Source organism: Curtobacterium sp. PhB146 (assembly GCF_004342995.1).
In the GTDB taxonomy this organism is placed as follows: Bacteria; Actinomycetota; Actinomycetes; order Actinomycetales; family Microbacteriaceae; genus Curtobacterium.
On the sequence record NZ_SMBN01000011.1, the window covers coordinates 1 to 40,620 of the forward strand.

The 40,620-nt window shown below is 69.7% G+C and carries 40 protein-coding genes and 1 rRNA gene; 28 read left to right on the forward strand and 13 right to left on the reverse strand.

Annotated features, from left to right (window positions below):
- The 12 genes from rrf to EDF33_RS19485 all read left to right on the forward strand — a co-directional run.
- Window positions 1-87 (forward strand): 5S ribosomal RNA (rrf, locus tag EDF33_RS19435); the annotation flags it as partial.
- A 393-nt stretch (window positions 88-480) separates the two neighbouring features.
- Complete coding sequence (locus EDF33_RS19440) at window positions 481-1,491, forward strand: hypothetical protein (protein ID WP_132100936.1); 1,011 nt, start codon at window positions 481-483, stop codon at window positions 1,489-1,491.
- Window positions 1,482-2,291, forward strand: coding sequence for a hypothetical protein (locus EDF33_RS19445; RefSeq protein ID WP_132100937.1), 810 nt, complete (start codon window positions 1,482-1,484; stop codon window positions 2,289-2,291). Before EDF33_RS19440 ends, EDF33_RS19445 begins: the two co-directional genes overlap by 10 nt.
- Before the next feature lie 31 nt (window positions 2,292-2,322).
- A complete protein-coding gene (locus EDF33_RS19450; RefSeq protein WP_131922791.1) occupies window positions 2,323-3,294 on the forward strand; it encodes an HAD-IIA family hydrolase in 972 nt (323 codons plus the stop codon).
- Window positions 3,295-3,304: 10 nt separating this feature from the next.
- Window positions 3,305-3,472 carry a hypothetical protein gene (locus EDF33_RS20330; protein WP_159572718.1) on the forward strand — a complete coding sequence of 56 codons (168 nt, stop codon included), beginning with the start codon at window positions 3,305-3,307 and terminating at the stop codon, window positions 3,470-3,472.
- A gap of 13 nt (window positions 3,473-3,485) precedes the next feature.
- Entirely contained in the window at window positions 3,486-4,298 is an 813-nt protein-coding gene (locus EDF33_RS19455; RefSeq protein WP_243692515.1) for a TlyA family RNA methyltransferase, read from the forward strand.
- Window positions 4,295-5,224, forward strand: a complete 930-nt coding sequence (locus tag EDF33_RS19460; protein WP_132100938.1) for an NAD kinase — start codon at window positions 4,295-4,297, stop codon at window positions 5,222-5,224. The genes EDF33_RS19455 and EDF33_RS19460 overlap by 4 nt, the downstream gene beginning before the upstream one ends.
- Before the next feature lie 25 nt (window positions 5,225-5,249).
- The gene (gene recN / locus EDF33_RS19465) at window positions 5,250-6,944 is read left to right on the forward strand and encodes a DNA repair protein RecN (protein ID WP_132100939.1); all 1,695 of its coding nucleotides are present in this window, start codon (window positions 5,250-5,252) and stop codon (window positions 6,942-6,944) included.
- 133 nt (window positions 6,945-7,077) lie between these two features.
- Window positions 7,078-8,793, forward strand: a complete 1,716-nt coding sequence (locus EDF33_RS19470) for a CTP synthase (RefSeq protein WP_173170571.1) — start codon at window positions 7,078-7,080, stop codon at window positions 8,791-8,793.
- A gap of 162 nt (window positions 8,794-8,955) precedes the next feature.
- Window positions 8,956-9,531, forward strand: coding sequence for an NUDIX hydrolase (locus tag EDF33_RS19475; RefSeq protein WP_207906730.1), 576 nt, complete (start codon window positions 8,956-8,958; stop codon window positions 9,529-9,531).
- On the forward strand, window positions 9,528-10,109 hold the full coding sequence (locus EDF33_RS19480; protein WP_132100940.1) for a DUF1349 domain-containing protein: 582 nt from the start codon (window positions 9,528-9,530) through the stop codon (window positions 10,107-10,109). Before EDF33_RS19475 ends, EDF33_RS19480 begins: the two co-directional genes overlap by 4 nt.
- A gap of 19 nt (window positions 10,110-10,128) precedes the next feature.
- Window positions 10,129-11,145, forward strand: a complete 1,017-nt coding sequence (locus EDF33_RS19485; protein WP_132100955.1) for a site-specific tyrosine recombinase XerD — start codon at window positions 10,129-10,131, stop codon at window positions 11,143-11,145.
- A gap of 114 nt (window positions 11,146-11,259) precedes the next feature.
- On the opposite strand, the gene EDF33_RS19490 is transcribed toward EDF33_RS19485, so the two are convergent.
- Window positions 11,260-11,706, reverse strand: coding sequence for a DUF2510 domain-containing protein (locus EDF33_RS19490; RefSeq protein ID WP_165918889.1), 447 nt, complete (start codon window positions 11,704-11,706; stop codon window positions 11,260-11,262).
- A gap of 123 nt (window positions 11,707-11,829) precedes the next feature.
- Between EDF33_RS19490 and EDF33_RS19495 the strand changes: the two genes are divergently transcribed.
- The gene (locus EDF33_RS19495) at window positions 11,830-12,288 is read left to right on the forward strand and encodes an ASCH domain-containing protein (protein ID WP_243692516.1); all 459 of its coding nucleotides are present in this window, start codon (window positions 11,830-11,832) and stop codon (window positions 12,286-12,288) included.
- A 36-nt stretch (window positions 12,289-12,324) separates the two neighbouring features.
- On the opposite strand, the gene EDF33_RS19500 is transcribed toward EDF33_RS19495, so the two are convergent.
- Window positions 12,325-13,356, reverse strand: a complete 1,032-nt coding sequence (locus EDF33_RS19500) for an LLM class flavin-dependent oxidoreductase (RefSeq protein ID WP_243692517.1) — start codon at window positions 13,354-13,356, stop codon at window positions 12,325-12,327.
- 56 nt (window positions 13,357-13,412) lie between these two features.
- Between EDF33_RS19500 and EDF33_RS19505 the strand changes: the two genes are divergently transcribed.
- Together EDF33_RS19505 and EDF33_RS19510 are read left to right on the forward strand one after the other, a co-directional pair.
- On the forward strand, window positions 13,413-13,745 hold the full coding sequence (locus EDF33_RS19505) for a TraR/DksA C4-type zinc finger protein (protein ID WP_111086578.1): 333 nt from the start codon (window positions 13,413-13,415) through the stop codon (window positions 13,743-13,745).
- A 131-nt stretch (window positions 13,746-13,876) separates the two neighbouring features.
- Window positions 13,877-14,332: a TIGR02611 family protein gene (locus EDF33_RS19510; RefSeq protein ID WP_243648858.1), complete on the forward strand. Its 456-nt coding sequence runs from the start codon at window positions 13,877-13,879 to the stop codon at window positions 14,330-14,332.
- 94 nt (window positions 14,333-14,426) lie between these two features.
- Here the strand turns inward: EDF33_RS19510 and EDF33_RS19515 are convergent, their stop codons facing one another.
- A complete protein-coding gene (locus EDF33_RS19515; protein WP_123673782.1) occupies window positions 14,427-15,680 on the reverse strand; it encodes an MFS transporter in 1,254 nt (417 codons plus the stop codon).
- A gap of 100 nt (window positions 15,681-15,780) precedes the next feature.
- On the opposite strand from EDF33_RS19515, the gene EDF33_RS19520 reads away from it, so the two are divergent.
- Both EDF33_RS19520 and EDF33_RS19525 read left to right on the forward strand, forming a co-directional pair.
- Window positions 15,781-16,146, forward strand: a complete 366-nt coding sequence (locus EDF33_RS19520) for a helix-turn-helix domain-containing protein (protein ID WP_131881720.1) — start codon at window positions 15,781-15,783, stop codon at window positions 16,144-16,146.
- Window positions 16,147-16,184: 38 nt separating this feature from the next.
- The gene (locus tag EDF33_RS19525) at window positions 16,185-17,750 is read left to right on the forward strand and encodes a methyltransferase (protein ID WP_243692521.1); all 1,566 of its coding nucleotides are present in this window, start codon (window positions 16,185-16,187) and stop codon (window positions 17,748-17,750) included.
- Between the two features lie 34 nt (window positions 17,751-17,784).
- Here the strand turns inward: EDF33_RS19525 and EDF33_RS19530 are convergent, their stop codons facing one another.
- Complete coding sequence (locus EDF33_RS19530) at window positions 17,785-18,645, reverse strand: NAD(P)-dependent oxidoreductase (RefSeq protein ID WP_123341264.1); 861 nt, start codon at window positions 18,643-18,645, stop codon at window positions 17,785-17,787.
- A gap of 222 nt (window positions 18,646-18,867) precedes the next feature.
- Window positions 18,868-19,458: a TetR/AcrR family transcriptional regulator gene (locus tag EDF33_RS19535; protein ID WP_123341243.1), complete on the reverse strand. Its 591-nt coding sequence runs from the start codon at window positions 19,456-19,458 to the stop codon at window positions 18,868-18,870.
- Window positions 19,459-19,589: 131 nt separating this feature from the next.
- On the opposite strand from EDF33_RS19535, the gene EDF33_RS20615 reads away from it, so the two are divergent.
- From EDF33_RS20615 to EDF33_RS19545, 3 genes are read left to right on the forward strand one after another with little or no spacing between them, the layout of a single operon-like run.
- Window positions 19,590-20,429 (forward strand): MFS transporter, encoded by an 840-nt coding sequence (locus EDF33_RS20615; RefSeq protein ID WP_243692518.1) that lies wholly within the window; start codon window positions 19,590-19,592, stop codon window positions 20,427-20,429.
- Between the two features lie 27 nt (window positions 20,430-20,456).
- On the forward strand, window positions 20,457-20,858 hold the full coding sequence (locus EDF33_RS20620; protein ID WP_243692519.1) for an MFS transporter: 402 nt from the start codon (window positions 20,457-20,459) through the stop codon (window positions 20,856-20,858).
- A gap of 48 nt (window positions 20,859-20,906) precedes the next feature.
- Complete coding sequence (locus tag EDF33_RS19545) at window positions 20,907-23,366, forward strand: glycoside hydrolase family 3 C-terminal domain-containing protein (RefSeq protein ID WP_243692520.1); 2,460 nt, start codon at window positions 20,907-20,909, stop codon at window positions 23,364-23,366.
- A gap of 448 nt (window positions 23,367-23,814) precedes the next feature.
- Here the strand turns inward: EDF33_RS19545 and EDF33_RS19550 are convergent, their stop codons facing one another.
- A complete protein-coding gene (locus EDF33_RS19550) occupies window positions 23,815-24,831 on the reverse strand; it encodes an LLM class flavin-dependent oxidoreductase (protein ID WP_132100945.1) in 1,017 nt (338 codons plus the stop codon).
- Window positions 24,832-24,918: 87 nt separating this feature from the next.
- On the opposite strand from EDF33_RS19550, the gene EDF33_RS19555 reads away from it, so the two are divergent.
- Both EDF33_RS19555 and EDF33_RS19560 read left to right on the forward strand, forming a co-directional pair.
- Entirely contained in the window at window positions 24,919-27,543 is a 2,625-nt protein-coding gene (locus tag EDF33_RS19555; protein WP_132100946.1) for a DEAD/DEAH box helicase, read from the forward strand.
- Window positions 27,543-28,055 (forward strand): GNAT family N-acetyltransferase, encoded by a 513-nt coding sequence (locus EDF33_RS19560; protein ID WP_132100947.1) that lies wholly within the window; start codon window positions 27,543-27,545, stop codon window positions 28,053-28,055. The genes EDF33_RS19555 and EDF33_RS19560 overlap by 1 nt, the downstream gene beginning before the upstream one ends.
- Window positions 28,056-28,086: 31 nt before the next feature.
- Here the strand turns inward: EDF33_RS19560 and EDF33_RS19565 are convergent, their stop codons facing one another.
- From EDF33_RS19565 to EDF33_RS19575, 3 genes are all read right to left on the reverse strand, one after another.
- The gene (locus EDF33_RS19565; protein ID WP_132100948.1) at window positions 28,087-29,124 is read right to left on the reverse strand and encodes an NAD-dependent epimerase/dehydratase family protein; all 1,038 of its coding nucleotides are present in this window, start codon (window positions 29,122-29,124) and stop codon (window positions 28,087-28,089) included.
- Between the two features lie 86 nt (window positions 29,125-29,210).
- On the reverse strand, window positions 29,211-29,732 hold the full coding sequence (locus tag EDF33_RS19570; RefSeq protein ID WP_123294960.1) for a ribonuclease H: 522 nt from the start codon (window positions 29,730-29,732) through the stop codon (window positions 29,211-29,213).
- Window positions 29,733-29,802: 70 nt separating this feature from the next.
- Window positions 29,803-30,633 carry a LysM peptidoglycan-binding domain-containing protein gene (locus tag EDF33_RS19575; RefSeq protein WP_132100949.1) on the reverse strand — a complete coding sequence of 277 codons (831 nt, stop codon included), beginning with the start codon at window positions 30,631-30,633 and terminating at the stop codon, window positions 29,803-29,805.
- Between the two features lie 106 nt (window positions 30,634-30,739).
- On the opposite strand from EDF33_RS19575, the gene EDF33_RS19580 reads away from it, so the two are divergent.
- Complete coding sequence (locus EDF33_RS19580) at window positions 30,740-30,991, forward strand: hypothetical protein (RefSeq protein WP_123294958.1); 252 nt, start codon at window positions 30,740-30,742, stop codon at window positions 30,989-30,991.
- Here EDF33_RS19580 and EDF33_RS19585 read toward each other — a convergent pair.
- The 3 genes from EDF33_RS19585 to EDF33_RS19595 form a co-directional block, all read right to left on the reverse strand.
- Window positions 30,988-31,560 carry a hypothetical protein gene (locus EDF33_RS19585; protein WP_132100950.1) on the reverse strand — a complete coding sequence of 191 codons (573 nt, stop codon included), beginning with the start codon at window positions 31,558-31,560 and terminating at the stop codon, window positions 30,988-30,990. The genes EDF33_RS19580 and EDF33_RS19585 overlap by 4 nt on opposite strands.
- A gap of 51 nt (window positions 31,561-31,611) precedes the next feature.
- Window positions 31,612-32,430 carry an aldo/keto reductase gene (locus tag EDF33_RS19590; RefSeq protein ID WP_132100951.1) on the reverse strand — a complete coding sequence of 273 codons (819 nt, stop codon included), beginning with the start codon at window positions 32,428-32,430 and terminating at the stop codon, window positions 31,612-31,614.
- Between the two features lie 208 nt (window positions 32,431-32,638).
- Window positions 32,639-33,844, reverse strand: coding sequence for an MFS transporter (locus EDF33_RS19595; protein WP_123673613.1), 1,206 nt, complete (start codon window positions 33,842-33,844; stop codon window positions 32,639-32,641).
- 333 nt (window positions 33,845-34,177) lie between these two features.
- On the opposite strand from EDF33_RS19595, the gene nrdH reads away from it, so the two are divergent.
- The 4 genes from nrdH to nrdF all read left to right on the forward strand — a co-directional run bounded on the left by nrdH (window position 34,178) and on the right by nrdF (window position 38,158).
- Complete coding sequence (nrdH, locus tag EDF33_RS19600; protein WP_017886897.1) at window positions 34,178-34,411, forward strand: glutaredoxin-like protein NrdH; 234 nt, start codon at window positions 34,178-34,180, stop codon at window positions 34,409-34,411.
- 111 nt (window positions 34,412-34,522) lie between these two features.
- Window positions 34,523-34,939 carry a class Ib ribonucleoside-diphosphate reductase assembly flavoprotein NrdI gene (nrdI, locus tag EDF33_RS19605; RefSeq protein WP_132100952.1) on the forward strand — a complete coding sequence of 139 codons (417 nt, stop codon included), beginning with the start codon at window positions 34,523-34,525 and terminating at the stop codon, window positions 34,937-34,939.
- A gap of 17 nt (window positions 34,940-34,956) precedes the next feature.
- A complete protein-coding gene (nrdE, locus tag EDF33_RS19610) occupies window positions 34,957-37,062 on the forward strand; it encodes a class 1b ribonucleoside-diphosphate reductase subunit alpha (protein WP_123294953.1) in 2,106 nt (701 codons plus the stop codon).
- Window positions 37,063-37,156: 94 nt separating this feature from the next.
- Entirely contained in the window at window positions 37,157-38,158 is a 1,002-nt protein-coding gene (nrdF, locus tag EDF33_RS19615) for a class 1b ribonucleoside-diphosphate reductase subunit beta (protein ID WP_111086559.1), read from the forward strand.
- A gap of 199 nt (window positions 38,159-38,357) precedes the next feature.
- On the opposite strand, the gene EDF33_RS19620 is transcribed toward nrdF, so the two are convergent.
- The gene (locus tag EDF33_RS19620) at window positions 38,358-39,671 is read right to left on the reverse strand and encodes a hypothetical protein (protein ID WP_132100953.1); all 1,314 of its coding nucleotides are present in this window, start codon (window positions 39,669-39,671) and stop codon (window positions 38,358-38,360) included.
- 223 nt (window positions 39,672-39,894) lie between these two features.
- Here EDF33_RS19620 and EDF33_RS19625 point away from each other — a divergent pair, with 223 nt between their 5' ends.
- Window positions 39,895-40,419: a DUF6578 domain-containing protein gene (locus EDF33_RS19625; protein ID WP_132100954.1), complete on the forward strand. Its 525-nt coding sequence runs from the start codon at window positions 39,895-39,897 to the stop codon at window positions 40,417-40,419.
- Window positions 40,420-40,620 lie beyond the last annotated feature (201 nt).

Consider the following 40,620-nt stretch of genomic DNA (forward strand, 5'->3'; position numbering starts at 1 on the left):
GGTCACATTCCGAACCCGGAAGCTAAGCCTCTCAGCGCCGATGGTACTGCAAGGGGGACCTTGTGGGAGAGTAGGACGCCGCCGGACTTAACGTAAGAAGGTGTGGCCATCGGCCCTCCATCGTGAATTCGCAGGGGAGACCCTCGTTCACGGTGGTGGCCGGTGGCCCTTTCTGTTTTGCCGCTCGTCGCTCGACGTCGGCTCCGGTTCGTGATGGACTGGAGCTCGAACGTCGGTCCGACCGACGCGGCACCCAACACAACGACACAGCGGACGAACGCCCGGCCTTCGGCTCGGGCACGCGATGAGGAGCAACGGTGGCGAACGACGACGAGCGGCGGAACGACGGCGACCGGGGAGACCGACCCCGACGGGACGACCGAGCCCCTCGACGCGACGGAGGTCCGCGCGGAGACGCTGCGGGCGGAGGTCGTTGGTCGTCCGGTCCGCGTGACTTCGAACGCCGTGAGGGCGACCGCCGTGACCGTCCTGAGCGCTCCGACCGTCCGTTCCGCGACGGCGCTGCAGGTCGCGGCAGTGCGCCGCGGAGCGGTGGCGACCGTCCGTTCCGCTCCGGAGACCGTGACGATCGTCCGTCGTGGCGGAGCGATCGCGGCGACTCCGGCCGTCCGCCGCGCGGCGACGGCCCCCGCGGTGCTGAGCGTCCGCGCGACGGGGACCGTCCGTTCCGGTCGGACCGCCCCGCGCGTGACGGCGACCGTCCCGCCTACCGTGGTGGTTCGGATCGTCCGCGTCGTGATGGCGACCGTCCCGCGTACCGCGGTGGCTCGGACCGTCCCGACCGTCCCGACCGTCCCGCCCGTGATGGCGACCGTCCCGGGTACCGCGGCGGCTCCGACCGTCCCGCCCGCGATGGCGATCGTCCTGCTCACCGTGGTGGGTCGGATCGTCCGCGTCGTGATGGTGACCGCCCGTTCCAGGGCGGCTCGGATCGCCCGCGTCGTGATGGCGACCGTCCCGCGTACCGCGGTGGTTCCGACCGTCCTGCTCGCGATGGAGACCGCCCGTACCGCGGCGGCTCTGACCGCCCGGCTCGTGATGGCGACCGTCCGTCGTACCGTGGCGGTTCATCGGACCGTCCGCGTCGTGACGGCGACCGTCCCGCGTACCGCGGTGGTTCCGACCGTCCCGCGTACCGCGGTGGTTCCGACCGTCCGGCCCGCGACGGCGACCGTCCGGCCCGCGACGCCGACCGTCCGCGTCGTGACGGCGACCGTCCGTCCTTCCGGGGTGCTTCGGACCGTCCGGCCCGTGGTGGCGACCGCCCGCGTCAGGACGGTGGCGACGACCGACGCCGCTTCGGCGACGGGACGCGTCACGCCGGCGCACGGTTCGGCGAGGCAGCCCGCGACGACTGGGAAGACCGCGACCCGTACGGCACGAAGTCGATCCGACCGCGTCACGACGACCCGGACATCCCCGACGAGATCGATGCGCGCGACCTCGACCCCGCAGCGCGCATGGAGCTGAAGACGCTCAGCAAGGACAACGCCGACTGGGTCGCCCGGCACCTCGTGGCCGCGGCGCTGTTCGTCGACGAGGACCCTGCTCTGGCGAACGAGCACGCTCTGAGCGCCGCCCGCCGTGCCGGTCGCGTCGGTGTCGTCCGCGAGACCGCTGCGATCACGGCGTACCGCCTGGGGGACTTCGCGACCGCGCTGCGCGAGCTCCGCACCTACCGGCGCATCTCCGGCCGCAACGACCAGCTCCCGATGATGGTGGACTGCGAACGAGGCCTCGGCCGCCCGGAGCGCGCGCTCGAACTCGGCCGTTCGGTGGAGCGTGCCGCGCTCGACACCGCCGTGCAGGTCGAACTCGCGATCGCGATGTCCGGCGCGCGCATCGACCTCGGGAACCCCACAGCTGCCCTGGGCGAGCTGGAGATTCCACAGCTGGACCCGTCCACGGCCTACACGTGGTCACCGGCGCTCTACAGTGCTTACGCGGCCACGCTCGAAGAGCTCGGCCGCCAGGACGAGGCCGACGAGTGGTGGGCCCGTGTCGACCGTGCGGCAACGGCTCTCGCCGAAGCCGCCGACGAGAACGCTTGGGAGACAGTTGATGTGGTCGAGGAAACGCTCGAAGTCGAAGAACACGGAGACGCCGGCGAGCTCGACGACACCGACCAGCTCGACGACGACGCCGACCTCGACGACGACGAGCCAGCCCTCGCCGAGCCCGACGTCGTCGGCGAACCCGGCGACGCCGACGAGCCCGGCGAACTCGACGACGACAACCCCCGCGACGTCGACGGCTCCGCAGCCGACTGACGTCCCGACCGCGCCGACGGACGGCGTCGACGTGGTGCTCACGGACCTCGACGGCGTCGTCTACCGGGGGCGCAACGCCATCCCGCACGCGGTCGAGGCGCTCACACGGGCCTCGCTGACCGCACGGGTCGGGTACATCACCAACAACGCGTCCCGACGACCGATCGACGTCGCCGAGCACCTCGAGCGCTACGGGCTCGAGGTGTCCGAGGACGACGTCGTCACGTCGTCGCAGGCGGGCGTGCAGCTCCTGTCGACGCTGGTGCCCGCTGGTGCGACGGTGCTCGTCACCGGTGGGCTGGGACTGTCGAGCATCGTCGAGGCCGCCGGCTTCACGGTGACGACCAGTGCCGAGGACTCCCCGGCCGCGGTCATCCAGGGCTTCTCCCCGGACCTCGGGTGGAAGGAACTGGCCGAGGCGTCGTTCGCGTTGGCCGACCCGGCGATCCCGTGGGTCGCCACGAACATGGACTGGTCGATCCCGGTCGAGCGCGGCATCGCCCCCGGCAACGGCACGCTCGTGTCCGCGGTCCACCAGGCCGTGGGGCGGATGCCCGTGGTCGCCGGCAAGCCGGAGCGCCCGATCTTCGACGCCGCGGTCGAGCGGTTCGGCGGTGGGAAGACTCTGTTCATCGGTGACCGTCTCGACACCGACATCAAGGGGGCGAACGACGTCGGGATCCCGAGCGTCCTCGTGCTCACCGGCATCGACCAGGCGAAGCAGGTGCTCGCGGCCGATCAGCGCTCGCGCCCGGTGTTCGTGCTCGAGGACCTCCGTGGTCTGTCCGAGCCCTACCCGGTGACCGTCCGTCGGCAGGACGATGACGGCACCCGGTACGTCACCGTCGGCAGCGCCACCGTGGCGATGCGGGGGCACGTGGTGCGGGTGCTCGACGCGGGCAGCGACATCGATCGGCTCCGCGCCGGCGCGGCGCTGATCTGGGAGTCCGGTCTGGCCATCTACGGCCTCGACGTGGACCCGCAGCTCTACGGCGGCGAGTAGCGTGTCGGACGTGCCGAACCCCGAGCAGCCGTCCGCCGACCTGGAACCGCAGGACGAGTTCGCCGCGCGCACCTCGGCGGCCGAGACCCTGCCGCTCGTCGAACGTGCAGACGCGTTCTCGGCACTCCACGACGAGCTGCGCACGCGGCTCGAGAGCGGCGGCACCGCGAGTGCCTGAACCGGACGGAGCCGTGCCCGACGCGACCCCGGTCCGCCTCGACGCCCTGCTCGCGACACGTGGCCTCGCGCGCTCGCGCACCGCTGCCACCAAGCTCATCCAGGACGGCCGGGTGACGGTGGACGGTCGTCCTGTCGTGAAGCCCTCCACCCCGACCTCGCCGGCTGCCGACATCGTGGTCGACGCGGCCGACGAGTGGGTCTCCCGCGCTGCCCAGAAGCTGATCGGAGCGCTCGATGCGTTCGGCGTCGACCCGTCCGGCCGTGTGGTGCTCGACGTCGGTGCGAGCACGGGTGGCTTCACGCAGGTGCTCCTGGCCCGTGGTGCTCGCCGGGTCATCGCGCTCGACGTCGGGCACGGGCAACTGCACCCGACGATCGCCGTCGACGAACGTGTCGCCGTGGTCGAGGGCACCAACGCCCGCAGCCTGACCCGGTCGGACTACCTCGCGCTCGACGGCGCCGCAGCCGAGACGACCCTGGTGGTCGGCGACCTGTCCTTCATCTCGCTCCGGCTCGTGCTGCCCGCCCTGGCCGAGGCCGTCCCCGCCGACGACTTCGTCCTGTTGGTGAAGCCGCAGTTCGAGGTCGGTCGCGGTGGGGTGCGCGAGGGCATCGTGCACGATCCGGCGCTCCGCGACGACGCCCTGATGAACGTCCTGTGGGCCGCGTGGGACCTGGGCTTCGGGACCACCGGGCTCGCGGCGTCGCCCATCATCGGGACGCACGGGAACCACGAGTACCTCGCGCGCTTCCAGCGTGGTGTCGGTGGCAATCCGACAGAATGGAGAGTCCGGGCAACCGAACTCACAGAGGGGACCGCATGAGCGACGACCGGCACATCCTGCTCGTCTCCCACACGGGTCGCCGTGACTCGATCGACGCTGCGGTCGAGGTCTGCGACCTCCTGCACGCCGCCGGTCTGATCCCGGTGATGCCGTTCGACGAGTACGCCGACATCCGGCGAGCCGAAGCCTCGGTGGGGCAGGTCGACATCCTGGGAGTCGACGTCCAGGCGGACCAGCTCGAGATCGTCATCGTGCTCGGCGGCGACGGCACGATCCTGCGCGCGGCCGAACTCGTGCGCGAGACGCGGGCGCCGATCGTCGGCGTGAACCTCGGGCACGTGGGCTTCCTGGCGGAGAGCGAGCGGGACGCCCTCGCCGAGACCGTCGAGCGCGCCCTGTCGGGTGAGTACCACGTCGAGGAGCGCGTCACCCTGCAGGTCGACGTGGTCGTCGGCAACCAGACCGTCTACTCGAGTTGGGCGCTCAACGAGGCCACCATCGAGAAGGCCTCGCGCGAGCGCATGCTCGAAGTGGTGACCGAGGTCGACGGTCGCCCGCTGTCCTCGTTCGGGTGCGACGGCGTCGTCGTGTCGACCCCCACCGGGTCCACGGCGTACTCGTTCTCCGGCGGCGGTCCCATCGTCTGGCCCGACGTCGACGCCCTGCTGATGGTGCCGCTCAGCGCGCACGCCCTGTTCGCCCGCCCGATCGTGGTGGGCCCGGACTGCACGCTCGCGATCGAGGTCCTGCGGCGCACGAGCGGTGTCGGGGTGCTGTGGTGCGACGGTCGCCGGACGCACGACCTGCCGCCGGGCGCTCGCGTCGAGGTCCGACGGTCGCCGGACCCCGTGCGGGTCGCGCGCCTCAAGGACGCTCCCTTCACCGACCGGTTGGTCGCGAAGTTCCGGCTCCCGGTCACCGGGTGGCGCGGGCCGCAGACCGACGAGGACGAGGACCACCTGTGACCGGCCGAGGCGAGGAGCACCACCGATGATCGAGGAGATCGCGATCCGTGACCTCGGGGTCATCGGCGAGACCACGCTCGAACTCGGTCCGGGGTTCACCGTCGTCACGGGCGAGACCGGTGCCGGCAAGACCATGATCGTCACGGCCCTCGGGCTGTTGCTCGGTGCTCGGGCGGACGCCGGTTCGGTCCGCCGTGGTGCCTCGAGCGCCGTGGTCGAGGGCCGGTGGAACGTCCCCGAGCACGCTGCCGTCGCCGAACGCGTCGAGGACGCCGGCGGCGCGGTGGAGGACGGCGAACTGATCCTCACGCGCACGGTCTCGGCCGAGGGGCGCAGCCGTGCGACCGTCGGGGGCCGCAGCGCTCCCGTCGCGGTGCTCGGTGAACTCGCGGACCAGCTCGTGACGGTGCACGGCCAGTCCGACCAGATCCGACTGACCTCGTCGACCGCGCAGCGTGCGGCGCTCGACGGCTTCGGCGGGGCGGCGCTCGAGAAGGCCCTGAACCGGTACGTCGCCGCGTACGACGCGTGGCAGCAGCACACGGGCGAACTCGAGACACTGACGCGCGACCGCGACGAGCGGGTGGCCGAAGCCGACCGGATCCGCGCTGCCTCGGACGAGATCGAAGCGGCCGACCCGCAGCCCGGCGAGGACGTCGAGCTCGCCGAGCGCGCCGACCGGCTCGGCAACCTCGAGGAACTCCGGCTGTCCGCTGCCCTGGCGCACGAGGCCCTGTCCAGCGAGTCCCTCGACGGCGTCTCCGACGTCGTCGGCCTGGTCGAGTCCGCCCGACGCGCCGTCGAGCGGGTCGCCGACTCCGACGCCGCCCTGCAGCCCGTGCTCGAACAGATCACGGAGCTCGGCATCCAGGCGGCCGAGGCCTCGGCGAGCATCTCCAGCTACCTCGGCTCGCTCGAGCCCGAAGCCGGGCACGATCTCGAGCTCATCAACGAACGGCGCGCCCTGCTCGCCGGCCTCACCCGCAAGTACGGCGAGACCGTCGACGACGTCATCGACTACGGGCAGCGGGCGAGCGACCGCCTGCTCGAGCTGGACGGCGACGACGACCGCATCGCGGCGCTCCAGCAGTCCGTCGAACAGGACGAACAGGCACTCGGGGCGGCCGCGGCCGCGTTGACCGCTGCCCGCACGAAGGCGGCAGCGGACCTCGCGAAGCGCGTCACGACCGAGCTGAAGACGCTCGCGATGGCCGGCGCCACCCTGGTGGTCGAGGTCACCGAGGCGGGGGAGTACCGCCGACACGGACGCGACCAGGTGTCGATCCTGCTGCAGCCGCACTCCGGCACCGACCCCCGACCGATCGGCAAGGGGGCATCGGGCGGCGAGCTGTCGCGCGTGATGCTCGCGATCGAGGTCGTGATGGCCGGCAGCACGACCGTGCCGACGTTCGTCTTCGACGAGGTCGACGCCGGCGTGGGCGGTGCCGCGGCGATCGAGATCGGCCGTCGGCTGGCGAAGCTCGCCGAGCGCACGCAGGTCATCGTCGTCACCCACCTGGCGCAGGTCGCGGCGTTCGCGAACAACCACCTCAACGTGGTGAAGGACGCGAGTGGCGCCGTGACCTCGTCGAGCGTGCGACGGCTCGAGGGCGAGGACCGCCTGCAGGAGATGGCGCGGTTGCTCTCGGGGCTCGGCGACAGCGCGAGCGGCGTGGAACACGCCCGCGAACTGCTCGACGTGGCCGGCCAGACGGCCTGACCTGCCACACGGCCGCAAGCAAGCACGCGCGCCCACGCGCGCACGGCCCGAAGACCCGGCCACCCACCCCGCGCAACGCCCACGGCGAACCGAGGTCGCGCCTCCCGGCAGTTCTGACGTACGATGGAATCCCGTGGCGGACACTCTCAGCAGCGGTACCCAGGCAAACACCCCGACCCCGAAGGTGACGAAGCAGATCTTCGTGACCGGCGGGGTCGTCTCGTCTCTCGGCAAGGGCCTGACGGCAGCCAGCCTCGGCAATCTCCTGACGGCTCGCGGCCTCAAGGTCGTCATGCAGAAGCTCGACCCGTACCTCAACGTGGACCCGGGCACCATGAACCCGTTCCAGCACGGCGAGGTCTTCGTGACCGACGACGGTGCGGAGACGGACCTCGACATCGGACACTACGAGCGTTTCCTCGACATCAACCTGGCGCAGTCGGCGAACGTCACGACCGGCCAGGTGTACTCGACGGTGATCGCCAAGGAGCGTCGTGGCGAGTACCTCGGTGACACCGTGCAGGTCATCCCGCACATCACCGACGAGATCAAGCGTCGGATGCGCGAGCAGGCGGAGAACGACCCGCAGCCCGACGTCATCATCACCGAGGTCGGCGGCACCGTCGGCGACATCGAGTCGCAGCCGTTCATCGAGTCGGCGCGCCAGGTGCGCCACGAGCTCGGCCGCAACAACGTGTTCTTCGTGCACGTGTCGCTCGTGCCGTTCATGAACGCCTCGGGTGAGCAGAAGACGAAGCCGACGCAGCACTCGGTCGCCGCGCTCCGCTCGATCGGCATCCAGCCCGACGCCCTCGTGCTGCGGTCGGACCGCCCGGTGTCGGACTCGAACAAGAAGAAGATCGCGCTGATGTGCGACGTCGACGAGGACGCCGTGGTGAACGCCGTGGACGTCCCGTCGATCTACGACCTGCCGACGCTGCTGAACAACCAGGGCCTCGACCAGGTCATCGTCGACGCGCTCAAGCTCGAGGCCGGCCCGGTCGACTGGACCGCGTGGACCCCGGTGCTCCGTGCCGTGCACGAGCCGAAGAAGGACGTCACGATCGCCCTCGTCGGCAAGTACATCGACCTGCCGGACGCCTACCTGTCGGTCACCGAGGCGCTCCGTGCCGGCGGCTTCGCGCACGACGCGAAGGTGACGCTGAAGTGGGTCGTCTCCGACGACTGCACCACGCCCGAGGGCGCTGCGAAGCAGCTCGGCGACGTCGACGGCATCTGCATCCCCGGCGGGTTCGGCGTGCGCGGCATCGAGGGCAAGCTCGGCGCGCTGCGCTTCGCCCGTGAGCAGGGCATCCCGACGCTCGGCCTGTGCCTCGGCCTGCAGTGCATGGTCATCGAGTACGCCCGCCACGAGGCCGGCCTGACCGACGCGTCGAGCACCGAGTTCGACCCGGAGACCTCGACGCCGGTCATCGCGACCATGGCGGAGCAGGTGGACATCATCGCCGGCGGCGACCTGGGCGGCACCATGCGCCTCGGCCTGTACCCGGCGACGTTCAGCTCCGGCTCGTTGGCCGAGTCGCTCTACGGTGCGCCCGAGGCGTCCGAGCGCCACCGTCACCGCTACGAGGTCAACAACACGTACCGGCAGCAGATCGCGGACGCCGGCCTGGTGTTCTCGGGCACGTCGCCCGACGGCAGCCTGGTCGAGTACGTCGAGCTGCCGCGTGACGTGCACCCGTTCTACATCGCGACGCAGGCGCACCCGGAGCTGCGCTCGCGTCCGACGAACGCGCACCCGCTGTTCGCGGGGCTCGTCGCGGCCGCGATCGAGCGCCACGAGGCGTCCAGCCTGTTCGACCCGCAGAACGAGGAGCAGGTCGCGTAACGCGCGTTGTCGATGACGGGAGGCGCGGTGCCAGCTGGCACCGCGCCTCCTGTCCGTCTGTGGTCGCGCCCACGGAACCTGGTTCCGGACACGGAACCACGGAACGACGCAGTGCTGTGTCCGGAACCTGGTTCCGCGAGGGGCGCGTGCTTGGATGGTTCCGTGACTGACGCACCCATCGCTGACGAAGCCGCCTCGTTCGAGGTCACCGAGTCCACCGTCGCGTACGAGGGCGCCGTCTGGGACGTGCGCCGCGACGCGATCGCGTACCACGACGAGACGATGGTGCGGGAGTACATCGACCACACCGGTGCCGTCGCGGTCTACGCCGAGGACGACGAGGGCCGTGTCCTCGTGATCCAGCAGTACCGGCACCCGGTTCGGGTGCGCGACTGGGAGCTGCCGGCCGGGCTGTTGGACGTCGAGGGCGAGGACCTCCAGGTCGCTGCCGCCCGCGAACTCGCTGAAGAGGCCGACCTCGAAGCGGACACCTGGGAGCCGCTGGTCCGGTACAACACGTCGTCCGGCGGGAGCAACGAATTCCTGCAGGTCTACCGCGCCCGGGGCGTGCGGCCCACGACGACGGCGTTCGAGCGCGAGGCTGAGGAAGCCGACATCGTGAAGCGGTGGGTGCCGCGGGCCGAGCTGGTGGAGGCGATCCTCGATGGTCGGCTGCACAACTCCGGGCTGGTCGTGGCCGTGCTCGCGGTGGATGCGCTCGAGCGAGGCCGCGCATGAGCCTGCGAGAACTGGTCGACGCGGCGACGTGGACGCACGAGCCCGAGGCCGTGGAGTTCGACGGCGACGTGCTGCGCGTGACCGCGGTCGAGGGCAGCGACGCCTGGCGGACCACGTCGTACGGGTTCGTCCACGACTCCGAGCACGCGCTGGTGCAGCCCCTCGACGGGTCGTTCTCGGTCGAGGCATCGTTCGTCCTCGACTACACGGAGCAGTTCGACCAGGCCGGTCTCTTCCTGCGCGTCGACGAGCGGAACTGGATCAAGGCCGGTGTCGAGTTCTCCGACGGGACGCCGCAGCTCGGCGCCGTGGTGACCCGTCACTTCTCGGACTGGTCGGTGGCGCCCATGCCGGAGTGGGTGGGACGTGTGGTGACCGTCCGGGCCAGCCGCGACGGTGATGCCGTGACCGTCCGGGCGTGGGCCGACGACGAGGAACCCCGGCTGGTGCGGGTTGCGTACCTCGATCCCGATGCTGCCGTGTCGGCCGGACTGTTGTGTGCAGCTCCGACGCGAGCCGGCCTGACCGTGACGTTCACCGGGTACCGGGTCGGGGCCCCCGACGAGGCACTGCACTGACCGTGCGCCTGCTGTCGTGATTCCCCTGGACCGTGCCACGGAGACGTACCTGCGGCACGTCGCGATCGAGCGCGGGCTGTCGCAGCACACGCTGTCGGCGTACCGGCGTGACCTGGCGGTGTTCACCTCGTGGCTGGCGACGGCTTCGGTCGTCGAGTCCGACGGTGCCGACCGGGCCGGCGGGGCATCTGCGATCGACGACGTCGGGCGGCTCGCTCGGGCAGACGTCTCGGAGTTCGTGACCTACCTGGCGACGAAGCCGGACGGTCCGCTGGCACCGAGGTCGATCGCCCGGATGCTCAGCTCGGTGCGCTCGTTCACGGCCTTCGCGGCGGGGGAGGGCTGGCTGCCGCTCGACCCCGGTACCGCCGTCCGGCCGCCGAAGGCCCCGATGCGGCTGCCGAAGGCGATCTCGGTGGAGGACATGGAGCGGCTGCTCGGAGCGGTGTCGACGGACGTCTCCGCAGACGGCGCTTCCGGTGTGGACGACCCCGTGCGGCTGCGGGACAAGGCGTTGCTCGAACTGCTCTACGCCACCGGCGCGCGGATCTCCGAGGCGGTAGGGCTGTCGGTGGACGACGTGACGACGCTGTCCGACGACTCGGCTCCGGACGCCGACGGTCTCGCCGTCGTGAAGGTCACCGGCAAGGGGAACAAGCAGCGGGTCGTGCCGCTCGGCAGTTTCGCCCGGGCGGCGATCGACGCCTACCTGGTGCGTGCGCGGCCGGTGTTCGCGGTACGAGGTCCGTCGACACCGGCGCTGTTCCTCGGTGCCCGTGGAGCGCGGCTGTCGCGGCAGAGCGCCTGGCTCGTGATCCAGTCCGCCGCTGCTGCCGCCGACCTGGAGGCGCACGTGTCGCCGCACACCTTCCGGCACTCGTTCGCGACGCACCTGCTCGAGGGCGGGGCTGACGTGCGCGTGGTGCAGGAATTGCTCGGGCACGCGAGCGTCGCGACGACCCAGATCTACACGATGGTGACGGCGGACATGCTGCGGGACGTGTACCAGACGGCGCATCCGCGGTCGCGGCGGTAGGTCTCGTCGTTCGGCGGGCCCGGGCGTGCACTTCGTGAGCAGAAATGGTCGGGTCGCTGGTCGGCACCCGACCATTTCTGCTCACGAAGTCGGACGGTGACGGCCCCGGATGCCTCAGAAGAGGTGAAACTGGGCCGACGCCGCCACCGCGCCCGTCGCGACCGCGACCACCACCGCGCTCGAGGACGCACTCCTCGCAGCGACCGCCCACCCGCCGGTCGCGCCGGGACGAACGACACCGACCAGCCCGCACACGAGAGCGAGCGCGCTGCTGACACCCAGCGGGTTGACGAGGATCGACGTCAGGGCCAGCAGCACCGCGAGCACCGTGAACACGCACAACCGGCGGTCGCGACCGCCGCCGGACGCCCACGCGTGGGTCCGGATCGATGCCGTGTGCACCGAGAACGCGGGGCCGACGGGTGCAACGACGATCGGCAGGACCGGTTCCGGAGCACTCGGCAGGACACGGGTCGCGGCACCCCAGGCGTGACCGTCCCACCAGCGGAGACGACTGGCGTCCTGCGGGTCCGGGAACCAGCCTGCGGCCGGCAGTGTCACGGGGACTCCTCGAGGTGCGGCGGATGGTGCTCCTCGACGGTAGGGGACGCCGCCCCGCCGCCACAGTCCCAAGGCGGGTGTCGGCACAAGTGCGGACACCCGGCGGTGCGCTACGGTCGGCTGGTGACCGCGAGCCTGGACGACTTCTGGAACGAACGGCGCGACGAGGCTCCGGAACTGCCGGCCGAGGTGCCGGAGGCGTGGTCGTTCGGTGCCGCTCCGGAGCAGGCAGACGAGCTGCTCGGCCTGGTGCTCCGCGGGGTCAAGGACGGCACAGCGTCAGCGCTCTGGGACTACGAGGCGACGGGTGACCCGCTCCCCGCGACCGGTGAGTGCAGCATCGTGACCGACGGTGCCGGTGTTCCCCGGGCCGTCATCGAGACGACGGACGTCCGGATCGTCCCGTTCGACGCCGTCGGGGCCGAGCACGCGCGCGCCGAAGGCGAAGGAGACCGGACTCTCGAGCACTGGCGCACGGTGCACGAGGCGTACTGGCGCGCGCACTCCGAGAACCCGCGCGGCTTCGAACCGGACATGCCGGTGGTCTGCGAGCGCTTCCGGCTGATCTGGCCGACGCCGTAGACGCAGCCGCCGACCGTCAGCGCCTGACCGAGCAGATCAGGCCAGGACGGGTGCCGCGTCGACCTCGGTGAACACGTCCTTCACGGCGGCGAGCAGCCGCGCGTTGAAGTCGACGCCGAGCTGGTTCGGCACCGTGACGAGCACGGTGTCGGCAGCGCGGACCGCCTGGTCGGCCGCGAGCTCCGCGACGAGGTCCTCGGGCGAGCCGATGTACGAGCGGCCGAAGCGGGCGAGCCCGCCGTCGAGGTGCCCGACCTGGTCCTGCCCCTCGACCTGTGCGCGGACGCCGAAGTAGTGCCGCGACTCGTCGTCGATGATCGGGATGATGCTGCGGGAGACGGAGACGCGCGGGGTCCGCTCCCAGCCCGACTCCGCCCACACTCGACGGAAGCGCTCGATCTGTTCGGCCTGCAGTTCGTCGAACGGCACGCCGGTGTCCTCGGTGAGCAGGGTCGACGACATCAGGTTCATGCCCTGCTCGGCGGTCCACTCGGCGGTGGCTCGTGTGCCGGCGCCCCACCAGATGCGGTCGCCGAGCGAGTCGGAGAGCGGGGAGACCGGCAACGATCCGACCGAGCCGGTCATCTGCGGGTTGGCGTTCGCCATCGGTTCGCCGGCGATGGCGCGACGGAACACGCTGGTGTGCGCGCGGGCCATGTCGCCGCCGTTCTCGTCGGACGCGTCCGGCACGTAGCCGAACTGCTGGTAACCGGCGAGGGCGGTCTCGGGTGAGCCACGGGAGACGCCGAGCTGCAGTCGTCCGCCGGAGATCAGGTCGGTCGCCGCGGCCTCCTCGGCCATGTAGAGCGGGTTCTCGTAGCGCATGTCGATCACGCCGGTCCCGATCTCGATGCGGCTGGTCTTCGCGGCGATCGCGGACAGCAGGGGGAACGGTGCTGCCTGCTGCGGTGCGAAGTGGTGCACGCGGAAGTAGGCGCCGTCGACGCCGGCCTCTTCGGCAGCGACCGCGAGGTCGATCGCCTGCACCAGGGACTCACGCCCGCTGCGCACCTTCGACCCCGGCACGTCGCGCCAGTGTCCGAACGACAGGAACCCGATCTTCGTCATGTCGATGCAAACGCATCCGGAGAGTCGGGCATTCCGTCACGACTACGGTGTCCGCCATGGACGACCCCCGCACCGCGCTCGACACGGAACGCGCTCGCAACGAACGGCTGCTCGCCGACGTCGAGCGGAGCATGCGTGACGTCAGTGACGCCCGCCAGGATGCCAACTCCGACGACGAGCACGACCCCGAGGGCGCGACCCTCGCGTGGGAGCGCGGCTCGCTCGGTGCCGTCCGCGACGCGGCCCGGCAGCGGATCGAGCAGGTGGACGCCGCGCTCGCGCGGCTCGACGCCGGCACCTACGGAACCTGCGCGGTCGGCGGCGAACCGATCCCAGCGGCACGATTGGCCGCCGTCCCGTGGGCCGCGACGTGCGTCGCCCACGCGTGACGGGCCTCCCGGCGGACACTCGCTGACGGACGGGAGGCGCGGCGCATCCCCGCCACACGTCCTCCGTCACGCGCACCGCGCGTCCACCGCGTGCGCCGCGGATTCCCAGCCGCACGCCCTACGTTTTCGGCATGGACGGCGACGCGAACGACGGACCCGGCGAGAGCCGGACCGACGGTGCGCCGCGTCAGCGCTTCCAGTGGTTCCACGACATGCGGACCTGGATCCACGCCAGGCCGCACCTGCACCTCTTCTACAAGGTGCTCGTCGGCATCGTCGGCGGGTTGGTCGTCATCATCGGACTCATCCTGGTGCCGCTGCCCGGGCCGGGATGGCTCGTGGTGTTCATCGGACTCACGGTGCTGGCGAGCGAGTTCCACTTCTTCCACAAGATCATCGTGTGGCTCAAGGCGCAGCTGCACCGCTTCTGGGACTGGGCCAAGCGGCACGGACCGAAGCGCCTGCGTGATGCTGCCGACCGGGGCAAGGCCGACGTCGACGCCGCCCACACGGGTGCTGCTCGGACGGTCGGGGTTCGTGCTCGTGGACGGGCGCGCGGCGCGAACTCGGCGCACCCGGGCCACTAGCCGTCAGCTGGTGCGAGGTTGATCACTCCGTGCGGTGCTGTGGCCTCGCACCGTGTGGCCAACCTCGCACCAAGCGGGTGCCGGGCGCCGGCCGCTACTCCGCCGCGACGCGGATCGAGCCGGTGGCGGTGCGCTCGATGACCTCGGCGGCCTGCTCCTCGACGGCGGCCGCGTCCTTCGACGTCAGCTGCAGCACGAGCGCGACGACGGCAGCGAGGACGATGAACCCGCCGTACCCGGCGATGACGGGGACGAGTCCGATCGACGGTTCGAGCAGCCCACCGATGACGGCGGGGACCCCGAACGCCAGGTAGCTGACGACGTAGATCGTCGAGAGCAGTCCGGCGCGGTGGGTCGGTGCCGCGGTCGCGAGCAGCATCCGCAGCGGTGCCTGGAACCCGGCACCGAAGCCGACACCGGCGATCGCACTGCCGACGACGAGGCCGGGCAGGGAGTGGGCCATCACGAACGCCACGGTCACGATCGGGCCGAGCACCAGGGCGACGAGCCCGACGAGCACCGCGCGGCGAGCGTCCATCCGCTGCGTCGCGAGTCCGGTCAGTGCACCGACGCCCGTGACGACGGCGATGAGTGCGCCGGCCGCGAAGTGGTTCGTGATGCCGAACACGGCACCGAGGGCCGAGGGGACGAGTGAGAGGAACATGCCGCCGAGGGCCCAGCTGGCGACGAGGGAACCGACGACCCCGCGGAACAGTCGACGCGAGCTCCGCGGCACGCTGATCGTCGGACGCAGCGAACGGAGTGCTCCGGGGCGCCGTTGGACCTGCTCGGGGACCACGAACAGCGCCAGCACGAGGAGCACGAGCAGCGCTCCGAAGACCAGGTAGACGAGCTGCTCCGGCGCCGGACCCCACTGCACGAGTGCACCGCTCGACATCGCACCGGTGGCGAGTGCGATCGGCGGGATGACACCGTTCAGCACGCCGGCCAGGGTCGGGTGCCGCTCGAGCGAGTTGTCGATGAGGGCCGCCCCGAGCGCACCGATCAGGAGTCCGACGGAGACGCCCTGCACGATGCGGTCGACGATGAGCGCGCCGACGCCGTCCGCGATCGCGAACAGTCCGAGCGACAGGGCGACGCCCAGGCCTCCGGCGACGAGCACGGGCTTGCGGCCGACGTGGTCGGACAGCCGCCCGGCGATGAGCAGGCTCGCGAGCAACCCGGCGACGTAGATGGCGAAGACGCCGGTCAGCATGAGCGGCGTGAGGTGCCACTCGGCGGCGTAGACCGGGTAGATCGGCGAGGGGACCGCGGACGACGCGACCGACACCAGGAGCATCGCCGCGAGGATCCAGAACCCGGCGACCGAGCGAGCTGACTGCTGCATGAGCATCCTTCCGATGGTCCGTTGTACGACTGCATTCGTACCGCAGTCCGCAGTACGACGCAAGTCGTACAGCAAGCCGAACGGTGGTAGCGTCCCGTCCATGCCCGCGCACGTCGATGCCCCCGAGCGGCTGCCCCAGCCGTCCGCGGCCGAGATGGACCTCCCCGTCGTCCTGGACGCCCTGAGTGACCCGATCCGGTTGGCGATCCTGCACCGCTACCTCGTCGACGCCGCCGGTGGCGAACGGAGCTGCGGCTGGGTCGGGATCGACCGACCGAAGTCCACGCTCACCCACCACTTCCGGGTCCTGCGCGAGGCCGGACTGCTCGAACAGCACCTCGAGGGCCTGACCCGCATCAGCCGGGTCCGGATCGAGGACGTGCAGCAGCGGTTTCCGGGGCTGCTCGACCTGGTGCTCGACTGGCAGGTGCCCGCGGCGCTGCTCCGCGACGGGATCGAGTCGTGAGCACGGTACCCGGCGCGGGTGCCGGCGCCGGGGAGTCCGTGCACACGCTCCCCGACATCGGTGCTGACCCGGCCGTGACGACGGCGCTCGCCGCGGACCTCGACGCCGCCGGCTTCACCGTCGACCGGGTCGACGCACTCTGGGGGACCGAAGCGGCCGCATCGCTGCACCGGGGGTCGCGAGTGGCGGCCCTCCGTGCCCTGGCTGCTCGAGAGACATCCCCGCTCGGCACCCTCGCCACCCTGTTCGTGCTCGGACTGCCGACGTCCCGCGCGGACGCCGCAGCCGCGTTCCCGACCGCCGGGCTCGACGCCGTGGTCGCGGCAGGGCTGCTGCGGGTCTGTGGCACTGACACCGACACCGACACCGACGCCGCAGTCGTGGAGCCGACGGTGGACCTGCGTCCCTACGCCTTCGTCGACGACCTCGGCGCCGGCAGCTGGTGGATCGTCTCGGACCTCGGCGAACTCGCCCTCGGCCACGCGATCAGCGAGGAGCACGTCCTCGGCATCGGCGGCGCCACCACCACGCTGAGCGGCCTGCAGGTCCCCGTCCCCGTCCGCACGGTCCTCGACCTCGGCACCGGCTGCGGGATCCAGGCCATGCACGCCCGACGCTTCGCCGAGCACGTGGTCGCCACCGACATCTCGCGCCGCGCCCTCGACATCGCCCGGTTCAACGCGCAGCTCAACGGCATCGACGGCATCGACTTCCGGTACGGCTCCCTCTTCGAGCCCGTCGCGGGGGAGCGGTTCGACCGCATCGTGTCGAACCCGCCGTTCGTCATCACACCCCGTCGGCCGGGTGTCCCCTCGTACGAGTACCGCGACGGCGGCATGGTCGGCGATGCGCTCGTCGAGACCGTGCTCCGCGGCCTGTCCGAGCACCTCGAGCCCGGTGGGACCGCGCAGCTGCTCGGCAACTGGGAGTACCACTGGGGCGTCGACGGGCTCGACCGTGTGCGCAGCTGGTTCGCGGACACCGACCTCGACGCGTGGGTCATCGAGCGCGAGCGCCAGGACCCCACGTCGTACGCCGAGACCTGGATCCGCGACGGCGGCACGAAGCCCGGGACGCCCGAGTTCGACACGCTCATGGGCGCCTGGCTCGACGACTTCGCGGACCGCCGCGTCACCGGCGTCGGTTTCGGGTACGTCGTGGTGCGTCGAGCCCTGCCAGGAGGCACGGCGAGCCTCCGCCGGTTCGAGCGCGTCCCCGAGACGCTCGGCTCCAACCCCGCCGGGCTCGGCGCCACGGTCGCTCGCGTCCTCGACGCGGCCGCGTGGCTCGCCGCGCACGACGACGCCGCGCTCGCCACGGCACACCTGACGGTGGCGGGCGACGTCACCGAGGAGCGCTACTACTGGCCGGGCAACGACGACCCCACGGTGATGACGCTCGTGCAGGGCGGCGGACTCGGACGGCGGGTGGACGCGGACACGGCGCTCGCTGCGTTCGTCGGAGCCTGCGACGGGGACTTGTCCGTCGCAGCGATCGTCGGCGCACTGGCTCAGATCACGGGTGTCGACGAGCAGGTGCTCGCCGCCGACCTGTTGCCGGCGGCGCGCGACCTGGTGCTCGACGGGCTGCTGCTGCCGGCCTAGCGAAGGGGCTGCTCAGCGGCGGACGCGGGCGCTGCTAACGGCCGTCGCGCCAGCTGTGCTCGGGGGCGTAGCCGAGCAGCTCGCGGGCCTTCTCGGACGACAGCAGCGAGCTGACGCCGTCGATGTCCGCGCGACGCTCGATGTCGGGCACGTAGCGCTCGACGAGCTCGATCGTCGGGGTGTCCATCACGGTGTCGGGGCTCGCGATGACGAACGCCTCGAACCCGGTGAGCTCGGCCTCGACGGCCTTGCGGACCGCCTGGGCACCGTCACGCGAGTCGATGTAGGACCACAGGTTGAAGGTCTTCGCCTCGGGGGTGGCGTCCCACGGGAACGCCGGGTAGTCGGTCTCGTCCATCACGTTCGAGAACCGCAGGCCGATCATCTTCAGCTCCGGGTCCCAGCGGGTGAAGTGGCGGGCCATCTCCTCTTCGACCGCCTTGCCGAGCGAGTACGACGACTGCGGGCGGACCGCGAACTCCTCGTCGACGGGCAGGTAGGGCGGGTGGTGCTCGCCCATCGGGATGCCGAGCAGGGTCTCGCTCGACGCCCACACCAGGTTCTTGACCTTCGCGGCGCGTGCGGCGTGGAAGACGTTGATCGACGCCGTCACGTTGTTCGTGATGAGCGCCACGTCGGGGACCTGCCCCGGAGCGGGCACGGCCGCGAGGTGCACGACGGCGTCCACGTGGTCGTACCGGTCGTCGATGCCGAGCAGGGCGTTCAGGACCTGGCCGTAGTCGGTCAGGTCGATCCGGACGAACTGCACGCCCTCGGGCTGGTCGGGGGAGGGCACGCGGTCGAGCAGCACCACGTCGTACCCGTGCGCATCGAGGTCGCGCACCACCGCTCGTCCGAGCTTGCCGCTGCCGCCGGTCACCACTACACGCGTCATCGCGTCACTCCACATCGTCGTCGGGTCGCCCTCCGGGCACGCCCCATCCTGCCCGGCGCCGCCTGACCCGACCAGGCCCTGTCCGTACCCCGCTCCGCCGCGCGAACCAGGTTCCGGACACGACACCACGGAATCGCTCGGTGCTGTGTCCGGAACCTGGTTCCGGCGGGGCGCGCGCGGGAGCGTCGGCGGGGAACGCGCGGGGCCGTCGGCGGGGGAGCGTCAGGCGGTGGGGGCGACCTGGGCGATCGCGAGCCGGGCCACGAGCTCGACGTGCTGCGCCATGTCCCGCGACGGGTCGAACAGCCACTGGATCTGCATGCCGTCGGACACCGCGAGCAGCACGCTCGTCAGTTCCTCGGCATCGACGTCGGCGCGGAGCCGTCCGTCCTGCTGCATGGTGCGGAAGTCGGCGGACAGGTCGCGACGGCTGCGCTCGTAGCGCTCTTGGAAGTACGCGTGCGCGGGGTGCTCGGGGTCGGTCGCAGCGGCGGCGGAGAGGTTGACGAACATCTGCACCAGGCCGGGGACCTCGGCGTTGTGCCGGACGATCGCGGCGAGCAGGGCGGCCGGGTCCGGCGCCTGCCAGTCGTGGGCGAGGTCGAGCTCGTCGCGTCGTCGCAGGATCTCGACCCAGAGCTCGTCCTTGGAGTCGAAGTAGTGCAGCAGGCCGGCCTGGGTCAGCCCGACGGCGTCGGCGATGTCCTTGATGCTGGTGCGGCGGAACCCCTGTGAGGCGACGAGGTCGAGCGCGACCGTGAGGATCTCCTCGCGCTTCGCGATGCCCTTCGCGTACGAACCCCGTCGTGCCATGGCAGGACTGTACCGCTCGGAGTGCACACAGAAAACCTAGCCGCGCTTGGTTTTGGTGTTACCGTGGGCGGAGCCGCCGACGAAGGCGTGCGAGTCACCGGTGCAGGTGGCGTACCCGAGAAGAGGTTGCAGTGGCCAACGACGCCCTGACCGTCAACGACACCCCGACCGCAGTCGCACCCACGCGCGGCCGAGGTGCCCCGCTCATGTACACGCTCGGCATGCCGATCGCGATGCTCGGCCTGTACATCGCGCTGCTGCCGCCGGTGCTGGTCGCCATGGCGCTCAAGGTCGCCGAGATCGCGCCGGACAACCAAGCGGGCGTGCTCGGCCTGGCACTCGGTGTCGGCGCGTTCGCCGCGATGGTCGCCAACCCCCTGGCGGGTCGCTTCAGCGATCGGACTGCCGGGAGGCTCGGCATGCGTCGTCCGTGGATCATCGGTGGCACCGTGGTCGGCTTCGCGGGCCTCGTGGTCGTCGCGACGACCACCTCGACCGTCGTGCTCGTCCTCGCGTGGGGCGTCACGCAGATCGCCTACAACGCCACGATCGCCGCCATGACCGCGGTCCTGCCGGACCACGTCACGCGGTCCCAGCGCGGCCGGGTCGCGGCGCTGCTCGGGCTCTCCCAGAACCTCGCGCTCGTCGGCGGCACGTTCCTCGTGCAGCTCTTCTCGACCTCGGCGACGCAGATGATCATCCCCGGCGCGATCGGGTCGATCGTCGTCGTGCTCTACGCGCTCGTGTTCCGCGACCGCGTGCTCACCAACCGGCCCACGTCGAAGCTCGGCATCGGGCAGGTCTTCGGCTCGTTCGTCTTCAACCCCGTGAAGCACCCGGACCTCGGCTGGGCCTGGCTCACCCGGTTCCTGATGGTCGCCGCGCAGTACACCGCGGTGAGCTACCTGACGTACTTCCTGCGGGACGACATCGGCGTGGACCCGGACCACGTCGCGAACGCGGTGTTCTAGGGCACGCTGTGGAACGTCGTCGGCATCGTGCTCACCTCGCTCATCGCCGGCTGGCTGTCGGACAAGCTCGGCCGCCGCAAGCTGTTCGTCGCGATCGCGGGCATCGTCGGCGTGGTCGGGCTCGTGATCATCGCGCTCGCGCCGTCGCTCGGCATGGTCCTGGTCGGCGAGTTCGTGATGGGTGCCGGCATGGGCGTCTTCTACGCCGTCGACCTGGCGCTCATCACCGACGTGCTGCCGTCCGACGAGGACAACGCGAAGGACCTCGGCGTCGTCAACATCGCGCAGGCCCTGCCCCAGTCGATCGTGCCCGCGGCGGCCCCGGGCGTCATCGCCCTGACCGGCGGGTACAGCGGCTTCTTCATCACCGGCGCCGTCGTCGGACTGCTCGGCATCGTCTCGGTGTCCCGCATCCGCGGCGTGCGCTGACCACACTTCCCCAGGCTCTGAACGAAAGGACCGACCACCGTGACTACCGTGAACGACGTGACCACTGCCTCCAGTACGGCCGAGCGCATCGACGCGCTCGTCGACCAGCTGACCACCGACGAGAAGGTGCAGCTCCTGACCGGGCGCGACTTCTGGACCACCTGGCCCATCGAGAAGATCGGGCTGCGCCGGATCCTGATGTCGGACGGCCCCTCGGGCGTCCGTGGTGAGGTCTGGGACGAACGCGACCCGTCGCTGAACCTGCCCTCGGCGACCGCGCTGTCGGCGTCGTGGGACCGCGCGATCGCGAAGCGCTACGGCGCCGCAGCAGCCGTCGAGGCACGCCGCAAGGGCGTCGACGTCGTCCTCGGCCCGACCATCAACCTGCACCGCTCGCCGCTCGGCGGCCGGCACTTCGAGGCGTTCAGCGAGGACCCGGTCCTGACCGGTGACCTGGCTGCGTCGTACGTCGACGGCGTGCAGGAGAACGGCGTGGCCGCGACCCCGAAGCACTACATCGCGAACGACTACGAGACCGACCGCTTCACCGCATCGACCGAGGTCTCCGACCGGGCCCTGCGCGAGCTGTACCTGCTCGCGTTCGAGAAGGCCTTGACCGAGGCGCACGCGTGGGCGATCATGTCGTCGTACAACTCCATCAACGGCGTCACCGCGTCGGAGCACGACCTGCTCGAGACGCCGCTGAGCTCGGAGTGGGGCTTCGACGGCATCGTCGTGTCCGACTGGACCGGCGTGCGCTCGGTCGACTCGGCGAAGGCGTCGCAGGACGTCGCGATGCCCGGCCCGAACCAGTGGTGGAGCGAGGGTCCGCTGCTCGCCGCGGTGCAGTCCGGTGACGTGCCGATCGAAGCGATCGACCGCAAGGTCCGCCGCATCCTGACCCTGGCCGCCCGCGTCGGCGCACTCGAGGGCTTCGAGCCCGTGGCCGCGCAGCCGGTGCACGTCGAGGACGGCGTCGCGTTCGTCCGCGAAGCCGAGGCCGAGGGCGCCGTCCTCGTCCGCAACACCGGCGTGCTGCCGCTCGACGCGCCCGCCGTCTCCCGCATCGCCGTCATCGGCCACAACGCCGACCAGGCCCGCACGCAGGGCGGTGGCTCGGCCACGGTCGTGCCGTCGCAGGTCGTCTCGCCGCTCGACGGGATCCGCTCGGCGTTCCCGGGTGCCACGGTCGACTACGCGATCGGTGCCGTCGTGCAGGAGGGCATCGCGGAGTTCCCGCTGTCCACCATCACGAACCCCGGCACCGGCGAGCCCGGCGCCCGCGTCGCCTTCGTCAAGGACGGCGAGGAGCTGTACGTCGAGGACCGTCGCGCCACGGCACTGTTCTGGTTCGGCGGCGACGCCCCCACGCGTGAGGCCGACCGGCTCGACATCACCACGACCTACACCGCGCCGTCCACCGGCACCGTGCGCATCGGCATCGGCGCGGCCGGCCGGTCGCGGATGTGGATCGACGGCGAGCTCGTGCTCGACGAGGACGTGCCGTTCGAGGGTGACCAGCTCGGCGCAGCGTTCCTCAACCCGCCGGCCCGCTCGGTGCCCGTGTCGGTGACCTCCGGGCAGCAGGTCGCGATCCGCATCGAGTACGACGTCATCCAGGACGAGACCCTCGGCGGCGTGCTCGCGTACCAGTTCGGCACCGAGCCTTCCGACGAGGACCCGTCGGTGCTCATCGATGCCGCGGTCGAGGCTGCCCGCACGGCTGACGTCGCCGTGGTGGTCGTCGGCACGAACTCGAAGGTCGAGTCCGAGGGGTACGACCGCTCGTCGCTCGCGCTGCCCGGGCACCAGGACGACCTGGTGCGTGCGGTCGTGGCGGCGAACCCGAACACGGTCGTCGTCGTGAACGCCGGCTCGCCCGTGGAGATGCCGTGGCGGAACGACGTCGCCGCGGTCCTGCTCACCTGGTTCGGTGGCCAGGAGTACGGCAACGCGCTCGCCGACGTCCTGACCGGCGCGCAGGAGCCCGGCGGTCGACTGCCCACCACCTGGCCGGTCGCGATGGCCGACGTGCCCGTGCTCGACGTCACCCCCGTCGACGGCAAGGTGTCGTACGACGAGGGTGTCCACATCGGGTACCGTGCCTGGCTCCGTGCCGGCACCACGCCGGCGTACCCGTTCGGGCACGGCCTCGGCTACACCTCGTGGACCATCGACGGCGTCGTCGCGACGCCGACCGTGTCCGAGGGGGACGCGGTCATCGTCACGGCGACGGTCGCCAACACCGGACCGCGCGCCGGCAAGCACGTCGTGCAGGTCTACGCCTCGCGCGAGTCCTCGGCGGTGGACCGTCCGGCGCGCTGGCTCGTCGGGTTCGCCCCGGTCCGCCTCGGCGCGGGGGAGTCGACCGAAGTCTCGATCGAGGTGCCGGCCCGGGCGTTCGCGCACTGGGACGGAGCCTGGCAGTACGAGCCCGGCACCTTCACGCTGCACGTCGGAGCCTCGGTCACCGACGAGTCCGGGAGCGCGGCCCTCGAACTGGTCTGACCAGTTCGTCCGGTTTCCGCGCACCGACGACGCCTGTTGAGTAACATCGATGTGCGCCAGTCGGCTGGTTACCGTCGGCGCACGCACCGACTACGGGGTCGCTGGTTGTGCGACTCAGCCTCCTGATCCGGCTGACGATGCCCCAGCTTCCCCGGTGCGTCCAGAATGCGTCCCCGCGTCCGCGCGGGGGCGCATTCGTTCGTCCCGACTGTTTCCGTCCTGGAAGGGGTTCGGCGAACCGGTTGACGGACTTCGTGCGATCCGGGCAAAACGGGTGACGGATGATCAACTTTCTCGTCCTGAGGGCGCAACCGAGTGTGACAAACCGCTCGGTAGGTGGAACGATGGTCCCACCATCCCGTGCGGATCAGGGACGAGATGGTCATCCGGCAGGGCTCTCGAGCATCACCGACTCGATCTGAGCCCCGCCGGGTGTCCTGATCCGTTCTCAGGCCCGCAGTGCCGGCGCGATCTCCTCGGCGACGATGCGCAGGATCCGCTCGTGGGCGGCCACGTCGCCGTTCGCGGGCAGGGTGATCACGAGCTCGTCCGTGGCGGTGACGGCGGGGTCGGCGAGCAGGGCGTCGACGATGGCGGCCGGCTCGCCGGACAGCACCTTGCTGAACCGGAACGGCGGACCGGAGAGCGGTCGGCCCTCGTCGTCCATTCCCGAGGCGTACCCGGTCAGGAACTCGTCGTGGACCGTGCGGTCGTGGTCGTCGAGCAACGGCACGACGATGCGGCCCACCGCGACCTTCGACGTGCGGCCGGTCCCGCCGTGCAGCTCGGTGAACCGCTCGCGGTAGGCGGCGATCTGGTCGGCCTGCGCCTGGGCGAAGGGTGCACCGGTGTCCTCGGTGTTCAGGGTCGAGCAGTGCAGGAGCAGCCCCTTCTCGGCCGTGCGCACCGCGGTGCCCATGCTGCCGCCGCCCCACCAGACGCGGTCGCGTAGGCCGGGGCTGAGCGGCTGCAGGGTCAGGTCCGCACCGGCCGGGATGCTCTCGTAGCCAGAGCCGGCGCTGCCGAGTGCGTCGCCGTCGAGCACCTCGAGCAGTCGGGCAGCCCGGGCCTCGGCCTCGTCGCGGAACGAGCGGTCGACGGAGCCGAACACCGGGTCGAGGATCGGCCCGTACCCGGCGATGCCCGTACTGACGCCGAGCTGCACACGCCCGCCGCTCAGCAGGTCGACCGTGCTGGCGTCCTCGGCGAGGCGCACCGGGTCCTCGTAGCGCATGCCGAGCACCGCGGTGCCGAACGCGATGGTGCTCGTGCGCTGGGCCGCGGCGGCGAAGAAGGTCATCGGGCTCGTCAGGAAGGGCTCGAAGTGGCGGCCACGGACCCAGCCCGTGCCGTAGCCGAGGGTCTCGGCCGTCTCGAACAGCCGCAGACCGTCCTGCAGGGCGCTCGCCGCACCCGCAGTGCCGCCGTGGTTCGGGACGAAGGTGAGGAAGCCGAGTTCGCGCATGACGCGAGTCTATGCGCGCGTATGGAGCCGGGCCTCCCGGTCGACCGGGCCGACCACCTCGTCACCGCAGCCTGGGAGGATGGGGCCATGACCGACGTCACCACCGTGCCCCCGCTCGTCGCCGCGATCCCGGCGGCGGTGGACGGCGTCGTCGACGCCGACGAGGTCTACGAGGCCTTCGCGGCCTGGGCCGAGGAAGGCGGCCGGCCGCTGTACCCGGCACAGGACGAAGCGGTCATCGAGCTCGTCTCCGGCGCGAACGTCGTGCTGAGCACCCCGACCGGCACCGGCAAGTCGCTCGTCGCGGCCGGCGCGCACTTCGCCGCGCTCGCCGAGGGCAAGCGGAGCTACTACACGGCACCGATCAAGGCGCTCGTGTCCGAGAAGTTCTTCCAGCTCGTCGAGCTGTTCGGCGCGCAGAACGTCGGCATGGTCACCGGCGACTCCAGCGTGAACGGCGACGCCCCCATCGTCTGCTGCACGGCCGAGATCCTGGCGAACCTGGCCCTGCGCGAAGGTCCGGACGCCGACGTCGACGTCGTGGTGATGGACGAGTTCCACTTCTACGGCGACCCCGACCGCGGCTGGGCCTGGCAGGTGCCGCTGCTCGTGCTCGAACGTGCGCAGTTCCTGCTGATGTCCGCCACCCTCGGCGACGTCACGACCATCGCCGACGACCTGTCCCGACGCACCGGCCGACCCACCGCCCGCGTGACCGGCGTCAGCCGACCGGTGCCGCTCGCGTACGAGTACGTGATGACGCCCGTGCAGGAGACCGTCGAACGGCTGCTGGAGGAGGGCAAGGCGCCGATCTACATCGTGCACTTCGCCCAGGCGGCTGCGCTCGAGCGGGCGCAATCGCTGATGTCGGCGAAGGTCGCTGATCGGGCGCGTCGAGACCAGATCGCGGAAGCGATCGCGGGGTTCCGGTTCAGCGCCGGCTTCGGACAGGCCCTGTCCCGCCTGATCCGCGCCGGCATCGGCGTGCACCACGCCGGCATGCTCCCCAAGTACCGACGGCTCGTCGAGCAGCTCGCACAGCGCGGGCTGCTGCCCGTCATCTGCGGCACCGACACCCTGGGGGTCGGCATCAACGTGCCGATCCGCTCCGTGCTGTTCACCGGACTGACGAAGTTCGACGGCACGAAGATGCGGCAGCTGTCCGCACGCGAGTTCCACCAGATCGCCGGCCGCGCCGGACGCGCCGGGTACGACACCGAGGGTGACGTCGTCGCCGAGGCCCCCGAGCACGACATCGAGAACGCCCGCGCCGTCGCGAAGGCCGGGGACGACCAGAAGAAGAAGAGCAAGATCAAGCGGAAGAAGGCACCGGAGGGGTTCGTGTCCTGGGGGCAGGCCTCGTTCGACCGGCTCATCGGCGCCGAACCGGAACCGATGGTGTCGCGCATGCGCATCACGCACGCGATGGTGCTGTCGGTGGTGGCCCGCGGCGGTTCGGCGTTCGACGAGGTGCGCTCGCTGGTGTTCGACAACCACGAACCGCGCGCCCGCCAGCTCGCGATGGCCCGGCGTGCGCTCGTCATCGCCCGGACCCTCATCAACGCGCAGGTCATCGAGCGGGTGCCGGGGCCTCCGGTCTCCTACCGGCTCACCGTCGACCTGCAGTCGAACTTCGCCCTCAACCAGCCCCTGTCGCCGTTCGCGCTCGCCGCGTTCGAGCTGCTCGATCCTGCTTCGCCGACGTACGCCCTGGACATGGTCTCGATCGTCGAGGCGACACTGGACGACCCGCGGGCGATCCTGTCGCAGCAGCAGTTCAAGGAGCGCGGCGAAGAGGTCGCCCGCCTGAAGCGCGAGGGCATCGAGTACGAGGAGCGGATGGAGCTGCTCGAGGAGGTCACCTGGCCTCGCCCGCTGTCCGAGCTGTTGGAGGCGGCGTACGAGACGTACGCGGCGGAACAGCCCTGGGTCCTCGACTTCCAGCTCTCGCCCAAGGCCGTCGTCCGTGACATGTACGAGCGCGCGATGACCTTCGGCGACTTCGTGCGGTTCTACCAGCTCACCCGGTCCGAGGGGCTCGTGCTCCGGTACCTGTCCGACGCCTACCGGACCATGCGGCAGACCATCACCGAGGAACAGCGGAACCAGGAGCTCGACGACCTGATCGAGTGGCTCGGCGAGGTCGTCCGGCAGACCGACTCCTCGCTCGTCGACGAGTGGGAGGCGCTGCTCAACGGTGACGTGCTGCTCGCCCTCGCCGAAGAGCAGGAGATCGCGCCGCCGCAGCCGGCACGGCTCACCGGCAACGTGCGGGCCTTCACCGTGCTCGTGCGGAACGCACTGTTCCAGCGGGTGCTGCTCGCCGCGCGCGACGACGTCGACGGACTCGGGGCGCTCGACGCAGCAGCCGGGTTCGACGGCGACGCGTGGGACGCGGTGCTCGAGGAGTACTACGAGGAGCACGACACCATCGGCACCGATGCCGAGGCGCGTTCGATGTCCTACCTGGTGCTCGACCAGGCGGGGGCGACGGGTGCTGGGGCGACGGGTGTGGGGGCGTCCGGCTCTGGGGCTGCAGGCTCGGCGCGTGTGTGGCGTGCCCGGCAGATCTTCGCGGACCCGTCGGGCGACAAGGACTTCGGGTTCTCGGCGACGATCGACCTCGACGCCTCGGACGAAGCCGGCGAGGCCGTGGTCCGGGTCACCGAGATCGGTCGGTTCGACGGGTGGGCCGACGTGGACGTGGACTGATGCCGGCCGGCGCTGGTTCGTTCGTCGTGCGTGCGCTCGGCGCGGACGACGTCGACGCGCTGCAGGGGCTGCTCGAGACCGTGCCGGACTACGCCGAGCGGATCACCGGGTACCCGCCGGGGCCGTCCGACGGGTTGAGCGCACTCGTGTCGGTGCCGGACGGCTTCGACCCGGCGGGCAAGTACGGGATCGGGCTGTGGGACGGCGAATCGCTCGTGGCGTTCGCGGACGTGCTGCTCGGGTACCCGGCACCGACCACGGCGTACGTCGGACTGCTCGTCGTCCGCGGCGATCGGCAGGGTTCCGGCCTCGGACGAGTCCTGCACGAGGCCGTCGTGTCCCTGGCGGCAGACGCCCGCGCCGACCGACTACGACTGGGGATCGTGGCGACGAACGCGGTCGGTGCCGAGCCGTTCTGGCGGGCGCTCGGGTACGCACCGACAGGGGAGCGGAAGCCGTACCGGTACGACGGGCTCGAGAGCACGGTGGCGCTGTGGGATCGGGCGGTCTGATCCTCGTGGGTCAGTGGTGGAGCAGGGTTGGTCAGGGGCGGACCAGGCGCTTCGCGACCAGGCTCCGGGCCGCCGCCACGATCGCCTCGTGCGGATCACGAGGAGTCCAGCCGAGCACGGTGCGGGCTCGCTCGTTGGAGGTGCGCTTGGCGTAGCCGAGGTCGGGCACCATCGCACGGAACTGCGGCTGGGTCTCGGCCGCGGTCCGTACGACGTCGTCGGGCAGCGTCTGCGTCGGGACCGCCTGGGCGTCGTCACCGAGGTGCTCGCGCAGGGTGGCGGCGATCCCGGCCATCTCGAGCGCCGGGCCGTTCGACAAGAGGAACCGCTTGCCCGCTGCATCCGGGGCGGTCGTCGCGGTGACGTGCGCCGCGGCGACGTCACGTACGTCGACGATGGGGATGAACAGCCGCGGGGTCGCGGGCATCGCTCCGGAGAGCATGGACTGCAGGATGTGGTTCGCGCCCGACACCGCGTGCCCCATCGCCGGACCCATCACCGCGACCGGCATCGTCGTGACGAGCTCCGGCGCACCGGGCTCGGACGCGACGAAGTCCCACGCGGCCCGTTCGGCGAGGGTCTTGCTCTTCCCGTAGGCGTCGACTCCGGGCCCGTCGAGCACCGTCCAGTCGGCCTCGGTGAACACGTGGTCGGAGTGCGGGTGGCCCCAGCTGACCGCGTGGAAGGCCGAGGTCAGCACGACGCGATCGACTCCGGCCGTGTGTGCGGCGCGCAGTACCCGCAGCGTCCCCTCCACCGCCGGACGGACCACGGTGTCCTCGTCCTCGACGTGGCCGGGCATCACCGGCGAGGCGACGTGGTGCACGACGTGGATGTCCGCGACCGCCTGAGCCCATCCGTCATCGGACGTCAGGTCGGCGGCGACGAACTCCAGCCGGTCGTCGGCGGTCAGGCCGGCCTCGGCGAGGACCGCACGGACCGCGGGTTCACGGTCGAGGGACCGGATCGTGGTGCGGACGCGGTGCCCGGCGTCGAGCAGCTGCAGGATCAGGTGGCCGGCGATGAAGCCGGAGCCGCCGGTGACCAGGACGTGTTCGGTGTTCTCCATGCGCCCAGCATCGTCTCGGGGTCGGATGCGGACCAGTGCCTCGGTGTTCCTGGGTCTCCGAGACCCAGGCTGACCGAGCTCGTCGGTCAGAAGAGCGTGGCCGGCGGGGTCGCCTCGGGCAGTGCGGACGGCTCGGTGACCTCGACGCCGGGCCAGCCCGGACCGTGCGGCACGTCGGTGTGGTTCTGGTAGGCGGTAGCCGCACCACGGGCGCGGACGTCGGCGGCCTCGTTCATCTCGTGGCCGACATGCCCGCGGACCCACTCGAACGTGACCTTGCGGCCCTGCAGTTCGGCGTCGAGCTCCTTGATGATCTCGACGTTCATGACCGGCTTGCCGTCTGCCTTGCGCCAGTTCTTCCGCTTCCACCCGGCGAGCCACTCGGTGCAGGCCTTGATGGCGTACTGGCTGTCGCACAGGATGTGCAGCGGCTCGCCGGAGTCCTTCGTCGCGCGGAGCAACTGCAGGACGGCCGTGAGCTCGCCGATGTTGTTCGTTGCCCGGGGCCAGCCACCGGCGGCCCAGCGGTCGTCGTCGACGTACCAGGCCCAGCCAGCGGGGCCGGGGTTGCCGAGGGCTGAGCCGTCTGCTGCGGCGACGATCGTCACGAGGGGACCTCCTGGTCGGGGCTGGTGCCCGTCGAGCGTAACGGACGGTCGAGTTCCGTCCGCTCCGAGGTCAGCGGCGTGCGGGATCGAGGTTCAGCGTGCTGCCCTCGAGCAACCAGTCGTCGGCGCGGGTCTCCATGTACGGGTTGAGCCACTGCACCTCGGCCGGCGTGATGCCGAACCGCTGCGCGACCGTGGTCAGCTCGTCGCCGTGCGCCACCAGGTAGTCGGCCGGTCGTCCGTCGGCGTCCGTGACGATGCCGTACGCCCCCGGTCGGTCCTTGCCCACGGTGATGCGCAAGTCCGGGTAGGGGTTCGGGATCTTCCAGTCCAGAGCACCGACGGCCAGCACCGATCCGACCCACGGGCGTTTCGACGGGTCTTCGTCCGGCACTGAGGCGGGGACGAGGACGACGCTGCGCAAGTAGTCCGGTCGTGCACCGGCGTCGTTCATGACCACGGTCTTCGGCGGCCCGGAGGCGGCGGTCCACTCGGTCGTGTCCCGCGCCGAGGCGTCACCGCCATCGAGCGGGCTGGCGGTCCGGTGCCGGAACTGCAGGCTCATCTGCTGCGGGTTGGTCGTGCGGTAGCCGGACAGCTGCGCGGTGAACGTACCCATGTCGTTCGCCACGATGCGCACGTGGATGCTCGTGTCACCGCTCGGGGACGTGACGTCGGTCTCCGCCGCGACCGTGCCCGTGGGCAGGACCTGCTCGACCTCGTCAGGTTCCCCGTCGACTTGCTCGGTCGTGAGCGTCGGATCGGGGATCGGTTCCGCCGTCCGCTCGGCCGCCTGTCGGGTGGGCTTCGGCAGGGTCTCGTCCCCGCCGAACGCCGTGCAGCCCGTCAGCAGCAGCCCCACCATCGCCGTGCCGATGACCGCGCTCGCCGCGGTCCGCATCCGTGTCATCGTTCCCCCACGGCAGGGAGCGTACCGCCGGGGTCCGGCCCGATCGACCGCCGTGACCGAACTGGTACTCGGGGCACACGGACTACCGTCCGGGAGCATGAGCGACAGCATCCCGGAGACGCCGGATCCCGACTCGACCGACACTGCGTACAGCCCGTCGAGCGAGCGGGAGACCGAGGCGTCGCAGACCGACCAGCGCAGCGACGCCGAACTCGAGGCGGACGGCATCGACACGTCCAAGATCACCGCCGCACCGGGAACGGGAGGCGCGGACGACGCCGGCGACGTGGAACCCGCACCGGGCGATCTGCACCTGCCGTGGCAGTCGGAGGAGGACCGCCGGGGCTAGCGCGCCACGCGGTCGAGTTCGCGGACGAGTTCCTCGCCGTCGCGGACGTCCCAGAAGGCGAACAGCTGCGGTCCGAACAGCCCGTCGAGTCCGGTGTTCGCGTAGATCTTGGCGGTCGCTCCGCCGGCGAAGAATGCCGCCACTCCGCTCGGATCGCCGGTGTTCCACTCCACCGAACAGTGTCGTCGGCCGCCGGTCCAGGTGATGGTGCGATCGGTGCGTCCCACCGGGACCTCGCGGGTGGTGTTCGGCGTGATGATCAGTGCGCGGCGGTCGGTGACGGCGTACACGGTCGTGCGCTTGCGGTGTGCCTTCACGAAGAAGCGGCCGACCACCAGGTGCACGCCGACGATCGAGAACACGATCGGGATGATCGCTCCCACGCCGAGGTACCCGTTCCGCACGACGTCGAGGACCGCGAACGCGACGAAGCCGGTCCACAGCAGGGAGAACGGGATGAGGAAGCCGTCCCGCCCCGTGAAGAGCTTCGCCGGGTCGCTCGTGCCGGCCCAGTACAGGTGCTCGTCGGGCCCGAGGTGCTCACGTGCGGTCTGCTGAGGATCGTTCACCCCGAAGAACCTACGCCGTCACGCGAGCACCACGTCACGACGGCGCTACCGTCACGACACCGAGTCGGGGTGCGAGCCCGTCCGCTGCCCGGACTCGAGCGTGGCGATCGCCGCGAGCTCGTCGTCGCTGAGCACGAAGCCGTCGACGTCGAGGTTCGACCGGATCCGCGACGGCGTCACCGACTTCGGCAGCACCACGACCCCCTGCTGCACGTTCCACCGGACGAGGACCTGCGCGACGCTCACCCCGTGTGCGTCAGCGATGCCGGTGAGGATCGGTTCGTCGATCAGCCGACCGCGACCGAGCGGCGACCAGGCTCCGGTGACGATGTCGTGCTGCTGGTGGAACTCCATGAGCTCGCGCTGCGGGAGCCACGGGTGCCGCTCGACCTGGTTGAGCACCGGCGCCTCACCGGTTTCGTCGACGAGCCGCTGCAGGTGCGGCACCTGGAAGTTCGAGACCCCGATGCTCCGCGCCCGGCCGGAGTCGCGCAGCTCGACGAGCGCGCGCCAGGTGTCGACGTAGCGGTCGTTCGCCGCGGCCGGCCAGTGGATCAGGTAGAGGTCGACCGCGTCGAGCCCCAGCCGCTCGAGGCTGCCGTCGAACGCACGCAGGGTCGCGTCGCGCCCCTGGTGGTCGTTCCACACCTTGGTCGTCACGAAGACGTCGTCACGGTCGAGCCCGGAGGCCCGGATCGCGTTCCCGACGCCGGTCTCGTTGCCGTACATCTCGGCCGTGTCGACGTGCCGGTAGCCGGCTTCGAGCGCGAGACCGACCGCCGTCTCGGCCTCGGTGTCGTCGACCTTGTAGACGCCGAACCCGATCGCGGGGATCGCGGCGCCGTCACGCAGGGGAAGTGAACTGACCATGCACCCATCCTGCCGGTGCGTGGCGGGCGCGCGCCGGGCCTCCCGGCCATCTGTGGAGAACGCGACCCGCCCGCCGGACGCACGTTCCTTCCCACATCGGCCGCGATCGCAATTGCAATCGGGCGTACCTGGTCAGAACTTTCGACCAGGTACGCCCGTTTCGGCCAGGTACGCCGAAAATCCCCACCGAAAGCCCCGCGCCCCCCGCTCAGGTCGGCAGGACCACCGGCTCGGTGTCGGGGATGGGGCTGGCGTCACGGCCGCGCAGGTCGGGCAGCCAGCGCTTCGCCCCGAGCGCGACGACGACGCCCACCCCGGCCATGACCGCACCGACCGTGAAGCCGCCCACCGGGCCACTGCTGTCGATCAGGAAGCCGGCGACCGCGGACCCACCGGCGGCGCCGATGAGCTGACCGGTGCCCATCCAGCCGTAGGCCTCGGCGGTGTCGGAGAACTTGACGGTGGCGGAGACCGAGCCGAACATCACCGCGAGTGCCGGCGCGATGCCGATGCCCGCAATCACGAGGGCGATGCAGAGCCACCAGAAGTTCGTGCCGCCCAGGGCGAGCGCGAGACCGACGAAGACGATCGCCATGCGCGTCCACAGGGTGTTGGGGGAGATCGGACGGTGGCCGAAGGCCAGGCCGCCGAACAGGGACCCGACCGCGAAGACGGCCAGGACGATGCCGGCGTTCGGGCTGCCCTCGCCGAAGACGCTGGTGACGCTGGCCTCGACCGCTGCGCACGCCCCGATGAGCAGCAGACCGGTCAGGGTGGCGACGACGACCGACGGCCGCTTCAGCACCACGCCGAACGCGCGTTTCGAGCGGGGGATGCGGACGCGACCGAGCTCGGGTGAGGCGATGAACCAGATGCCGCCGACCACCAGGAAGACCATGGCGACGACGATCGCCTCGACCGTGCCGACCTGGGTCGCGACGAAGGTGGTGATGACCGGGCCGGCGACCCAGATCAGTTCTTGGGCGCTGGCGTCGAGCGAGAACAAGGGGGTGAGCTGCGACGAGGTCACCATCTTGGGGTAGATGGTGCGCACCGCCGGCTGCACGGGCGGGACCGCGAGGCCGCCGAGGAACCCGACCACCACGTAGCCCCAGAGCGGCATGAGGACGAACCCGATGACCCCCATGCTCACGAGCGCGACGATGCTCGTCAGGATGAGGACGGGGCGCATGCCCCAGCTGCCCATCCAGCGGCTGGTGAGCGGGCCCGCGAGCGCCTGCCCGACACTCGTCGTCGCGAGCACCAGGCCGGCGGCGCCGTAGGAGTGGAAGACGTGCTCGACGTGCAGCAGGTACGCCAGCGAGAGCATCCCGAACGGGAAGCGCGCGGTGAGCTGTGCAGCGATGACACGACCCACGCCGGGGGTCTTCAGGAGGGGGCCGTACGTGCTCACGAGACGAGTGTACGGACCGGACGGATCGGGGTGTCACCCGTCCGGGGGAGGTGTGGAGGAGGTCCTCGTCGACACCGTTCTCAGACACGCCGACGGGAGGTGTCGAGAACTTCCGTCCACAGCTTGTGGAGAGTGTCGGTGGTGGGTGCGAGAGTGGCGGAAAACCGGGCCTCCGGGAATCCACAGTCTGTGGATCGGGTTGTGGAAACTACAGGCGTGTAACACTTTCTCTTGTGGTCGACGGGTCCGCCGGGCACAACATGTAGTAGCGTCGTCCTCAGCACCGCACACGAACTTCGGACCTGGAATCAGGCCCAGAAACCAGGGGAGAACATGGCCGTCACCGTCTACACCAAGCCGTCCTGCGTCCAGTGCACAGCGACGTACCGGGCCCTCGACAACAAGGGCATCGAGTACGAAGTGCACGACGTCTCCACCGACGAGGCAGCCCTCGAGCACGTCAAGAGCCTGGGCTACATGCAGGCCCCCGTCGTCGTCACGGACGACGACCACTGGTCGGGCTTCCGCCCCGACAAGATCGCGACGCTCAGCGCCGAACTGGCGTAGTCGTCTCCCGTCCTGTGGACGGTCACCCGGTTCCGTTCAGGAGGCCCGGATCACTGCCCGCAGGACACCCTCCGGTCCGCCTGTTCCGCACCTTCACCACAGGAGCGCACCATGAGCCGATTGGTCTACTTCTCGAGCGTGTCCGGGTACACCGCACGCTTCGTCGAGAAGCTCGGCCGCGACGCGGACCGGATCCCGCTCTACCCGAGCGAACCCTTCCTCCACGTGGACGAGCCCTACGTCCTGGTCCTGCCCACCTACGGTGGCGGCAACGGCGAGGGTGCGGTCCCCAAGCAGGTCATCAAGTTCCTCAACGACGCGCACAACCGCTCGCTCATCCGCGGTGTGGTCGTCGGCGGCAACACGAACTTCGGCGAGGCCTACGGCCTGGCAGGGGACGTCATCGCACGGAAGTGCAACGTCCCCCTTCTCTACAGATTCGAACTCTTCGGGACCCCTGACGACGTGTCGGCGGTCAACTCAGGATTGGATGCATTTTGGACGCAGCAGTTGCAGACGTCGATCTGACGTCGCCGCAGACGGGGATGGACTACCACTCCCTCAACGCGATGCTCAACCTCTACGACGCGGACGGGAACATCCAGTTCGACAAGGATCGTGAGGCCGCCAAGCAGTTCTTCCTGCAGCACGTCAACCAGAACACCGTCTTCTTCCACAACCTGAAGGAGCGGCTCGACTACCTGGTCGAGAACGAGTACTACGAAAAAGCGACGATCGACATGTACTCGCTGGACTTCATCCAGCGACTCAACGACCTGGCGTACTCGAAGAAGTTCCGGTTCCAGACGTTCCTCGGCGCGTTCAAGTACTACACGAGCTACACGCTCAAGACGTTCGACGGCAAGCGCTACCTCGAGCGCTTCGAGGACCGCGTCGTCATGACCGCCCTCGGCCTGGCCCAGGGCAACGAGCAGCTCGCGATCGACCTCGTCGAAGAGATCGTCGCCGGCCGCTTCCAGCCCGCCACCCCGACGTTCCTCAACACGGCGAAGGCCCAGCGCGGCGAACTCGTCTCCTGCTTCCTGCTGCGCATCGAAGACAACATGGAGTCGATCTCGCGCGGGATCAACTCGTCGCTGCAGCTCTCGAAGCGCGGCGGCGGCGTGGCCCTGCTGCTCTCCAACATCCGTGAGGCCGGTGCCCCGATCAAGCAGATCGAGAACCAGTCCTCGGGCATCATCCCCGTGATGAAGCTGCTGGAAGACTCCTTCTCCTACGCGAACCAGCTCGGTGCGCGTCAGGGTGCCGGCGCGGTCTACCTCAGCGCCCACCACCCGGACATCATGAAGTTCCTCGACACCAAGCGTGAGAACGCCGACGAGAAGATCCGCATCAAGACGCTGTCCCTCGGCGTCGTCGTGCCGGACATCACGTTCGAGCTCGCGAAGAACAACGAGGACATGTACCTGTTCTCGCCGTACGACGTCGAGAAGGTCTACGGCGTCCCCTTCGGCGACGTCCCGATCTCCGAGAACTACCGTGCGATGGTCGACGACTCGCGCATCAAGAAGACGAAGATCAAGGCGCGTGACTTCTTCACGACCATCGCCGAGATCCAGTTCGAGTCCGGCTACCCGTACATCGTGTTCGAGGACACGGTGAACAAGGCCAACCCGATCAAGGGTCGGATCAACATGTCCAACCTGTGCTCGGAGATCCTGCAGGTCAACACCCCGACGACCTTCAACGAGGACCTGTCCTACAAGGAGATCGGCAAGGACATCTCCTGCAACCTCGGGTCGCTGAACATCGCGCTGACGATGGACTCGCCGGACTTCGGCAAGACCATCGAGACGGCCATCCGCGGCCTGACCTCGGTCTCGCAGATGTCGCACATCGCCTCGGTGCGTTCCGTCGAGGACGGCAACGACAAGTCGCACGCCATCGGCCTCGGCCAGATGAACCTGCACGGCTACCTGGCTCGTGAGCGCGTCTACTACGGCTCCGAAGAGGGCATCGACTTCACGAACATCTACTTCTACACGGTGCTGTTCCACGCCTTGCGCGCCTCGAACAACATCGCCATCGAGACCGGCGAGACCTTCGACGGGTTCCGCGACTCGAAGTACGCGTCGGGTGAGTTCTTCGACAAGTACACCGACCAGGCGTGGACCCCCGCGACCGCTCGTGTCGCCTCGCTGTTCGACAACGCGAACATCACCATCCCGACGCAGGACGACTGGAAGGCGCTGAAGGCGTCCGTCCAGGAGCACGGCATCTACAACCAGAACCTGCAGGCCGTCCCGCCGACCGGTTCGATCTCGTACATCAACCACTCGACGTCGTCGATCCACCCGATCGCGTCGAAGATCGAGATCCGCAAGGAAGGCAAGCTCGGCCGCGTCTACTACCCGGCGCCGTTCATGACGAACGACAACCTGGACTACTACCAGGACGCGTACGAGATCGGTGCCGAGAAGATCATCGACACGTACGCCGCGGCGACGCAGCACGTGGACCAGGGCCTGTCCCTGACGCTGTTCTTCAAGGACACCGCCACCACGCGTGACATCAACAAGGCCCAGATCTACGCATGGCGCAAGGGCATCAAGACGATCTACTACATCCGTCTGCGCCAGCTCGCCCTCGAGGGCACCGAGGTCGAGGGCTGCGTCAGCTGCATGCTGTAGAGCTGCCGCTCTCTTCCTGGAGGCGCGGGGCGGGCCCCGCCCCGCGCCTCCAGTCCGTCATCAGATCACCATCTCGAATCCGGAAGACAATCCCATGACCCTCACCGACCCGGTCCACGCCACGGGCAAGTCCATCCCGCTGATCAGCTCGGTCAGTGCCATCAACTGGAACCGCATCCAGGACGACAAGGACGTCGAGGTCTGGAACCGGCTGGTCAACAACTTCTGGCTCCCCGAGAAGGTGCCGCTGTCGAACGACGTGCAGTCGTGGAACACGCTGACGCCGGCAGAGCAGCAGCTCACCATGCGAGTCTTCACCGGCCTGACGCTGCTCGACACCATCCAGGGCACCGTCGGCGCGATCAGCCTGATCCCCGACGCGATCACCCCGCACGAAGAAGCCGTCTACACGAACATCGCGTTCATGGAATCGGTGCACGCGAAGAGCTACTCGTCGATCTTCTCGACCCTGGCGTCGACGCCCGAGATCGACGACGCCTTCCGCTGGTCCACCGAGAACGTGAACCTGCAGAAGAAGGCCCAGATCGTCCTCGACTACTACACCGGTGACGACCCCCTGAAGCGCAAGGTCGCCTCGACGCTGCTCGAGTCGTTCCTGTTCTACTCCGGCTTCTACCTGCCGATGTACTGGTCGTCCCGCGCCAAGCTCACCAACACCGCCGACCTGATCCGCCTGATCATCCGCGACGAAGCCGTCCACGGGTACTACATCGGGTACAAGTTCCAGAAGGGCCTCGAAGGCGCTTCCGAAGAGCGCAAGCAGGAGATCAAGGACTACACGTTCAACCTGCTGTTCGAGCTCTACGAGAACGAGGTGCAGTACACGCAGGACCTCTACGACCAGGTCGGGCTGACCGAGGACGTCAAGAAGTTCCTGCACTACAACGCCAACAAGGCGCTGATGAACCTGGGCTACGAGCCGATGTTCCCCAAGGAGACGACGGACGTGAACCCGGCGATCCTGTCGGCGCTGTCGCCCAACGCCGACGAGAACCACGACTTCTTCTCGGGGTCGGGGTCGTCGTACGTCATCGGCAAGGCGGAGAAGACCGAGGACGAGGACTGGGACTTCTAGGTTCCGCTCAACCGGGGAACGCCCCGCTGGCTTCGGCTGGCGGGGCGTTCTTGTGTCCGTATGTCGCCCCGTCAACGAAATGGAGCGCGGACGGGCTATGTGAGACATGGCTTGTCGGCACCCTGGAGTGTGCAGCAGTTCGTCCGGTGGGCGACCCGCTATCGGTCCACCATTGCCGAGCTTGATCGAACGGCCTGGATCAGCGCGGGGCACGTATCAGTGTCGCGAGGACGGCATTCGCGCCTGTGGGACGCGCGGGGCCATACTGCCGAAGCAGCCACCGCAACATCGCACCGCCGGCGGCACCTGCGGCACCTACCGCTACGGCTGTGGCGAGTTCAGCTTGTGCTGACACGGCAGCTGCGGTTCCGACGCCCACCGCACCATCCACGATGAAGTCGCTTCCGGCATTACGGAACGACGCGCCGAAGCGTGACTGACTAAGCGAGCGTTTCACGTCCTGGATGGCAGGGACGAGCGTCTCCCTCACCCGATCTTGCAGCGTGTCCAGATCGTCGTTCTCGGACGCGCGATGCAGCTCCTGCAGCTTCAGTCGCCACGCTTCAAAGTCGTCTGATGACGCTCGTATCGCCACCGCTTCGGTGAGCGGAGTATCAGCGGTTGGAACCGCGACACGGCTGACTTCTCGAAGCATCGAAGCCGGAAATGCCTTCACTGAGTCGTTGTACCTCGCCCGCAGCAGCCCCAACGAGGCTCCGTTCGCGGGAACGTATTGAGCGGCACCGGCGTGAGCGACCGCGATGGTCTTCGCCAGGTAATACAACGGGGGTGCGAACTGCGTTGGCCGGTCCGCCCGTACCACTGGGAGGTTCATCTCAAGCTTCATGCCACGGATGCTGTCCCATGTGTGCAACTCGCTGTCGTCGGCGCTGTCGAGGAACCGCTGCAGAGTCTCGTTTCGACTGTCGATCCGGACCGCCGTTGCGAGTTGCTGCGTCGTTGCCCGGATCGTCGGCCACTGACTCCTGAGAACGATGATCCCAGCACGGATTGGCTTGTCGAGCACGTAGAGGTTGTTCACGATCGCGGCGAAGCGCTTTGCGGCCGCGGCAGCGTCGGCGCGTATTCGGTCGTAGCGGAACGGGTCGAGCCACATCTCGGGACCAGTAGCGACTGTGTCTGCCTGCCCGTCTGGTCGTCGGTACCGCGTTGCCCACAGCGGAGGAAGCCTACGGCCGTCCGAGAAGAAGTCCGCGAGCGGATCAAGTACCAGCAGTCTCGGGTAGTAAAGCAACGCGTCGCTGAGTTCCTGCCGCAGCAGTTGCTCACTCCAGAATGAACCGAGGAACCCGCCGAGGAACGAGGCGCGCGGCTGATCGTCGCTGGGTGTGCCGTCGAGATCCGGTTGCGCGTTCCAAAACTCGGTCAATGTATCGCGAATTTCGTCCAGCTCGCTCGTACTCAGCCGGTGCAGGGCTCCGTCCCGAACCCGCTGGCCCACGGCGTTATCCAGCGCATCCAGGATCGTTACGGGCGGCATCAGTGCGGGCATCTTGGACCTCCTCAAGCGGTGCCTACCGTAGCGGTCCACACCGACATCACCGATCAAGGCCGCAAAGGAGCGCACGTGCAATCACGGCCGATACCCGCCCCGCCTAATGGTTCAACCTCGTCGTCATCTGACGTGGCCAATGTCGGTTAGCCGATCGGTTAGCGGTCACTTCCGCCGAGATGTCGAGGGCTGGCGCCCTCTCTAGGCGGATAGCCTTCGGGACATGCCGCCCGAACAACGTCCGTCGAAACACGTAGTTTTCCCCGCGACAGCGCACGCTTTGTTCGCCGGTGCCCCTAGCTTCGTTGACCCGGCAGCTGAACGGCGACAACCCTGCGTCGTCCCGTCGGAGAGCATCGTGCCGCCTCTGGGAGACGGGGAGCGCGACGTCTGGCTCATCGAATGGCAGGTCGCGGAGGATGCTTTCGACGTCGCCGTCGGCGAGCAAGTTAGGTGGGACGTCGTCGACGCGGACCCGATTCGTCTCGGCCACTTCGGAGGCCGACGCACGGTGACCGAGGAACGCAACACCGATGCTGAGCAGCTTGGTGCCGGGCCAGAGCGCCCAATCGCCGGCATCGTCACTCGAATCGACCAGGTGTCGGTCCGGTACGGGCCGTCCGCGAACGGCTCGGGGCAGGAACCAATCCCAGGCTCTGCGATGCAGCACGCGGCGCGAACGTTGACCCCGCGAATCCCGCACGATGGGACGATCGTCGGCTGGGCCGTCCGCATCCGGCTCGACTGAAGTCGACTGGGGTCGCGCCCGGTAGAGCCCGAGTCAGCCGCCTCGAGTTCTCGTGGTCTGAGGACTCCGGACCTTCCCGTCGCAGGTGCTTCGTGATCACTGAGCTATCCTCAATCGAGACGGGCTCCGACAAAATACACGACCCTCGAACAGGTTACATTTCCCACAACAAATATTACGATGCGGTAACGGGGTACGGGG

Bases quoted from the DNA above. Each gene is read 5' to 3' on its own strand.
- EDF33_RS19445 (WP_132100937.1), top strand. From the start codon at position 1,482: ATGGAGCTGAAGACGCTCAGCAAGGACAACGCCGACTGGGTCGCCCGG.
- EDF33_RS19460 (WP_132100938.1), top strand. From the start codon at position 4,295: ATGAGCGACGACCGGCACATCCTGCTCGTCTCCCACACGGGTCGCCGT.
- recN (WP_132100939.1), top strand. From the start codon at position 5,250: ATGATCGAGGAGATCGCGATCCGTGACCTCGGGGTCATCGGCGAGACC.
- EDF33_RS19480 (WP_132100940.1), top strand. From the start codon at position 9,528: ATGAGCCTGCGAGAACTGGTCGACGCGGCGACGTGGACGCACGAGCCC.
- EDF33_RS19500 (WP_243692517.1), bottom strand. From the start codon at position 13,356: ATGACGAAGATCGGGTTCCTGTCGTTCGGACACTGGCGCGACGTGCCG.
- EDF33_RS19505 (WP_111086578.1), top strand. From the start codon at position 13,413: ATGGACGACCCCCGCACCGCGCTCGACACGGAACGCGCTCGCAACGAA.
- EDF33_RS19510 (WP_243648858.1), top strand. From the start codon at position 13,877: ATGGACGGCGACGCGAACGACGGACCCGGCGAGAGCCGGACCGACGGT.
- EDF33_RS19515 (WP_123673782.1), bottom strand. From the start codon at position 15,680: ATGCAGCAGTCAGCTCGCTCGGTCGCCGGGTTCTGGATCCTCGCGGCG.
- EDF33_RS19520 (WP_131881720.1), top strand. From the start codon at position 15,781: ATGCCCGCGCACGTCGATGCCCCCGAGCGGCTGCCCCAGCCGTCCGCG.
- EDF33_RS19530 (WP_123341264.1), bottom strand. From the start codon at position 18,645: ATGACGCGTGTAGTGGTGACCGGCGGCAGCGGCAAGCTCGGACGAGCG.
- EDF33_RS19535 (WP_123341243.1), bottom strand. From the start codon at position 19,458: ATGGCACGACGGGGTTCGTACGCGAAGGGCATCGCGAAGCGCGAGGAG.
- EDF33_RS19550 (WP_132100945.1), bottom strand. From the start codon at position 24,831: ATGCGCGAACTCGGCTTCCTCACCTTCGTCCCGAACCACGGCGGCACT.
- EDF33_RS19555 (WP_132100946.1), top strand. From the start codon at position 24,919: ATGACCGACGTCACCACCGTGCCCCCGCTCGTCGCCGCGATCCCGGCG.
- EDF33_RS19560 (WP_132100947.1), top strand. From the start codon at position 27,543: ATGCCGGCCGGCGCTGGTTCGTTCGTCGTGCGTGCGCTCGGCGCGGAC.
- EDF33_RS19565 (WP_132100948.1), bottom strand. From the start codon at position 29,124: ATGGAGAACACCGAACACGTCCTGGTCACCGGCGGCTCCGGCTTCATC.
- EDF33_RS19575 (WP_132100949.1), bottom strand. From the start codon at position 30,633: ATGCGGACCGCGGCGAGCGCGGTCATCGGCACGGCGATGGTGGGGCTG.
- EDF33_RS19580 (WP_123294958.1), top strand. From the start codon at position 30,740: ATGAGCGACAGCATCCCGGAGACGCCGGATCCCGACTCGACCGACACT.
- EDF33_RS19590 (WP_132100951.1), bottom strand. From the start codon at position 32,430: ATGGTCAGTTCACTTCCCCTGCGTGACGGCGCCGCGATCCCCGCGATC.
- nrdH (WP_017886897.1), top strand. From the start codon at position 34,178: ATGGCCGTCACCGTCTACACCAAGCCGTCCTGCGTCCAGTGCACAGCG.
- nrdI (WP_132100952.1), top strand. From the start codon at position 34,523: ATGAGCCGATTGGTCTACTTCTCGAGCGTGTCCGGGTACACCGCACGC.
- nrdE (WP_123294953.1), top strand. From the start codon at position 34,957: ATGGACTACCACTCCCTCAACGCGATGCTCAACCTCTACGACGCGGAC.
- nrdF (WP_111086559.1), top strand. From the start codon at position 37,157: ATGACCCTCACCGACCCGGTCCACGCCACGGGCAAGTCCATCCCGCTG.
- EDF33_RS19620 (WP_132100953.1), bottom strand. From the start codon at position 39,671: ATGCCCGCACTGATGCCGCCCGTAACGATCCTGGATGCGCTGGATAAC.
- EDF33_RS19625 (WP_132100954.1), top strand. From the start codon at position 39,895: ATGCCGCCCGAACAACGTCCGTCGAAACACGTAGTTTTCCCCGCGACA.